The following is a 57671-nucleotide window of genomic DNA, read 5'->3' on the forward strand; positions in this document are numbered from 1 at the left end:
ATAAACAAATCAGCTCTAGGGGCGTAATGAGAAAGGTGGCAAAGGTGGCTATCAGAAAGTAGCGGCCTATTTTCTTCTGGGCCAAATACTGGGGCAAAATTTGCCAGAGGTTCCAGTAGACCAAAGCCATCACAAAAAACAAATGGATGCCCAAGGTCATGAGTGTAAAGGGCAGCTCTGCCCAGCCATTGTAGTTAATGGTCAGCATCAGATTAAAATAGAGCAGCCACAACAACAGATGGTAGAGCCAAGGGCGCTCTACATAGCGCCAAAAGCGGCTCATCCAATTTAAGGGGACAGTCGATTCCATAGGTTTTAGTTCTTCACTCCAAAATTAAGCATTGCTCATGAAGCTATATCATCAATTTATACTAGTGGGGGTTTTGGCCCTAATTGCTCTTTATTTATATTGGGTCGAGCCTAGAAAGGGGCCTAGTCCCAACGAAAAAGCCGAGGCTTATCAAGAGGTCTTGGCCCAAATTGATCAAAAAAAGCGCATTTTCCAAAAAAAATATAAGGAGGACCAAATGCTGGCCATTGCCGAAAGTCGGGCCTTTGTCATGGACCAACTCAGCCAAAATATTTTCCCCGCCTGGTATGGCACGCCTTGGGCTTTTCATGGCACTAGCCAACAACCGGGGCAGGGAAAAATTGCCTGCGGTTACTTCGTCAGCGGCTGCCTCAAAGATGCCGGCTTTAAGCTCCCTAGGGCCAAAATGGGACAGCAGGCGGCCTCTGTAATTATCAAGTCTATGGCCGCAAAATCTAGCATTCAGACCTATACCAAAATGTCGGACCTCCATTTTTACCTCAAGCGAGCTAGCCCAGGCATTTTTATTCTCGGCCTCGATAAACATGTGGGCTTTATCTGGAAAAATGAGGCCGAAGAATGCTTTTTTATCCACTCCTCGGGCATGTACCCCCGCCAAGTGGTCCAAGAACCGCTAGACAAATCTAAGTCGGTCCTCAAGTCTAAGATCAAAATGGTGGGCGCCCTAGGCCCAAATATGGCGCTTTGGCAAAAATGGATGCATAACGAACAAATTAAACTGGCTTCTTAACTCCCTCAGAAAGAAGAGCACTCTAGGCCCTAAACTTAGGTTTGGGCCTTTTTTATGCCCAAAACTTTCCCTTAGCTATTCAAAATAAAGTGCTATAGGAGGATTTGGGGCGTTACTCCTTTCAGTCGTCGAACTGCGGACTAAAGTCCTTGTTGTCGCTGCGGCTTCGCCTTGCGGCGCTACGCTACAGGGCTCGCAGGTCTGCTCGGCCCTTCGTCGCCTTCGGCTCCTTGGTCTGCGGCTTCGCCGCCCCCTTTCGCATCGCTAGGCCGTTTGGCCTTCGGCCATAGCTGCAGCTTGAAAGCCGCAGCCCATTTCGGAACAGCTAAGCAAGTTTGTAGCTGCCCTTTTCTGCGCCTAGGGACAAGCCCCTAGGCTAGCTTTTTCAGACAGCCCTCTAAAGAGGGCCTTTGGATGAGGTTTTTCTTTGCGATAACTACTTAGCAAAGCCCTGTACATAAGCCTTTGAAGCCCTTTAGGGCTGACTCCATTGGATTAGCCTAGGGGCTTGTCCCTAGGCGACTATTGGCTGAAGTCTAGCAAGCTAAAGACCCAAATTTTATTCTAATACACAAAATCCTGAACAGTCCTTCCTGCATTTGCGGTAAGCTATTGGCAATTTGTGAAACGGCATTTGTAAAGCAGGGGAAGCTATTCGTAATTTGTGAAATGGCATTTGTAAACTGGGGGAAGCTATTCGTAATTTGTGAAATGGCATTTGTAAACTGGGGGAAGCTATTCGTAATTTGTGAAATGGCATTTGTAAAGCAAGGTGTGCTATTCGCAATTTGTGAAACGGCATTTGTAAAGCAGGGTGTGCTATTCGCAATTTGTGAAATGGCATTTGTAAACTCGGGTATGCTATTCATAATTTGTGAAACGGCATTTGTAAAGCAGGGGGTGCTATTCGCAATTTGTGAAATGGCATTTGTAAACTGCGGTAAGCTATGTTTAGGGGGGCTGCTTTAGGCTACAGCAAAGAGTACGCATAAAATTTTAAACCGTCTCGCCTATTTTTAAAGCGGGGCTTTGTACCTTTGCGCAAAAAGCGATGCCCCGATATATCTACATCCTATTGTTTATGCCTTTCTTTTGGGCCTGTCAATCGGAGCAGCCCCCCCTAGCCGAGGAGCCTGCTGTAGCCAAGCCCGATAGTTTGCCCTTGCCGGTTGCTGCCAGTTCGGATAGTCTCCCTATAGATTCTTTAATTAAGGATTGGCAGAAAAAAGACTTAGGCCAAGGCTATAGTATTCGCTTTCCGAAAAAGCCTAGGCGCCTAAGGAACCGAAGCCGAAGCAAAATCCGCTATCGCCTAGAGGCCAAAAGCTATAGCCTGCAACTTACGGTTGCCGATTTAAAAGAGGAGCAATCTTATGCCGATTACCAAAAAGATAAAGAACGCTTTTATGATTTGGTGATACAGGACCTAATTATGGACCTAGACGCCAAAAGCCGAGAAGCCAATAGCATTAACTTGGGGGCAGAAAATAGCTTTTTGTACCTAGACATTTATCCTGCCCACAATTTTCGCCTAGAAGGAGCCGATTTTCAGCTTTCGGGCCGATTGATTGTGATAGGCAGACATTTATATAGTTTAGCTGTTGTCTCCTTTGATGGCTGGACGCCCGATGTACAGGAAGTAGAGCGCCTATTTATGGCCTCTTTGCAAAAAGAACTGTATATTGAATAGCTTTGAGCAAAGCTGAAGCAGAAAAAAAAGAAACGATGAAAATACTAACACTAGAACAACTAAGAGCTGCCGAACAAGCCGCCTTAGCCGCCGAACAGATAAGTAATCTGGACCTTATGCAACGGGCTGCCCAAACCTTTGCCGATTGGCTGGCTGAGCAATTCCCCATCGGAGAATATCAATGGCTGAGCTTTCTTTGTGGCTCTGGAAATAATGGTGGCGATGGACTTGCTGCTGCCCGTATCTTAGCCGAACTGGGCTATGGGGTAGAGGTCTTTATTTATCGCCTAAACCGAGAAACCGAAGACTTTTTGGACCAATATGAGGCCCTAAAAGCTAATGGAGAAGTAGAGATTACCGAAATCCTCAGCCTAGCCGATCTCCCGCTCTTTGATGAACGTGAAATTATTGTAGATGCGCTTTTGGGCTCTGGCCTCAACCGCCCTTTAGAGGGCGAATTGGCGGAGATCGTCGATGCCATCAATCAATGTCCCAATATTATTTTGGCCCTAGATTGCCCCACGGGCCTACAGGCCGAACAACCAACGATCAGCAGTAGCATTCGGGCCGATTATACGCTCAGCTTTGAGACGCCTCGCTTTGCGTTTATGTTCCCCGATAATTATGACCGGGTGGGCGAGTTTCATTTTCGCTCTATTGGCTTGCCAAAGGAGTTTATTGCCAATTTGCCAGCGCATAATTATTATGTGACCCCTAAAACTATTGCTAATATTTACCAAAAACGAGGTAAATATGCCCATAAGGGACTCTTTGGTCATGCCTTGCTCATTATGGGCAGCCACGGAAAAATGGGGGCGGCTATTTTGGCCACTCGCGCTTGTCTGCGGGCAGGTGCTGGCCTTGTTACGGTGCATGTACCGAGCTGCGGCTATGAGGTAATTCAGGGCGCAGTGCCCGAGGCTATGGTCAATTTGGATGATGACCGCTATGTGTTTACCCGCATCTACGACCTCCAAAAATACAATACAATTGCCATTGGTTGCGGGCTGAGCACCAAGAACAAAACCCGCAATGCACTTTGCTATTTGCTTAAGCAGCGAGATACGCCCACGGTCCTAGATGCCGATGCCTTGAACATTTTGGCGCAGAGCCCCGATTGGTGGGAGTATATTCCCAAACAGAGTATTCTCACACCGCACCCCAAAGAGTTTGAGCGTATGTTTGGCCGTAGCCACAATAATTTTGAGCGCTACGAATTGCTTCGCCAAAAGGCCATGGAGCTAGATGTATACATCATCCTCAAGGGGGCCAATAGCTGTATCGCGACCCCAGAGGGCAATTGCTATTTCAACTCAACGGGGAACCCGGGCATGGGCACCGCCGGCAGTGGCGATGTGCTCACGGGCATCTTGACGGGTTTGTTGGCCCAGCCCTATAGCCCTTTAGAGGCTTGTATTTTAGGGGTCTATGTACATGGTTTGGCGGGCGATTTGGCGGTAATTGAAAAGAGCCAAGAGGGCCTTATGGCAGGCGATCTGATTGATTATTTGGGCAAGGCCTTTTTGGCCCTCAACCCCAAGCGCAAAAAGATTCAGAATAAGGTAGAGAACAAGCGTCCTATTGTTTAGATTTGGGGCCCGCGGCCAGCTTTGCTGGCCGCCGCTATGCTGCGGGGCTCGCTGTTCGCTCGGCCCTTCAGGCTACACTTCGTTTCGCCTTCGGTCTGGCCTTTGGCCACCCCTCCGCAGCGCTGGGCCATTTGGCCTTCGGCCAGGGCGGCTGCGCCGCCTCTTTGGTCCAAAGTATTTAATCAGAGCAAAAGCATGCAAGAACATTTAGAACGATATATAGAGGCCCTTATCTTTAGTGCAGAGCTGCCGATAAAATTGGGGGAAATAGTGGCTTGTTTGGAGTCGGCTTTTAGCGATAGCTTTAGCAAAAAACAGGTCCAATTGGCTATAGAGGGCCTGATGGCGCGCTACCAAGAAGAGCAATATAGCTTTGAGCTTTTAGAAATTGCGGAGGGCTATCAGTTTTTGACCAAAAGCAACTACTATGATTTGATTGGGGTGTATCTCAAGCAAAAGAGCAAGAAAAAGCTATCGCGTTCGGCCCTAGAGACCTTGGCCATAATTGCTTATCAGCAGCCGGTCTCTAAGTCGGAAATAGAGCGACTGCGGGGGGTCAGTTGTGACTATGCCGTGCAAAAATTGCTAGAAAAAGAATTGATAGAAATAAAGGGGCGCTCGACTGATCCTGGTCGGCCCTTATTATATGGAGTAAGTAGTAAATTTATGGAGCATTTTGGGCTCTCTTCTATGAAAGATTTGCCCAAGCTCAAGGAATTTAAACTGCCAGAGAACGCCATTGGCGAGGCAGAAAAGTTAATATAGTCAGCATGAAAAAAGAAAAGTATACGGGACCATTTCGCAACAGACGGAAGGGGCAGCCCAAGGAAGAGCAAGAAGAGCAAAAGGCGCCACAAGAGGAGCGCAGCGATATGCGTTTGAATAAATACTTGGCCCATTCGGGGGTGAGTTCTAGACGCAAAGCCGATGAGATCATCAAAGAAGGGCGAGTCACTGTAAATGGCCAGATTGTTTTAGAAATGGGGCATCGGGTAGAGCCAGAAAAAGATGAAATCAAGTTAGATGGCAAAGTCATTACGCCTATAAAAGAGTATGTTTATTTGTTGATGAACAAACCATATAATGTCATTAGCACCGTTAGTGATGAGCGGGGTCGTCGGACCGTCTTGGATATTGCCAGAGAGCATACGACGAAGCGGGTATATCCGGTAGGTCGTTTGGACCGTAACACGACGGGTTTGTTGCTTTTGACCAATGATGGAGATTTGGCTCAAAAAATGGCGCATCCCAGTTATGAGGTGACTAAAATTTACCGGATTACCTTAGACAAGCCGGTGGAAGAGGAGCATGTAGAGGCCATTCGCAACACCTTAGAGTTGGAAGATGGTCCGGCTCCGGTAGACAAAATAGAGTATGTATTAGATAGTGATGGCCGCAGTTTGAACGTAGAGCTACATATTGGTCGCAACCGCATTGTTCGGCGATTATTTGAGCATTTTGGTTATGAGGTGAAGCGATTGGACCGAAGAAAGTACGGCATGTTAACGAAAAAGGGCTTACGTCCTGGGCATTGTCGGCCTTTGCGGGCAGATGAGCTGGCCATATTGAAGCATTTGACATAAAGAGGGAAAAGGAGGAAGAGGAGAATCTCTTGCTCCTTTTTTTTGTTAGAGAAATAGGCGGGTTGTTCTATACAAAAGCGAAGAAGGTCCAAATGGCCTAGCGATGTGGAGGGGTGGCCGTCAGGCCAGACCGAAGCGCACAGCGCTGAAGGGCCGAGCAGGCTTGCGAGCCCCGCAACGTAGCGCCGCAAGGCGAAGCCGCGGCGGAGGCCCCTAAAAAAAAACAGCAGCAGAAAACGGATAAATATTTGCAGCTTAGTAAGAGAAAACATTCACTAATAAGAAACAGGATAATCATGAAAAAGCAAATTTTGGGCATCATGCTCCTTTTGATGGGGGCGATACAGTTGCAGGCGCAGCTACAATGTTTGAGTGGGAACTGCGACAATGGGATTGGTCGGGCTCGGAAGTTTTTGGGCGAGATGCCTCAGGGGACTTATGAGGGGGAATTTAAGAATGGCAAATTTGATGGTTTGGGAAAGTTTTCTTTTGTCAAGGGTGGCTTTTTTGAGGGGCGGTTTAAGAATGGTTTATACAATGGCGAGGGCGTATTGATAGACCCAGAGGGGAACATAGAGGCGGGTCGTTGGGAAGACAATATTTTGGTAGAGGTCAATCCGAAAATCCGCAAGGCGAGTGAGTGTTTGCAGGGGGATTGCGAGAATGGTTATGGAAAATCTAGGGACTATAAGGGTCGGGTATATGAGGGTGATTTTGCAGGCCGAAAATATGAGGGCAGGGGCAGTTTGACCTATAGTGACGGCAGCAAATACGAGGGTGATTGGAAGAATGGCTTGCCTCATGGAGAGGGCACACATTACTACCGAAACGGGCATAAATTGAGTGGTCGTTGGGTAGCGGGGCGTTGTACGGAAAACCCCATTAAGATGTGGGCTGTAGTGGTGGGAGTGGCTGATTATGAGGACTTTGACAAATTGACCTACACCATAGATGATGCGCAAAAATTCTATAGTTTTTTGCGTAGTCCGGAGGGGGGTGCTTTGCCTAGTGATCAGGTTAAATTGTTGTTGGACAAGGAGGCCACGGCTAAAAACATCTTGAACAGCATGGGGGATTTGTATGAGCAGGCGGACAGCAACGACCTCATTATTTTCTACTTTGCGGGTCATGGTTTGGAGGGCGGCTTTTTGCCAGTAGATTATCAGCGCAACGGCAGCAACACCTTATATCATACGGCGGTGGCCAATATGTTGAATGACAGTGAGGCCAAATTTAAATTGATCTTGGCAGATGCTTGTCACTCGGGCAGTTTGATGGCTACTTATGATGAATATCGGGACAATGGCAATGAGTTGCCGCCGGCCAACAACATGAACATGGGGCGGGATGTAATTGCGCAATATAAAGAGAGTTTTAAGCGGGTAGATGGTGGCTTGGCTATGATTTTATCTTCTGCATCGGAGGAAATTTCTTTAGAGACCAAAAAATTTGAGCAGGGGGTATTTTCATACTTCTTGATTATGGGCCTCAAGGGGTATGCGGATGCGGATGGCAACTACATTATCACGGTGCAGGAATTATTTGATTTTATTGCCAAGAACGTACGTAAATTTACCTATGGTTTTCAGACGCCTAAAATGATGGGATTTTTGAGTAAGGACTATATGCCAGAGGGCTTGAACACCGAAGAAATGGAGGAGAAGAACAAAGAATTTGTAGAGGAGATGCCGGTAGGATTTGGCTCTAAGAAATAGGGTAGGGGAGGAGTTTATTTATTGAATACCAATAATTTGGGGCCCGCGGCCGGCTAGCCTTTGGCTAGGTCGGCCGCCGCTATGCTGCGCGGCTCGCAGGTCTGCTCGGCCCTGCGGGCTGCGCTTTGCTTGCCCTGGGTCTGGCCTTTGGCCACCGCTGCGCAGCGCTGGGCCATTGGTGCCGGCTGGCTTTCTGAGCGGGGAGTTGTTTTTTTTTGGCAGAACATCTATATAGGGCTTTATTTACGTATATATTTTAGAATAGCATTTTGACAAAATAGAAAAAGGCTTTTAGGGTTTGCCATTTAATTATAGTAGTTTTATGTGGTCTAAAAGTTAAGTGGCAAGCTAGACTAAATCTAAGTAATGGCTAAACTAAAGCTATAGTTTTTGTTTTAAAAGTTAAGGACTTAATAAAAAAAATAGCGGAAGCTTTGGCTATAAAGCAGCATAAAGCTTAGGTAAAACGCTTATAAAGTATTAGTTTTAGGAGTTGTACGCATCAAGTCAAAGCACTAACCAAGAGTAGAATATATGAGACAAATTATACTTAATTTTTTGTTGTTGTTTTTGTCGGCAACGGCAGTATTTGGACAATTGGACGGCAACCTTGCGTGGTTGTTGCGGGATACGGCTTCGCCGGAGCCTTTGATGGTGGGGAACAGCAATGGTTTGTTTACCAATGACCGTGGTTTGGGAGTAGATAAGGATAGCGATGGGAATATATATACTGCGGGTATGTATAATAATTATAGTATTTACTTGTATAAGTTATCGCCTGCTGGAGAAATTTTGTGGGAGGTAAGTATACAGACAGACCTTACAATTTCTAGTCCTTTGAGTATGGGGCCTTCACAGGGGAATACTTTGGCTGTTGGGCATGATGGGATTTATGTGGCGGGATCATTTCGGTCTACGAGGAGTAGTGCCACTTTAATTTTTTCAAGGACCAATAGTGCTACTCCTGTAACTGAAGTGAATCAGGAGCCTGTATTTTTTGTAACTAAGTATGGATTTGATGGTCGGTATATAAAAACGGCTTATGTGCGTACAAACTCTAATGGGGGGACGGTCTATGCTACTTCTTCTCAGTTACAGGATATTGCTGTAGATGATCAGGGGGATTGTTATGTTGTGGGAATGTCTGACAAGACGCTTCGTCCGGAGACGGGGTCTGAGCGTTTGAAGCAGGGGCGTTGTACTGGAGGAGGAGGATCTTCTGATGCCCTTATTTTTAAGTTTGATATGAGTCGGTCTAATGAATTGGTTTGGGCCAAGGCATTGGATGCTGAGGGGCAGGCTATTTTTCGAGGGGTAGCAGTAGATGGAAGTCATGTTTATGCCGTAGGAGATTATGTTGGAGATTTGATTGGGGAGTATAACTTGGAGAGCAACCCGGGTACTTGTACAGCGGATTCGCGGAGGAACTATCGTTATACTTCGGATGGAATTGCGTTAAAGATAGATCGTTCTACGGGGGCAACGATTTGGCGTAAGAGTATAGAATCTACGACGACCACCAACTCTGGCCAACGTATTGTTGATGTAGCAATTGATAATAGTTTGGGGCTCTTTTTTTCTTTTGAATATCAGAGTACAGCCAACCTAAGGATAAATGGGTCTGCCGTGAATTTACCGACAGTAGACGTTAATACAGGAGCAGTAACGGCGCATACGGTTGCTGTAGGTCGTATAATAGATGACAGTGCTCCTACAGTTAACTTTTCTTGGTTACAGCGTTTGGGGGTACCGGCAAACTACCGAGACGTTCGTCTTCATGGGGGGAGTGGTTTAGTATTGGATGAGATAGGAAATATCAATGTATTATTCTATTCGGAAACCATAGAAGACTTAGCTGTAGGTAGTTCTCCTATGACAACGGCTACTGTACCGGCTGTTCAGGGGATTGGATTTCCGGTGACGGGAGGGAGTTTTACAGATGCAGGGATTGCTAGTTTTGATGCGAGCACAGGGAGTTTTAATAATCATATACAGTTTTGGGGGACATCTGCTGAATATTTAACAGGAATTACTTTTTCTGAGGAGGCTTATTATTTGTCTGGATATAGTATAGGTGTAACTAATTATTCTCCTGCGCCAGGATCTCCTTATACAGAGGAGAGTTTGTATTATGATGGTTTCTTGGCCAAGTATGATTGTCCGACTATTGAGTTGACTGCAGCGAAAGACACGATTTGTTTGTCAGAGTCCATAGAAATTACAGCTTGGACGGATAGTCCAGAAGGGAGTGTGAACTTCCAGAATACATGGACGGATGTAAATAACAATGTAGTATTATCAAATACCTTGTCGACTTTTAGTTTAAATACAAATAATCTAGGGACGAATCAGGTGCACTTGGAGGCGGTAGAGGCTTATTCTGCTTGTGTGTCTCGGGATACATTTAATTTTGTGGTTAATCCTTCTGTTACGGTTAATACATCATTAAGTAATGCTGTAATTTGTTTTGGTGATTCCACTACTTTGGGAGCATCAGCCTCACCTTCTGCGGGGGCATCTTATATTTGGTTGAATAGTTTGGGGGATACGGTGTCTACGGTACAGAATGCCTCTTTATTTGAGGATGATATTTATACAGTAGAGGCGAATGTAGATGGCTGTAAGGGGCAGGCTTCGGTCAACTTAGATTATTATCCATTTACGGCGGCTCGTATTATTCCGGATACGGCAAAAATTTGTGCAAATACGGGGGCTTTACTAACGGTAATAGATTGCCCGGGTTGTAGTTATGTTTGGGATCCGCCAACCACCTCTTTAGCCAGCTCAAATAATGAGCAAATTTTGGCAGATATAGCAGGTATTTATGATGTGGAGATTTCTGATCAGTATGGCTGTCCGACTATTCTTCAGAAGGATGTACAACCTGGTGCTTATTTGACCCCTGCTATTTATGCGGAAGATATTAACGGAGTAATTCGTCCTTCTATATGTAATGGGCGGCCGGTGGTTATTCGTTCTATTCCTCGAGACTCTTGTTTGAGTTGTCAGTATAGTTGGAGTGATGGAACGACTGGTCCATTTACCTTTGCTATGGGGACGGGGACTTATAGTGTAACGGTTACAGATGTAGTGAGTGGTTGTGAGGGCCGTTCTAATGATTTAGTGATTGAGAGTAGTAGTTTAGCAGCCCCTCAGATAGATGCAGACCCTTATAATATTTGTGGAACGAATCCAGCTATAATATCAGTAACAAATCCATGTTTGGGCTGTACTTACACTTGGCATAAGACAGATAATAATGGGGTGGTATCATCTACTTTGGGAACAGGGACTTCAATCAGTTCTGCTAACCCTGCGGATACAGGTAGTTATTTGGTTCGAGTAACAGATACATTAGCTTGTGAAGAAGAATCTGCTGTAGCAGATATTGGGCTAGGAACGACAACTCCTCCAGTGATTACGGGTACAGGAAGTAAGTTATGTGGTACGAATACGATTACCCTGAGTACAAATAGTTGTATAGATTGTCACTATCAATGGTATCTCAATGCTGCTGTAATTCCGGGAGCTACTAGTTCTAGTTATGTAGCGAATCAGGCAGGAGTTTTTTCTGTAGAACTGCAATATCCAAATAGCTGTAGACGCAAATCTTCAGATTATACGATTACATTTGAAGCCTTTAATCCTAAAGTTGATTCAACTGACCTTTATTTGTGTAATGGGGCTGCTGTAAATCTTGAGATCCTTGGGAGTTATGAGTTACCTCCCAATTGGTCTTATCAGTGGTATTATAATGGAGTTCAAATTCCTGGTTCAAATGGATATACTCACAGTGCATCACAGGCAGGAACATATTTCTTAGAGGTAGTCAATGCTAGTGGGTGTCATGCATTTTCAGATAGTGTTGTGGTGCGTTCGTCTTCTGCCGGAGCCAATCCGGTACTCAATGCGAGTCCATCAATTTATAGCTGTGGAGGAGATTCTGTTACTTTATCTGTACCACCTTCTCCAAATTGCTTGTATACCTTTAAATTGGCAAGTGGGGTAAATCGTCAACCAGACTCAATTAACTCTTATCGGACTAATGTTCCAAATGGTTATTTTGTAGAGGTAAGAGATACCATTTCTAACTGTGTCTACCAATCGCCAGTAATTGAGATTAAAGATACTATTTTGCCGGTACCAGCTGTTGCTGTTGCTAGTGCTACAAATATTTGTAGTACTAGTCCTGTGGTGCTATCGACTCCCGCCTGTGCTGGCTGTCAGTATATCTGGACCTATAATGGTTATGATGATGGTGGTTTGCCTGTGAGCTGGAAAGATACTGTTAGTCAAAGTACGTATTCGGCAGATACCACAGGAAACTATGAGGTGCAAACAGTACAGTCAGGTTGTGCCTCACCGCCTTCTAACTTGGTGCCGATCACTCGTCTTTCTTATAATGCGCAGTTGAATACGGCTCCACTGGCCAATGTATGTAATCAGGATACGGTTATTATAGAGGCTGTACCAGATACTACGGTTTGCCCAAGTTGTACTTATGAGTGGTTCCAGGATAATGTACAGGTTCCTATTCCCGATACCCAAGATTATTTCGAGGTGGTACAGGGTGGTGACTACTATGTAGTGGTTACTCAAAATTACCCCGGTTATATCTCTTCTCCTTATACCTTTGGCTGTACCGATACTTCTGTCGTGCGAAATTATAGTGATGTGAGTTTGGGTGTGGCTATGCGAGCCTCTTCTGAAGCAATTTGTGGTCCTTCCGGTCAGGTTGTTCTAGAAGTTAATTCTTGTGTAGGTTGTACCTACAACTGGTACTTTGATGGCGACACTACCAATGGATTTAATTATAGCAACTTAGGCGTAAATGATACCTTTTACCTTGTGAATGGTGTAGCCGCTACGGGAATGTATAAGGTAAGTATTGGCCTTAATGGCTGTTTTGTAGAGGATTCAATTTATCTATATGATACTACTGTATTAGCAATTGCTATTGATACCACAACCGCACCCTATGCCAATATCTGTAATGGTCAACCTTTTGAGCTATCCTCTAACTGTACAAGTTGTGATAGCATAAGAAATTCATCTTTACACTATCAATGGTATCAGGACAGTATGATTATTCCTGGTGCAATTGGGGCTTCTTACCAAATTGATAATCCAGCAGACTACCAGTTGGTCGTCTCGGATAATTTGGGTTGTGTTAATTACTCTCCAATAACAACGGCTATAGAGGTCTTGCCTCCAGCCAATTTTGGCCTACTGCTAGATCCTGTTGCGGTGGTGCCCATTTCTCAGGGCCCAATTTTATTAGATAATTATTTGCAACCTGCCTTAGTGCACAACTCAGGAAATTACTTTTCGGTCCCTCAGGCTGCCGCAGTAACTACCGATAGCTTTATTCCTGCTTTGGCCGGTTCGGGTAGTCATATTGTTAGCTTTGAGTATCAAAACCAAAACTGTTTCTTTGAAACTTTTGATACAATTGATGTACTCTCTCCACCTAGCCTAGATGTAGCAAACCTCAATCCCTTGGCTCCTGCCGAAGAGGCTTGTGTTCAAGATAGTCTAGTTTTCTATTTGGGGAACATTACATTAGAACCTAACCAAATTCTTTTTGCAACTTCAGCCACTACTTATGATACATTAGCTGTTTCTACAACAGGCCTGAGTGAGTATGCAGGGGTTTGGTCCGGAAATATTCCCATTGTGGTGCCTTCTTCGGCAGTAACAGGAAAAGTTGTTTTGAGAGATAGTATTAGTGGAAATGAATATGCCTCTAACTTCTTCTTGGTGGTCCAAAACCCTTCTGTAGCCATTAGCTTAAATGGGGTGCCTCAACCCCTCTGCTCTGCCGCAGATACTATTGCGCTTTCAGGCTTCCCTCAACCTGGAACCTTTAAGGCGGCCTATGCTGCTACTCCATCTACCTATGAGCCTAGCCTGATTTCTGGCAATAACTTATTGGTAGAAAATGTACAAAACTATACGCCTGTAGCTGGTACCCAACAATTAGAGGTGACTTATGTCTATCAACCTACTTATTCTAATAATGCAGCAGCTTGCCCCGACTCTGTGGTGGCCGTAATTCCTGTTAGCATTAACAATAATGAGGTGGATAGCATCGAGTTTACACCGATCTCTGTAACAGAGACGAATGTACCTATGACGGACTTGACGCGCCTGGTTTGGCCGCTAGATAGCCGCTTCTTCTCTGGCTCTTATGTGGGAACCTATATCAATAACGGCGAACTACTCGCCAATACCATTCCGCTAGCCACTACAGCAAATCAAACGGTAGATACCGCTATTTACCGCTTTGTCAATGGAAGTTGTAGAAATGAAACTGAACAACTTATCGATGTTTGGCAAAAGCCAATTACTCTCGATTCTATTCCTAAGTTCCTCTGCCGCAATGCCGATACGATCTTTATTGGCCGTAATGCGAACTCGATGTACCTAGAAATGGATGGGATGACTTATCTGCTAGACTCTAATTACGCTTATCAACCTAGCCTTGGCGTAACTGATAATGTTAATTATAGCTACGATGAGTTTGTTAATGTAATGAGCCTTAGCTCTAGTAATGGTGGCCTCCAACCTATTAGCCTAACGCAAGGAGCAGAACGCTTTGCTTTTATTCCCGCTTTGGTGTCTGGAACCACTACGGACCTATCGATTAGCTTCCGCTATGAGCGCTATCATACTTACTTTACCCCTACTTTCTCACTAAATAATGTGGCTTATACTATTGCAGCATTGAGCAAGCAGGTGGTTATTGAGGATCCTATTACCGCTCAAATTAACCCCGCTATTCTAGCCGATACCATTTTCTGCCAAGACAACAGTACACAGCAGTTTTCAGGTATTCCTAATGGCGGACAATATTATATTAACTATCAGCCTTTGGCCGGAAACCTCTTTAATCCTAACCAACAGGCCGCTAGCCAAGGGGTAGGTAACCATTTACTAACTTATGTCTACCAAGGAAATGCTTGTGTAGATTCTACTTCTACCTCTATTTATATTCCCGATACCTTCTCGGTAAGCATTTTTGCACCAAATGGTCCCACTTACTGCCGACTTGATCCCGCCGATACTATCTCGGTTAGCTCTTCGGTGCCCGGCGTACTCGATACTACAGCAGGGATGTTCTTGGTGGGGACTATCCGATCTGGACAGGTCTTTAACCCCGCTTTTGCTCCTGCTGTTGTGGGTGGAAATAATGTGGTTTATATCGCTCAAGATACCTTTGGTTGCGAAGCCAGAGATAGTGCCTTGTTTACGGTTTTTGCTATGCCCGATATCGCAATTACAGCTCTAGATTCTCTCTACTGCCTAAATGCTGATACCACTATTTTAGACCTCTATGAGCATAATACAAGCTGGCACCTACAAGCTCCAATGGCTTATAACCCCGGTGATGTTGTACAACTGACTGCTAATGGGGTCCGCAATGGCGGAACTAACCCGACTAACCCGCTCTATAATCCTTCTGCGGCTGGAGTGGGATTAGATACCATTACTTATGATTATACAGATGTGAATGGTTGTAATACCACACTCACCCAATATGTAGAGATTCTGCCTTTGCCCAACTTGACGCTGACAACCGATAATGGGGTGCCGCTAGATTCTTTCTATTGTGAAGGCGATTCTGTAGCGCTCTTTGCTAGCCCATTGGGCGGAGATTTCTTTAGCCTCTTTAGTTATGAGCAAGGAAACCCCAGCAATACAATCCCTTCAAGCTTTGATACTTCAGTGAGCCCGCCTCTCTTTACACCATTTATTAGCGGAACCGCTATTGCCTTTGGTGAAGAAGGCTTGGCCTATACTTACCAAGATCCTATTACACTTTGTAAGGATACTATTGTGGATACCATCCAAATCAATAATTTCCTTACCGATGCAACGATTACAGGCCTACCTACTCAAATTTGTGCCGATGATACCATTTATGTCTTAGGCGTGAACCCCAATGGCGGTCCAATGCCTACGCCCGGTTTGACAACAGGTTATTTTGGCGCCTTTGCCGCTATCGATACCAATATGATCGTCGATGCTGTAGCTGGACACTTTAATCCTGCACTTTCTGGTATCTTCGATCGAGGTAGAAGTGCAATTGTAACTTATACTTACCTTTCTAATGGATGTTATAATACCGTTTATGATACCGCAGTCCTCAATCCACTTCCACAGCTGATCTATAACATGCCCGGCGATAGTCTATTCAACCGAAATGACCCAACTATCCACGCCTGTTTTAGCCAGCCCGCCGCCACGCTGCAGGCTTACAATCAGTATCAAGGAAATATTAACCCCATTCCACAATATATCGGAACACAACCTAACCCTAGCCAGTCAGGTATCTTTACGACTAGCAGTGGATTAGGCATGACTTGGAGTGTGACCTTTGGTAACTGGGCCTATGAAGCTCAACAAGCCAATGGCGGGGTAGATACTATCCATTATAGCTTTACCGATGCTCGCGGATGTAGCAATACCCGCTCAGAGGTGATCGTCATCGATACGGTGCCCGAACTCGGTTTTGCTGGCTTTGATAGCAAATATCTAGATACAATTACTGGACGCTATGTCTATTGCGAAAATGATCCAGCTAGCTTGATTATTCCCTCTCCTTTTGGTGGAACGAGCTACCTGAATTATTACGAAATTCCAACCGGTATCTTTGAGCTTATCCCCGATACGCTGGCCTATGGCGATACCACAAATATTCACCGAATTACTTATGAGTTTATCTCGGCCCGCTATCATACAGGTGGCGTTTGTCTAGATTCTACCATCCAGATGATTGAGGTGCGCCCCACACCAGATTTACAGTTGGTCAATGCACCCAATACGTTCTGTGTAGCCGATAGCGCACAAAGAGTTCCGCTCTCTGCAACGCCTTATGGCGGAACCTTTGAAGATATTACGCTTGGCGCCATTGCCGGAATTGTAGGCGATAGCCTCTTTAATCCTATGGCCCAATTGGGTAGCCGACAACTGATTTACTATTATACAGATACGGTTTCCGGTTGTACCGATACCATCCAACACCAAATTGATGTCTATAACGCCCCAGAGGTCCACTTCTTTAGTGAAGGGGGCTGCCAAGGCGATAGCGTACAATTTAACGCCTCTCCTCCTGGCTTGAGCAATAGTATCCCCGCTTTGGATAGTATTACGATGGTGGTCTGGAATTATGGCGATGGCCTGAGCGATACGCTCTTTAGTTTGATCGACCCCGTTAATGTGCCCACTCAATACCATAATTATGCGCAGCCCGGAATTTATTTCCCCAGCTTGACTATCGTCAACCGTGGACAATGTGATACCAGCTTCTTGCGCCGAATTGTGGTCTCACCCAAATATATGGTGAATGATACTACGCCTTATTTCCAAGACTTTGAGGCCGATGCCGGCAACTGGTTCCAAGAAAATGAGGATAGCACCATCAACCTGCCCAATGATTCGCTCTGGGCTTGGGGCTTGGCCGATGGCTTCCGTATTACCACTATTCAATATGGCAACCACGTCTGGGCCACCGCGCCCAACGGTCCTTATCCAGAAGGAGAGGCCGGATGGGTCTATAGCCCTTGCTTCGATATCTCTACTTTGCGCCGCCCAATGGTCAAACTAGATATCTGGCGAGATAGCCGCCAAGGTACAGATGGTGCCGTTATGCAGTATTTCGACGATTCTACGCAGACTTGGAGAAATCTAGGTATCCGAAATAAAGGACTCAATTGGTATAACCCCACTTATGTGGTGAGTGATCCCGGTAACCAAGATGGTACCCCCATCGGCTGGTCTGGAACGAGCAATAGCTGGGAGGATGCCCGCTACCGCCTAGATGTGAGCGGCGGCGATCTGCGCAACCGCGATAATCTTCGCTTCCGTATCGCCTTTGCCGCAGCAAATGGTAGTGGAGGCGCACTCTATGAAGGTTTTGCCTTTGATGATGTCTATATCGGTAACCGAAGCCGCTCTGTTTTGCTAGAGCACTTTAGCAACCAGAATTATGCGGGCATTGATGATATTGAGCGCGACCTTTATAGCACCGTTTATAGCAACCTCTACGGAAGAGATGTGCAAATTTTGCAGATCCATACCGACTACGGCAACTATGATTATCTCAATGTCTTTTCTGCCGATGAGTCCAGTGCTCGAGTACTTTACTACGGAATCAATGATGCCGATCAGGTCCGCCTAAATGGATCTGCCTTGGCCAATACTACCAGTAGCCTAGTGCGCTACCAACAGGAGCTAATGGATATGCAAATGCTGCAAGATGCAAAATTTGATATCAAGATGTTCCCCGTCAATGTGCAAAATGGCGTCTTGAGCACGGCCTTTGAAATTGAAGCCTTGGAGGATGTTATGCTTTTGACGGATAGCCTAGATGTTCATCTGGCCGTTACCCAGGATAGTATTCCTAGCCTGCAGGCCCATACCATGATGTCGGTCATGAAGGTGATGCTGCCCGATGGCGCTGGCGAGCAAATTCCAAGTACTTGGGTAATGGGCGATGTCTTGCCTTATACCCGAACCTGGACCTTTGACCCGACGCAGATTGACCCCACACAGCTCAAGGTGACTGTTTTTGTACAAAACCGCCAAACTAAGGAGGTCTTGCAGGTCAATAGCTCGAGAAACCTCAATCTCTTTAATGGGCCGGTGGCTATTGAGGAGTTGGCAGATGAAGATGGAGCCGAAATTTTGGACCTCAATCTTTATCCCAATCCTGCCAAGGAGCAGTTCCAAGTAGACTTTGGGGCTCCGCTCCAAGGAGATTACAACTGGCAGTTGGTGGACCTTTTGGGCCGCCGATTGAAAGATGGACAATTGCAGCCTGGCTTGCAAAATTTACAGATCCAAACCGATGGATTGACTCCAGGAGTTTATATCTTTAGTGTATATAATGAGACGGTATACAGCCAGCGAAAGGTGGTCATTTATCGTTAGCAAATAGGCAAGTAGTGGGGCAGTGACTCGGCTACTTGCTCTGCTATTCTTTTTTGTATAGTTGTTTTGGGGCCTCCGCCTCGCTTCGCTCGTCGGCGCTACGTTCGGCAGCTCGCTATTCGCTCGGCCCTGCGGCGCTTTCAGCGCCTGGGTCTGGCCTTTGGCCACTGCCTACCATCGCTAGGCCGTTTTGGCCCTTTGGGCCAAGGGCGGCAAGCCGCCCAAGTTGCAGCTATTTGGACCAATTGGTCCAGCAAAAAAGAAAACCCCCCAAAAGGGCCGATAGCCGAATCATGGCTAAGGCTCCTTGGCTGAGCGGCCTAGCTGCCTGAAAGGGTGGCCCGCAGGGCCAGACCGAGCCAGCAAAGCTGGCGAAGGGCCGAGCGAATAGCGAGCCCTGCAAGGGAGCGCCCGCAGCAAAGCTGCGGGAGGCCCCAAAAAAGAAAAAAGAAAAAAGACCATATCAAAACAAGCAATCTATGCTACGCAAACTTTTACAAACGGTTTTTATTTTCGGCTTGCTGCTGTGGGCTAGTTCCTCTTGGGCGCAAACGCCCTGTGCAGCAACCAAGGCAGATTTAGCTAACTATGCTTTGGTAGTACAAGATGAGGCTGGAAACTGTATTGCTACTTTTCCTACATCAAGTTTGGTATCAGCTGGCGGAACAGGTGATTTTTCGGTGCCCTATTGTGAAACGGGAACCCTTCATATTATTGCTGGGGGGCCAAATTTCTCATCAATTTCTGGTTTAAGCACAACAGGTGGGACGAATGTAACCCCAGGATCTGGGCCTAACGCCTATCATGGAGGAACATCGCCCTATTTTCCTTATCCAAGCACTGGATACACGAATAATACTCCCTTGGTAACGATTAGTGCTCCAGTTAGTGGTGGTTTTGAGATTAGCTACACTTACGCTTATGACGATGGCACGCCTTCGGAGCTGCATACTATCACGGTTCAAACGATCAATACTGCACCGACTATCGATGCTTCTATTCCTAGTACAACAAAGGCTTGTGCAGGGACCGATCAGGTTTTTACAGCAAATTGTACGGCAGCTTGTGGTGCAACGGGGACGATTAGTTATGAATGGCAGAATGCATCAGGTACGGTATTAGGCACGAATTCTACATATACGGTATCCTCACCGCCTGTTGGACCTATTGATTTGGTATTGGAAGCAACTAATGAAAACTTTTGTACAAGTCAGTTTCCGGTAAGCCGAACAATTGCTGATGCGCCTACGGTAACTACTGTGGATGCAAAAGCTAGTGTTTGTATTGGAGAAACGCCGGTACTGGATGCGGGAGGTGTTTGTTCTTCTTGTGGTTCTTCTGCAACTTATGCTTGGACGGTTACTAAGGGAGATGGGACGGCTCATGCTAGTTCGGGAGCGGCAGTTCCAGATTTCTCTACAGCGCCATATACGGCTGGCGATGAGGGGAGTTCGGCAGTGATGCAGCTCGTTGTAACGAATACGGCAGGTTGTACGTCCACCACTTTTGATAATTTTGTGATTAACCCTTTGCCTGATTTTAGTGCAACGGTAGATAAGAGCACTATATGTTTGGGGGAAACAGTTGTTTTGGATATTAGTGCTACTTCAGTTACTGCTAACTATTTGGCCAGTTGGGGGACTAGTAATTCGACAGCGGCTCCAGTAAATACTGCGGGTACCTCAAATACAGCGACAGAGTCTAGTACGCCAGTTGCTACAGCTAGTGGAGGAACTACTTATACTTATGATGTCACTATTTTAGATGACAATAACTGTCTGGCAACAGATAATGTAGATGTTTTGGTGAAGGATAGTATGGAGATTTCTGTGGGCTTGTATGCTGGGGTGACGGGGATTACGACCAATCCGAATGTAACAGGAGGGGCGACTAATCCGGAATATCAGATTGATGGTATGGCGAGTACAGTAACTACTTGTGATGGTAATTTTACGGATGATGATGGACCAAATGACCGCTATGATAATAATAAGTCTTATGTAAGAACAATTTGTCCGGGAACCGCAGGGAGCATGCTTCAACTAGACTTTACAGTTTTTGAAGTGGAGGATGCAAATTCAACTACGGGGCAGATTTATGATAATTTGAAGATATATGATGGGAATAGCCCCTCTGCAACCTTAATAGGAACCTATTATGGAACAAATGGAGCAAATGCACCAGGGACTATTACCGCAACAAACTCTACGGGTTGTTTGACTTTTGAGTTCTATGCGGATGTGAATACTAGAGAAGAAGGCTGGGAGGCCACTATCAGTTGTGTAGAGCAGGTATTATCTGGGGTGAACTATGACAACAGTGCTAGTGTGACTAACATTTGTGTAGGAGAGGCTGCAGTTTTGGATTTAGCGGATATTGATGGAGATTTTTCTTTGCCTGCATCGCCTAGTCGGATGACATGGACTTCACTGGATGGGGGAGCTATGGAGCTATATGATGGAAATAAAAAGGCATATATTGGACCATTTAGTACAGCGGGTACTTACACCTATAGTGTGGAGGTTCAGCCAGCGGGAACAACCTGTGCTTCTACCTATTGGTTTGATGTTGTTGTTCAGCCTACGCCTTCGGCTAGTATTAACGCTACAGCGGGAACCGGGCCATTTTGTTTGACCGATTCTGTTTTACTGGAAGGAGATCCTGACATAGGGACTTTTGTTGCATGGGAAGAGAACGGAGGGAGTTTAACTGCTGCTTCGGTCAGTAATGCAGATAGTTTGTATACTACCTATAATAATACAACGACGACCAATCAGACGGTTCAGTATTCTTATATTTCTTCTTTGGGGACCTGTTCTGATACCGCAACAATAGATATTAGCTATTATCCTGCTTTGAATGTGGTTATTCCTGCATCTGGGGGGAGTTATTGTTCGGGGAATGATTTGACGATTACTCCTTCGCCATCGCCTTCAGGAGGGAATAGTAGTCCTTATACCTATAGTTGGACGGGGAGTACTACACTTACCAATGGCTCGGCTTATACTACTACATCGGATAGTAGTGAATTTACCTTTGTCAATCCAGCTGTAGGGGCTATAGAAACCTTAGAGCTAACAATAACAGATGATAATAGCTGTAAGAGTACAAGTACCAAAACTTTTGAGTTTATAGATTGTGGAAACTATGCAATTAGTTCTAGTACAGGAGCAACCAATAGAATTTGCTATGGAGATAACATTAGCTTAACGGTTAATGATAATGTTGATCCGGCGAAATTAGCTAGTGGAGAGCAGCGCATTGTCTACAACTGGTCTACTGGTTTTTCGGGGAACTCGGCCACAGGAGTGGGGCAAACCTTGGTTTATACGGTATTAGATAGTAATGTAGCGACTAAAACCATAGGAGTGAATGTTCAATTACAGCAGTATTATTGTGCGGATCCAATTGACCCCTTAAATTCTCCTGGCCCATATCCTCCAAGTACACCATGTGCATTTGGGTACTATCAGTTTTTAGATAACTCTTATCCTACCTACACCTTTGAAATTATTAGCCCTAAGCCGCAGATTACTCCTGATACAGGAACTGCTGCATATTGTTTTGGTGACACCATTGATCTTCTGGCGAACTGTGTGACTTGTTCTAGCTATGCTGATCCGGTAACTTATAGTTGGGATAATGGTTACACAGGAGCTGGTCCTCATTCTACTATATTAACTCAAGATACGAGCTTTAAGGTAGTTGGAGATATATATGGTTGTGAGGATTCTACTACGATTAGTTATAATGTTAGAAATGCCTTAAATCCTCAGATTAGTCAAGGGAATGCGGCTTCGGTTTGTACGGGAGACTTTTTGACCTTATCTGCAACAGCGTCTGGCTGCTCTAATTGTGACTACAGTTGGAGTACAGGGCAGCAAGGAACTTCAATCAGTGTGAGTCAGTCTGGAACCTATACCTTCTTTGTAGAGGAGCAAGGCTGTATTGAAGAGGATAGCGTAGTGTTTACTAACTATACGCAGGTAAACCCTATCGTAGAGACCGCTGACTCTGTGGCTATTTCAGGTTTCTATTTGCCACTTTGTGGTGGGCAACCTCAGACAGTACATGTAGATCCTACTACTTGTCCTTCTTGTAACTTTACTTGGAGTAATGGTTCTACCTCAGATAATTTTGTAATTAACGGCTCTGGAGGTTACTATGTGGAAGTGGTAGATACGAATGGCTGTAGAGGTACCTCAGACCCTATTTTGGCTGTACCTTCTTTAGAAGGGCAGGGGGCTGTTGCTACGGCCTCTCCTAATCCTATGTGTAATGATTATATTGTAGAATTGACGGCTACGGCTTGTGCTTCTTGTAGTTATATTTGGTATGATAGCAATAATGACTCTGTTGGAACAGGAAGAACAATTACCCTAACAGGAGCCACGGCAGTCGATACTTATTATGCGGTATTAACAAATGGCGATAGTTGTGAGTATGTGACTAATATGGTCAATGTGACATTTCAGAACTTAAGTTTACCCCAAATACTGGCCAATACAGATTCTATTTGTTTGGGTAATGGAACTGCCGATTTATCTGTAGTAATAGAGCCTGATTATGTAAGTTATCAGTGGTATAAAGATAGTATCCCACAGAGTGGGTATATCAACTCTACTTTGACTGTCTCTGATACAGGAAATTACTATATAGAGGTAACACATCTTAGCGGCTGTGTTTTGAGCTCTAATACAATACATGTAGATACTGCTATTTTTAATCCAATAGCGGTTCAGTCAGGAGGAACTGTTTGTCCTGGAGAAACGGTAACCTTATCAACACCGACAGAAGTCGGTTGGTCTTATCAGTGGTATCAAAACGGTATACCTATTTCCACAGGGCAAGGGGCTGCTTATAATGCTGCTCAAGCTGGGCAGTATTATGTAGAAGTTGATGCTCCAGGCTGTTCTGCTATATCTAATATTTTAACAGTAAGCAGGGCTACCGTAGACAGTGTCAATGCTTCAACGAATAAGCTAGCTATTTGCCCTGGCGATGAAGCTACTCTTTCTGTTACGCTTTGTGTAGGTTGTGAATATCAGTGGGTGAATGCCACCAACGGTCTAGACCTTACGACTATGGCCAATACCAACTCTAGTTATACAACAAATGTTGGTGGATCTTTTTACGCTAGAGTAGAAAGTAGTAATAATGGCTGTTTTGTAAATTCGGATACCATTAACATCGCTTCTTTGGCGCTGGTTACTCCATCTATCAACATCAATAGTAGCTCGCCTTATGTTTGTGATGGGCAGACTTCTACTTTGACTACCTCTCAGTGTAGTTCTTGTAATTATACTTGGATGAGAAATAGTGTGCCTGTTTTTGGCGCCTTAAATGATACCTTCTTTATCGTTTCAGATCCATCGGATGCGGGAACTTATAGCGTGGCCGTAACTTATGCCAATGGCTGTCGCGATACTTCTATTGTGGAAAGTATTTTAGATGGCTCTTATAATCTAGCCATTGAAATTGATCCTAATAGCCCAGACAGTATTGTCTGTAATAATAGTCCGGTAGATCTGCAGATTGATTCGGCTACTTCAGGAAGTTTGTACTGTAACCTAGGCTGTACCTTCCAGTGGTTTAGAGGGGGCTCTCCTTTGGTGCCTTCTAATGCCAATGCTTATACAACTACTGAAGGTGGGTTTTTCAAATTGCGGATGACTGACTCTAGAGGATGTATCGAAGAGTCTAATACCGTAACTGTACGAGAAGTAGACCTCAATCCATTTGTCGCCTCTAATGCAACAGCTATTTGTGGCACTGGAGGAACAGTAGAGCTTAGTTATGCTGATTCCGCTAACTGTGTAGGCTGTAGCTATCAGTGGCTAAAAGGAGGTACTGCTGCTCCGCTTTATGGTTTAAATACAACAACGACTACTCCTTTCTATGAAACTGACTCTGTAGGGGTCTACTCTCTAGAAGTGACGCAGTTGGGCTGTGCCGCCTTGTCTAATCAAGTCGCCTTGAACCGACTCAACGGACTAAGTATTCCAGTAAGCTCTACTAAGGCCAATATTTGTGATGGCGATACACTTACGGTTTATCGTATGGGCGGAGGCTGCGCTGGTTGCCAGTTCCAATGGCTACTTAACGATCAGCCTATCCTTTCGGCGACTACACCCAACTTTGTGGTGAATAACATTCCAGGGGCTTATACCCTAGAAATGGTAGATGCTGCAACAGGTTGTACCGATACTTCGGTAGCTATTACCTTATCTAATGTTGCCGCACCTTCTAGCTTTGGTTTGACCCTTTCTGCTAACTTTATTAGTCCACTGACCCCAACGGGTGCGCCAGTGAGTCTATATGATGCCGTTCAACCATCCACTATTCGCCAATCATTAAATGATAGCTTCTATAGCCAACCTTTTGATGCGACTTTGGCCGCTAATTCAGGACTATTTGGCATTGGAAATGAAAATTTTGATCCCTCCATTTCTGGAGCAGGCTACCACCAGGTTTATTATCGCTACGATACACTAGGCTGTAACTTTATTGCCGATGATATTATGCTGGTCTTTGAAGATCCTTCTGTAGATATCTTCAACGAAAACCCAATCGCCCCAAGCCTAGAAGCTTGTGTGGCCGATACACTACAGCTGCAAGTAAATAATATGCCTTTCTATGTAGATTCTATCTACTTGAGAGATGTTAGCAATAACTATCTGTTGGTGCCCATAGACTCTAATGGCTTGCAAGCACAAACCTATGGCTCTGATATCGTCTATACCGGAACAATCCGCCTAGGCATTCCTTCTTGGGCCCAAGAAAGCTTTATGATGATGACTTCTGCAGGAAATGTAGATACTTTCTTCACTTCTTTTGTCCTCATCCATAATGAAAATCTAGAAATCTCAGGCTTGCCCGGAATTATCTGCTCTAATGGAGACTCTATTGAGCTTACAGGTACTCCCGCTGGAGGTTTCTTTACTGCTGAGTATACTGGAGCTGCCGGTGGATCTACCGTAGCTGCCAATACCCTAATTCCTGGAGCATTTAATGGCTCTACGCTCTATCCTACAGCTGCTACCTATGGTAGTTATGGCAATGATCAAGTCCAAAATGTAAAAGTGATTTATAATTATGTAAACACTTATACAAACGGCCAAACTTGCCCGCTGACAGATACTGATACTTCTTGGGTGGATGCTAGAGGGGTCTTCCTCGATAGTGTTCACTTTAATCCTATTTCGATTTCTCAGGATAGAGAACTACTGAAAAATCTTGTTTATCGTGCCTTTCCTTATTCGGCTCAACCAAGCCAATGGGAAAGCGTAGGAACTATTGGCTTTAGCGGCAGCTTTACTTTCCCCGCTGGAGCTCCCGTAGATTTCTTACCCCCCAATGCAGGCCTAGGAAAACACGCAATGAGCTATGTCATTAACAATGGAGCTTGCCAAAACTCAGTAGAAGATTCTATCGAAGTTATAGAAGCACCTTTGTCTATTGGTATTCCAGATTCTATTTGTCGGACCCAAACCTTTGCTAACTTTGGCCGTGAAACTGGACGCTATAACTATTTTGATGGCCCCAATATTCCGATCCAAGCTGGCGTGAGCTTTAGCGATACGATCAATATTATGGTGGTCGGAAATACCGCAGGAGCAGGGCTGACCACAATCAACCCAGCTACTAACCTCGAAGAATTTAACTACAACCCAGCAGCCGTTCCAGGAAACTACGATACGCTTAGCTTAGAGTATGTCTACCGCAAGGTGGAGTACGTCTTTGGAACACCTGTAGATACCGTAGAATATGTACTGGGCTCTATCATTACGCCCATATTTATCGAGGATACTTTCCAAGTGGATATCATTGATAGTATTGTGAATAATATTTACTGTGAAGAGGATGAACTTTATCTTCTTGCTGGAGCACCTAGTGGTGGTATCTTTACCCTCGCCGGCGGAACAGCAGCTTATGCTACTGCCGATACACTTAGCAATAACATCTTGAATCCCTTTGATGTGCATAGTCCAGAATCTAGCAATACCACCTATGACTTGACTTATATCAAGCAAGGGGCGGTTTGCCAAAATTCTGATACGAAGCAAATTACAATTCCAGAACCCTTAGATCCTAGCTTCCTTCCCGCTAGTATGAGCACGATTTACTGTGCCTCAGATCCTATTGATCCAATCAATATTAGTACGCAAGGAAGTAACTTTACTAGCCTTTGGTTGGTCAATGGAGTGGCTCAAGGAGGACTCTTCTTTAATCCAGCTCCTCTAGTGCCTGGTAACCAAGTCGTCACGCATATCGCTACAGATACTATCTTTGGCTGTAGCTATGAGGCCACAGATACTTTTGTGGTCAATGCCTTGCCTCAGCTTTCTGTAACGCCTTTGTTGCAGTCTAGCTATTGTACCAATGATTCTATCGTAACCATGGAGGTAGCACCTAATCCCGTTTGTGCTCAGTTTGTTTCTGGTGGACAAGATATTCTCTTTGCCAACTTTGACTCTCTTGCCTTCCCTCCCGGTGGCTGGTTGGCCCTAAATAATAGCGCTAACGGAAACCCCTGGGTGAGAACTACTATTGCTCCTTACTCTGGTACAGGCGCCGCCTATGTGAATAGCTCTAATGATGTGGAAGATACTTGGCTGTTTACGCCTACGCTCAACCTCGTTACTGGACATACTTACCGCATTAGCTTCTTTGCTAAAGCCGATAACTGTACGCCTCCACCTTGCGACCCCGCCCAAATCAATCTGTATATGGGCCAAGGACAAAGTATTAGCGCCCAACAAGCAGGTACGCAAATCGGAGATACTTCAATTCATCAAACCTTCTATAATCCTTACTCTTTTGATTACCTACATACTGGCGTAACAGGAGGCTTTAATTTTGCCCTCCAAAATGCCTCAGGTACCGATGCCCAAGGAATTACACTAGATGATGTTAAAATCGAAGATCTTTCCCAAACTGGCTGTATCGCTGGCGGATCAGGCTCTATGATTGGTCCCGGTATTAGCTATATTGCCGACTCTACTTATACCTTTAATCCGCAGTTGGTGACTCCAGGCTCTTATAATGTCCGCTATGTCTATACCGATGCAAGTACAGGTTGTACCGATAGCATCCAAATGCCTATCAAAGTGAAACCTCACCCCATTGTGAGCTTTACAAACCTAGATTCTTTGTATTGCGCTAATGCCGCAGCTGTAGCACTTAACCCAAGCCCTGTTGGCGGTACTTTTACAAGTACTGGCCCCAACTTAGATCAAGCCGCTCTAGCCTACGATCCCGTAGCCGCACACAATAATGAAGTGGTGAGCTATAGCTATACAGATCTTAGTACGCTCTGTACTTCAATTATCCGCGATACCGCTACCGTAATCGCTATCCCCGATAGCGCTACCTTTAATGGCGTGGATACCTCTTATTGTGTATATGAGGATTCAATTCTTCTCGATTTTGTTCCCGTCTTTGGTGCCCCTCTTCCCGGCTATTTTGTCGGCGCAGGAGTCTACCCAGATTCTGCCGGAGCTGGCGTTTCTGCCTTCTTCCCAGATTCTGCCGTGATCCAATCTGGCCGCTACGGCGAGTTTGAACTCCGCTATGTCTATCCCACAAATAGCATTTGTGTAGATACAGCCAAAATTATTACTCGCGTAGATGCTCGACCCGACCTGAACTTTACCAATATGCCCGATAGCATCTGCTTAAATGCAGGAGCCGTGCAGGTTCGAGTGAATAACCATGTCATCGAAGGACCACAAGGCCAAATCGAATACGATACCCTAGTTGGAATCGGCCCCGTCTTTGGCGGTAATTTCCTACCTAGCTTAGGCCTGCAAGATACCCTGGTCGCTCGTAACTTTGGTGTAGGATGGCACCATATCAATTATAGTTATACCGATAGAAATGGCTGTAGCTCGTCTATCTCCGACTCTTTCCGTGTAGATACTATTCCAGAACTCTACTTTAGCGGACTCAACCCCAATAGAGTGTACTGCGAAAATGAAGCGCCTAGCCTCTTACTCGCTTACCAACCCTATTATCCTGGTGCAGGCTATCTAGAAATTACTTCCGGAGCCGATACCTTTACCCTCGATAGTAGCTTTTACCTCATTCAACCTATGCAGTTAGTCGATACAACTAGCAGTACCCGCCTCTATGATGTCTATTATACCTATACCGACCTCAATGGCTGTACGAATGAAGTAACCGACTCCTTCGAAGTGAGACCCTACCCACACATCTTTATGAATATCTCGCAAAGCTTCTGCTCTGCCGATACTATCGAAAACCTGATGCCTTATGTCTCGCCTCAAGGAGGACTATTTACCGACGATCTAGTAGTAACCGATATTCTTCAGGACTCTTTCCTTCTCCTTAATGGCAATTCAGGACCTAGAAATATTACTTACTATTACTACGATAGCCTAACTACTTGCTCAAATACTGACCAACAATTGGTAAGGATGTACAATACCCCAGATGTAGATTTCTACGCACTAGGTGGTTGTGTCGCCGCTAATATCACTTTCGTAGAAGATACTCTGGCCTCCAATTTAGTGGCCGGCGTAGATAGTATCTGGCAACTCGAATGGATCTATGGCGACGGAAACTCTACGGTCCTTAACCCCGCTTCTGGCGTGACAATCCCGAACCAAGTTCATAGCTATACCACCGATGGAAATTATCAAGTACAATTGGTCGTGAATAATCAAGGCCAATGTATCGATACCATGAGCACTCAGTTGATTATTTCACCCTATGTGAATACGATCCACCAAACGCCTTATGTAGAGGATTTCCAAGCCAACGCAGGCGGATGGTACCAAGAGGAAGCTAATCTCCTCTTGCCCGACTCGCTGGCCCTCTGGCAACGTGCCGACTTAACCGCCCCCGGAATCAATGATCCCGGAAACTTTGCCTGGGTTACCGCCGCCCAAACGCCCTATACTTACGGCGCAGGCGAACACGCTTGGGTCTACTCGCCTTGCTTCGACTTTACACAGTCTTGGCGCCCCATGATTGTACTCAATACCTGGAGACATACACTCAACGATATTGATGGCGCCGTTATGGAGTACTACGATAACGCATCCAACGAATGGATCCAGTTAGGTGACCCCAACCAAGGAATCAATTGGTACCAAACAGACTTCCTGCTCGCTCGACCCGGTAACCAAGCCGGATTACTCAACCCCAAAGGTTGGACCGATAGCAGCAGTACCTGGGATAATAGCCGCTTCCGCCTAGATCACCTAGCCGGAGAAGACTTTGTCCGCTTCCGTATCGCTTTTGCCTCTGATAGCAATACTGTAACTACCGACGGTTTTGAAGGCTTCGCCTTTGATAGTGTCTGGGTCGGAGAACGTAACCGAAATCTCCTCCTCGAACATTTCTCTAATTACTATCATGTCAATACCCAAGGCGATTCTATGGATGAGATCAATACTTATGTATACAATGATCTAGTCTATAATAATTACAATGGCCGCGATCTTAACCTGATCCAATATGCTACGGATTTCCAAGGCCAAGATCCGCTCAATGCCCTCAACTGGCAGGATAATGACGCCCGCTTCCTCTATTACGGAATTACCGGAAATAGTAAGTACCGCCTCAACGGAACTACCCGAGGCGCTAGCGCTACCGAAGAACTTGACCAATGGAATATCGACTACGATATGATGCAGTTCGCTGACTTCAATATCCAACTCGACCCCATCGTTTTCTCCGGTAATATCCTCCAACTCGATGCCCAAGGAGAAGCCCTCCGACAAATGGATTCTTCCGATTATGCCCTCTATGTCGTGATCACCGAAGACCAAGTCTTTAATGACCGTGGCTTCCCCGAAATGGCCGTCATGAGAACAATCCTCCCCGATGCAGCAGGAGAACAATATGCTCAACCTTGGTCAGCTGGCCAACAGTTTAGCTATTCCGGAAGTTGGGTCTACAACCAAGCTACACTCAACCCCGCCAACCTCCAAGCTGTCGCCTTTATTCAGGATAATGCCAGCAAACAGGTCCTCCAAGTAGCCACTACCCGAGACCTCACGGTTTATCCCCCCACTGGCGTACTCAATGAGGAGACTATCCAGTCTATCGGCGAGGAACTAGACGGCATTACACTCTACCCGAACCCCGCTACCGAGGCCTTCCAAGTAGACTTTACCAAAGGCCTTAGCGAAAATTGCCAATGGCAGCTAATCGATGTATTAGGCCGTGTTCTCCAAGAGGGAACCGCCGCCGCCGGCAGCCAGACAATTCAGGTGCAAACGCCTAACCTCAGCGAGGGTACTTACTTCTTTGTACTGAAAAATGGACAAGCTATGGCCCAACGCCAAGTAGTTATCGTTCGTCCATAAACCAATTTTGATACTTTGATTTTTACCGGTCTAGCTCTTCTGGAGCTAGGCCTTTTTTATTTGGGGCCTCCCGCCTACGGCGGGCGCTACGTTTCGGGGCTCGCTGCTCGCTCGGCCCTGCGCGGGCTGCGCCCGCTCGGTCTGGCCTTCGGCCACCCCTGCACATCGCTAGGCCAAATGGAAGTCCTGCGCTTCGGCCATCCTTTGATAAAAATTTGAGGCTAGTCCAGGCATTTTTTAAAGGCATAGCTGTAGCTATGGCTGAGAAAAATAACGCAGAATAGCAGGAAATTAAAGCAAAGGATAGAAGTGGCAGGGCTTTCATTTGGCCTTTGCCGTTTGGCCTTCGGCCATGGCGGCTTTGCCGCCTGCCATTTATCGCCTAGGGACCAAGAAGGGCGCACACAAGATTTTAATATTAGTCCCTCAACTTTTTCTCGGGAGTTTTGAAGGGGGGGAGAATAGGAGCTATTTTGTTTTCAGGTCCTGCGGCTTTTAAGCTGCAGGCCAGTTGTTGGTCAGGAGGGGACTGTGCTGTTCCTAAATTGGCTGCTGGTTTCAACCTGCAGCCACAGCTAGCAGGCGGCAGAGCGGAGGCAGTATGGAGGTAACTTTTATTAGTCCCTCAACTTTTTCTCGGGAGTTTTGAAGGGAGAATAGGAGCTATTTTGTTTTCAGGTCCTGCGGCTTTTAAGCTGCAGGCCAATTGTTGCTGAGGAGCGGGCTCTGCTGTTCCTAAATTGGCTGCTGGTTTCAACCTGCAGCCACAGCTAGCAGGCGGCAGATCGGAGGCAGTATGGAGGCAACTTTTATTAGTCCCTCAACTTTTTCTCGGGAGTTTTGAAAAAAGAAGAGATAAAGAAAGCGTCTTTTAGCGGTTGGGCAGTTTTGGGGCCATGGGCTGAAGCCCATGGTTGCGGGGCTATGCAAACTGGCGGGCTAAAGCCCTTGTTTGCTGATGGAGCCTATTGGAACAGAAAATCCCCTCGAATGAGGGGATGGCGTTTTTTTCGATAGCCTAGGGCCTTGGCCCTAGGATTCCTATGAAATTTATGGGGGATAAAAAACAAACTACCGAAGAAAAAATAACCCTTGTTCAAAGCGGTAGAGGATTTTAATCCTCTCCGCACTATAGATGTAGAATGGGGTTGTTGTATGGCTGCTGGTTTCAACCTGCAGCCACAGCTAGCAGGCGGCGAAGCCGCCGCAAAGGAGCGAAGCGACTTGGCCTAGGGGCCTGCAAGGGGGCCGCGCAGCGGCAGACCTAGCCAGCTTGCTGGCGCAGGGCCGAGCAGCCCTGCGAGCCCTGTAAGGGCCCGGCCGCCGCAGGCGGCAGGCCCCAAAAAAACAGCAGCGAGCTGCGACAACAAGGACTTTAGTCCGCAGTTCGACGAGCGAAGGGAGTAAACGTAGCGCCGCAAGGCCGCAGCGGAGGCCCCAAAACCCAAAAAGCCCCAAACTTTCGTTCAGGGCGCTAGATGTTAAAACAATATAAGGCAAAAAAGAGAGGCTATTTTGACCGCTGACAACGACTATCTCGGATTGCTTTTTCCCAGTTTTTTGCTGGTGCTAAGAGCACCCTAGCACTATCTGCCAATTGTTTAATCTCTTCTGCAGATAATTCCTTGAAAGGGTCTAGTTGCTGAAAAGCTTTGTCTCCCAAAAACTTGGTCCAAACGTTTTTGATAAAATCGTTCATAGAAAGGTAGTCTTCATTGGGGCTTGTCTCATCTATTTTAGACAAAAAATAGTCTTCTAATAGAGGAATTTTTAACCCACTTCTCGTTGATGCTGAAAAAAGGCTGTGAATATGGGCCTTCCATTGCTTTTTGCTTAGGCAGTAGTTTCTAATATTAGGATCATTGATGCTAGGTTGTAGTTTTTTAAACCAGACTTTAATCTCTTCTTTAAGTTGTATAACAACCACTTCTCGGCGTACGCTAGTATGCCGTAGTTTAGCATCAAAGCAGCTATACAGCCAGTCTATAGGATATAGCTCGTGAGGAGCAGGAGGGTAGCCGTTTATCCAGCGCTGTTTTTTTACGTCATAAAATTCTTGACAAAAGAGCTCTTTCCTAAAACTTGAAGAGAGGGATAGCTCCGTGTGAATCGTAGTGCTCAACTCATCTATTGAGTAGTGTTTGCTACTATCTAATTGATTGGCCAATTGTTGAATCAGTTGTTTTCTAACAAGAGGATGCCCTGTATTTCCTTGTTTTAAAAACGCTATTAACTCCTTAGCTGAAATAGAGTATTTAAAGGCGGGGTCTAAATGCAGTTGCTCCTCTAAAGGAGCCATATTGAATAATTGGTTCAGGATTCTCCTTTCACCATAGTTAAGGAGGTCATAGAATCTAGTAAGTTCTGCTCGGTAGGTAGAGTCGGCTTCTTTTTTCTCCCTCCACTCTTCTGTGGTCAAAAAGTCATCCTTGGCCAGGGATTGGTCCAAAATGGGTTCTAGTTGGCTAGGCGAAAGGACATAAGGAGCAATGGCAGACTCAATAAAGTCCGATTTAGCACTATATTTTTCAATCTTTTCTATGGTATTATAACGCTCAAAAATTTGGGCCAATTCTTCTAAAAATAGACGGGGTGGCTTATTGTCCGCCTGCTTTACTAAGGCCTTAATATCTCTCGAGATTAGGCGACAAACTTTGAGCTTTTTACCTTGATAAAAGTTAAAATAAAGATCATCTAGGTATAAGGTTTCTTCCCATTGGTCCTTCTTGATACTATTTTTTAGGCTTCTCGCTTTATGGGCTACCGCTACCGCATTTAGGGCAAATTCCAAACAAAAATCAATTTTTGGAATAGCGGCCTCTGTGCTCATTTTTTCTTTACTACTATAGTCCTTGGTTCTACATTCTGCTTTGTTTTCTTGCAGCTCAATGGGAGCGAAGAGTCCCGTGAAAAGGACCAAAAAAGTCATAAGGGTGTTCATTGGTTTATTTTTTAATTACCTAAAGGTAGTAACTTTTTTCGTAAACTTAAAAAAAAGGTAATTTTTTGGACTGCCCCGCCTTGCAAGGCCGCAGCGGAGGCCCCAAAACAAAAAAAAGCCAACTGAAAACAGCTGGCTTTTTGAATCTTAGGCGCAAAAGACTAAGGGTTGTACTTGCTAATGCGTTCTGTGCGGATAATATGGCGGTTTTCATCAAGCATCCGAAGCATATAAATGCCGCGGTTGAGGCTACTGACATCAAATTTATCTTGCTGCCCATTGACTTGGAACTGCAAAACTTTGCGGCCCACCACATTGTAAATTTCTAAATACTTGACCTGCTCTTGGGCGTCTCGAAGCATGAGGTGTTCTACCACTGGATTGGGGTAAACCGTAGGCTTTTCGGCTTTGGGTTGATACATTTTTTGTGCCGAGCGCTCATTTTTGGCCGAGGCAGAAAACAAAATGCGCTCGGCATCTTGCTTTAGGCCTTTTTCATAAATCTTGAGCTCTAAATTTCCAATTCCCTCTTTTCCATTAGGGCGAAAATTGACTCGAAAATTAGAAACCTCTTCTTTGGGGCCCAGAACCAATTGTTTTTTTTGGACCAAAGAGGAGTAGCATTGTCGGTCGCAAACGGCTACCTCCCAGCCCTCGGGGCAGAGATTGCGGCTTTGTTCCCAAACCAAGGTAATTTTGCGATTGCTCTCATTTTTTAGGCTAATCCGGGGCCCTATTTCTGTCTGGCAGTTGCCCTGAAGACTGGCATAATCTGCGGAGACTGAAAAGTTTTGGGCAGAAAGAAAGGCCGTGAAAAAAAGAAAACAAAAAAGATGTATAGTTTGCTGCATAAGCGGGGGTTGAGTTGGATGAATTTTGGATAAAATTAGCCTAAATTGGGCCAAAGAAAACTATTGGCTGTAAAAAGACTGAATTTCTATTTAATATACAATTTATCCCTATAAAATTCCTTGCTACCGTCCCGCTTTTAACGATTTGATGACTTTCCCGAAAGCTTTGGTTAAAAAAAGCCCCTTTGGCAACAGCAAAGGGGCTTTTGGTCTTATTGTTTAGCGTTTGTTGTACTCTAAAAAGATGGGTACAATATAGCGTTCTGTAGAAGTGGCCGAGAACTCAATTTTATTATCTTGAAACTCAATATTGTGGTTGCCCACAATCTTCTCTTGATGAGCGGCATAAAAGCGCTGAAAAAGATTTAGTTGCTCATCGTCTAGTTCATTCATCTCTTTAAGGAAGCTCTCTGGGAGAATTTGCTTTTTAGAGAATAAAATACAAATGTAGTTCTTGGTCCCATTGGGGTCTACTTGAAAATGCTCGCCTTTATTTGTAGGGACTCTAAACTTTTTCTTTTCGTCCTTAAAGTACTGCTGATCGCCAGCCTGTGGATAAAGCAAGTTAAAGCCGCGCTCTTCATCTCCCTCAAAGACATAAATAAAGCCTTTGCGCAAATTTGTGATTTCAAAGAAGTAGGCGGTCTCTGGCAAAAAGGTCCCTTGCACCTTGTATAGGTTTTGAAGCAATTGGACATTCGCTTTGCTTGCATTGATATCAAAGACCAATTCGCCCTCTTGGCCGTATTTCTCCTTCAGTTTTTTGAGGTACTTTTTGGTGGCATCGGCAGGAGGCGGAAATTTAATGTAGTTGCGAATATAAGTGGCCGTGTATAGCATCCGCTTGAGCTGCCCGCGGCTAAATTTGCTCCGACAACCTTCTCGAGGATTATCCGACATGATATTATTGACCATTGGCTTGTAAAACTTACGATTGGCATCTTTTAAGGTGCCCACATAATCACAGCGATCATCAATAGAACGACGGTCCAAACCTGGGTCGGCAGGGGTGTCACAAACTTGATCGCCCTCCGTCTGGCAGTTTTCTCCAGAAACCAATTCTTCACTACGTTGCCCAGCAATAGGACCCGCAGTGGGGTAGAGGCCAAAAAAATGCCCCATCTGCCGCTTGAGTGTAGTGCCATTACTTAGGGCCTTTTTTGTGATAAACAAGCGATTGATCGGCTTGGCCGAAGGCGCATGCGTGTAGCCCGAAAAACTATTGCGCTCGCCCTGTAGCTTGTTTACAATGTATACGTTAATTACATTAGCCCGATCATGTGGCCGACAAAGCTTTTCTTCATCCACTACCGGAAAACGATAAAGCGCATCATCCCGAACATAGTTGTAGTCCTCTAAAGGCAAAAAACGAATGTTGGCCTTCAAAAAACTTTTGTTGAGCTCCCGTATCGCCGCCTGTACCTCGGCAATCTCACAACCATTGCTGCCGTCACTCTTGGCCACAATATGAATCTTGAGCGGAAACTCTAATAAACCCCGACTCAGACTGTCGTTAAACTGCTCTATGGCCTTCACATGGTCTTTCATGTAGGCTAATTGCTCCTCATTGTAGGTCGTCCCCGATAGCTTATTCCCAAAACCACCAAAACCACCACTCCGAGGGCGCTGGGCCATTAAATTGCTGCTGAGCAAAAAAATAAAAAATAGTAAACTGAACTGAGCTTGCCTCATAATAAAAAAGTTGAAGTTTAAATTAGGAATTCATACCGAGGACTACAAAACTAAGGCCTAGCTAGCGTTTTTAATAAGGACTAGACAAATTTTATAAGGCTAAGCCCATTATTTTACAAGCGAATCTGATAAGTTAAGCGTCTTAAATGCAATAAAAATTAGGAATACTTCTTTATGCGCTTGCTTAATTCTGCAAAACTCAATATATTCGACTCGTTAAAGCAAATACAATACATTAACCTGCCAATACATATACCTTATGAAAACGAAATTAAAAGTTGGAGTTTTATCTGAATTGACTCAAGCCGCTTACGAAAAAGAATTTAAGCGCCTGAGCAAAGCCGCTTTTACTCAAGCCAATAGCGAAGAGACCGCTGTCACACTTTATGTAAAACGCGAGCATAAGTTTGCCTGTGGTACTACTGGCCCCCTTATGCTTATCGCTAAGCTAGACGCTCAATGGAAAAAACAAGCCAAAGAAGACCTTAAAGGCGATAAGAAAATGGTCATGATCGCTAAGGCTTTTGTTCAAGAAGGCGAAAATGGCGCTACCCTAGAAGTAAGCCCCATCAAAGGAAATGCCCCCCTAGCCAAAATCGCTAAGGAAGCTAAGGCTATCCTCAAAAAAGCAAAATTGACCCTCAACGAATTTGTAGCCGGCTCTGCCGCCGCTGAAGTAACTTCTGCCGCCGGCGCCGCCGAAGAAGAACAAGAAGGCCCGCAAGAAACTGCACAAACAGAAGAACCTAAGGCCAAAGAAGAAGCCAAAACAACAGAGGATGCCGCCTCTGATGATACCGCCTCTGCCGGCCCCGAAAGCACGACAATCGACCCCAAACTAGAAAAGAAAAAAGCCAAAGCCCGCCAAGTAATGGCCAAAATGCTCGAGAACCTTCAGAAAATCGAAAGCAAACTTCAAAAATAATTTTTGGTTCTATCCCTCTAGCCGCTTTCCGCTAGAGCTTTCTTATCTATTCAACCTAACTTAACTTTTGAAGCATGGCTAACGTAGAAAAATTACAACAACTGCTCGGGAAATATCAAGATCAGCTTAAAACACTCAAAGAGCTGTTTATGGCCGATGGCAAAATCGACGATAAAGAACAAGCTACACTAACGCAAATTGAAGAACTCATTAGCTCTATCGGAGCATCTATCGGATCTGCCGTAGAAGGCGCATCTGCCGCCGCAGCCGCTAGCGTCAGCTCTATCTCTGGCTCTGTCGGTAAAGGCGGAGATAATAAACTAGAAGATGTAAAATTAGTCCAAGAACTCCTCAACAAAAAAGGCCAAAACCTTACTGTTGATGGAGACTGTGGCGGAAAAACAATCGCCGCTATCGAGGCTTTCCAACAAAGCGAGTTAGGCTGGAAAGATGGCCGCATCGACCCAGGAGGGAAAAGCTGGGGCGCACTCTCTGGCGGAACTAGCACAAGCACTAATGAAGCAACTACCGAAGAAGCAGATGACACAAGTAGCGAAGATGCCTCATCTACTGATGATAGCAGCTCCGCTAGCTCCGATGCCGCAGCCGCTTCTGGCGAGGTAGAAGAGGCCCTAGCCGCCAATTCTAAAATCGCCGCCTCTGTAGGCGCAGGCGGAAAAAATCAAGCGGAAGATGTGCTCCGCGTAAAACAACTCCTCAATAAATTTGGCCACAAATTGACCGAGGACGGAAATGCCGATGCCGCACTCACCGCCGCAATCAAAGATTTCCAAACTAAATATCGCGGAAGTAGCAAACCCGATGGCCGCGTAGACGCTGGCGGACGTACCTGGGGCTCTCTGCTCGGTATGGGCCGTATCCAAGGCCACCTAGAGGCCTTGTCTAAACAATATGGCGTAGAACCCGCCGTTATTATGGCTATCCAAACTGTAGAGTCCGGCGGAAATGGCTTCTTCTCTGATGGCCGACCCAAAATCCTCTTTGAAGGACATATTTTCTGGAAGGAACTCAAGAAAGCAGGTAAAGATCCTAATGCGCTCCGATCTGGAAACGAAAATATTATCTACCCCAAATGGGATAGTAGCCAGTACTCCGGAGGTACCAAAGAGTATGATCGCCTCGCTAGAGCCGAAAAAATTCATAAGGAAGCCGCCTATAAAGCCACTTCTTGGGGCGAGTTCCAAATTATGGGCTTTAACCACTCTACCGTCGGATATAGCGATGTTTTCTCTTTCGTAGAAGCCATGAAAGTACCCAATGGCGCTTCTCTCAAAGCCGTTATGGAGTTTGTGAAAAACAATAATCTCCTCCGTCACGTACAAGGAAGTAGTAAGGATTGGGCCTCTTTTGCTAGAGGATATAATGGCCCCGGCTATGCCAAAAACCAATATGATAAGAAGTTGGCCTCGGCCTTCGCTCGCTTCCAAAATGTATAGCAGCCAGTAGTTCTGATCATCCAAATATTAACGTCTCGTTCCTTTTTTAGGAGCGAGGCGTTTTTGTTTTGGGGCCCGCGGCCAGCAAGCTGGCCGCCGCTATGCTTCGGGGCTCGCAGGTCTGCTCGGCCCTTCGGGCTTCGCCCTCGGTCTGGCCTAACGGCCACCCACTCCGCAGCGCTGGGCCGCTCAACAGCCTTCTTTGCCCAAAAGAAACGGCTCCGGCCAGCTGGTTTTTACTGTTTTCTAGGCCCAGCAAAAAAAAATGCTCCCCCAAGGCCTAACCTTAGCCAAAGCAGGGCATAAAAAATAAAAATGAAATACCTCTTCTTCCTTTGCCTGCTTTGGTCGCCTAGTCCCTACGCAAAAAAATATGGGCAGAATTACCAAAAAGCAATCGCCTTTTTGCAGCAGCACCAAAGCCTTTTGGAACAAACCGCCAAGGAGTTAGCCATAGAACCCGCCAAACTTCAGGCCGTGGTCTTTCCCGAACTCCTCCGCTATAATCAATTAAAAGATATGCTAGAAACAGAGGCCCTAGAACAAGCTTACCTCCGTGGACTAGCTGTTGATTTCTCTATTGGCCCTTTCCAAATGAAACCCTCTTTTGCCCAAACCCTGGAAGATAGCCTCCACTTAGCCATAGATAGAAGCCCTAAGGCCCGCTTGGCCCGCCTCAAAACCCTAGAGGGCCAACTCTTTTACCTAAAGTGCTTTTTGCAAATCTGCCAAAAAGAAAAATGTCCCCCCAATTGGAGCCCCCTAGAGCTTTGGAGCTGTAAGTATAATTCTGGCCTAAATAAATCATTAGAAGAATTAAGCTACTGGCGCCAACAAAAGGCGTTTCCCTATGGCCCAAAATTAAGTCCCGATATCCAAGATAATTATAGCGATATCGCCCTAGATTATTACCAAGAATTTGGACCAAAATAGATAAGGCCCGAAGGGCCTCATGGCCTAGGGATGGTAACTGGGGCGGCGAAGCCGCAGACCCAGCAAAAAAAGCAACGCTTTTTTTGCGCAGGGCCGAGCGAACAGCGAGCCAGTGCACAGCCCGGCCGCCATAGGCGGCAGGCCCCAAAACATAATCAACAGAAAAAAAAAGAAGCAATGAAAAACCACATCTATTTGGCCGCTCTGGCCCTGCTGAGCCTAATGGCTTGCCAAGAAAAAAAGACAACAATAGCTCCCATTTCGCTTAGCCAGTGGGAGGCCCAACGTCCATTTGCCAATATTGATATTCCCTTTGAAGACTATGAAATTGATGCGGATCGAGATACGGTTTTGACCTTGCCTCAAGGCGGTGCATTTTATTTTAAAGGCGGGGCCCTGCGCAATGAAAATGGAGATAGCATTAGCGGAAAAATTACCCTGAAGTATCGCATTTTTCATGATGCGCCCAGCGCTTTTTTGGCCGCTATGCCCATGACGTACGAGGCCCAAGGCCAAAAAAGATATATGGCCACTGCGGGTATGTTTGAGCTGCGAGCAGAGCAAAATGGGAACAAACTAAAGATGGCCGAAGCTATGAAAATTACCACCCCCTCTTTTCAAAAAGAAGGAAATTATAGCTTCTTTCATCTGAAAGATGAAGATGGAAAATGGGAATATTTGGACCAAGAATATGAAATAGTAGAAAATAAGAGTAAGCAAAAAGCCCTCAAAAAGGTAAATTATAAGGCCCAAAGTCTGCTTAAAATGCCCCTAGAATCTAAGTATTTTTGCTTTGATTATTCGGCCATTTTAGATGCCACTTACAATAATAATTATGGCAAAATATATGAAAACCGAGAGAACCCCCTAGTAGGGCAGAAGGCCCAGCAGTACGGACTTTCTTGGCTAAATAGCCGCTGTTATAAGCATGTTGATTATCAGGGGATCTCGCAGCCTGCGGCCATGATGGTTTGGAAAAGATTGAGCGGAGGGCGCTTTCCGGATTGGGCCAAAGACAAAGACTTTGATGTCCTTGAATTGCAGCTAGTTCGGGGCAATATTTATCAGCTTACGCTAAATTCTCATGATGGGACCGAAGAATGGACTGGCCGAATAGAGGCCGTCATGCCACTGATGCAGCTGTATCGTTATAGCCCTCAGAGTTGGGCCAAAAATTATGAGAAAAATATGGCCGAAATTGAGGTGGAGATGCAACGCCTAAGCCAAGAGGCCGACCTTTTCCGCAGTTTTGAAATTAGCGACTTTGGCATTTATAATTATGATCGCTTTTTGAAGTGGGAAGAAGCCCTGCCGCTGGTGGCCCAATTTGAAATTGAAGGCGGAGAGCTGCCTGCTAGTTTTCGTTTGGACAAAGTATTTTGTTTTCCCCAAAATGAGGCCAGCCTAATTGATTTGCCAGCAAGAGACTGGAATAAGCTCCGCATATCTCCCGATCGTCCGCTCCGCTTTTTGGCCGTTTTGCCCAATGATCAAGTGGCGCTCTTCGATCTAGATGATTTTGCGGCTATAGATTGGAGCGAAATCAAGGACCGCCCAGCGGACCAACCTTATACGATTGTCTTGCGGGCCCAGCCGGGGCAAATCAAAACAGCCGAAGATGTACAACAGCTATTTGCGCCCAAAATGGCGAGTCGTTAGGGGGTATAAGCAGAAAACTGCTGACCAACTTTAGCTTTCTTTTGTAGTGTAATTTCAATCTGGACCAGATTCTCGGGCTGCCAGTCCCGCAAACGATTTTGTTCTTTTTCTAGCTTTTGATGCAAGTTGTGCTGATGCAAATGGGTCAAGTTGTTGAGCTGCTCCTTATGTTTTTTCTGTAATTGTTTGGCCTCTTCTTCCAATGCTTGGTAGAGGGGGCTTCTTTCTTCTAGAACAGCCTGCATGTTCTGACTAAAACGCTGCTGTGCTTGGCGTACTTGCTGCCGCTTTTGTTGATACTGTTGCCGTATATTTTTGGCTTTTTTAGCCAAAAAGGCATCTTGGGCCTGCTGTTGTAGGTCGGCTTTTCTTTTGGCAAACTTAGGAACGGCTAGGCGGGCTTTGGCTTCTAGCTCTTCTCGTTCTTTGGCATAAAACTTATCTATGCGTTTTAGCTCTTGGTCTGTCAGTCGTTCTTCTTTATAGCCAGCTTGTAACCAGAGCATAAAACGGTGGGCCAGATTAACATCATTTTGGCTAAAGTTAGCCAACTTAAGGGTACGGCCATCCTTTAAGATCAGTTGGGCTCTGGGGATATTGACGTTCTCTAGCTGGCTTATAGAATGAAGCCCTGCCTCTTTGAGTTTAAGGCTGAGCCGGAAACCCTCTCGAGGACTTAGGTGCAAATGCTGTTTATAGCCTCTTTTAAGATTATTAAATCGGCTGAGGTTGTTGTGTTGGGCTTGTATATCTTGCTTTTGGCGGTCTTGCAGTAGTTCTCTTTGCTCCTCAATATAAGAGAAGAAGCGCTTTTCTTCGGCGGCAAGGCGCTCAAAGGCAAGGCGTTTTTCCTTTTGGGCCATGGCCTTAAATTGATGAAATTCTTGGCCCAGCTCTTCTTTTTGTGCAGCCAGCAGTTCGTTTTGCTCGGCTTTGCGCAAGATCTCTAGGGCCGATTTAAAATTGTGGGCCGAACTCAGTTCGGGCAGTTCTGTTTGGAGCTGGGCCAGAATGGGCGCTAAAATATTGGCTTCATGGGCTTCTTCTTGGGCCAGTAATTCCTCAAAGGCTAAGTCTAGCTGTTGCAGCCCCTCCTGATAACTCAGCTTGATAGCCTTGCTTTCTGTTTCTAGGGCTTGAAAAGGGGGCAGTTCCCTTTTTAAGAACTCTAGTAACTTGGTCTTAGACTTTTCTAGCTTAGCGTCCCATTGGTCCAGTTCGTTTTGTAGCTTTTGTGCTCTATTTTTTATTTTTCTCCACTTGAATCGTTTGGGGTGGACAAGCTGGTGGATACCCCGAATAATAACGGGAAAAATAAGAATGGGGAAGGCAAAAAAGCCTTGAATGATCAGCATGATTTGCCAGTAGGGGGACTGAAGTAGGTCTTTGCTCATCCAGTCATAAATTGCTGGAAAGCTGCTGAGCAGAGCTACTGCCGTGGCTAGGGTAGCGATTAGGCTCAGGATGAAATTTCCCCAGCTATCCATATTGATCTCTAGATTGATTTGCTGTGCCGACTTAGGATATTGCAATTGCGGCATTTTCCAAGCCAAGGCCATTTGATAGTCCTGGGGCAGGTAGTCGCTCCATTTTTTTTCTGTTTTCTCTAAGGGCGGCAAAATATCGGAGGGGCGGCGTAGCCGCTTAAATTGCAGGCCCTGTTGCATTAGCATTTGCTGAAAGCGTTGTTTGAGTTCGGGGTCTTTTAGCTCTTCGAGCAAAGCCCAGCACCATTCTTCGGCTAGGGGGCGGAGTTCGGGCAGATTGTGGCCATCTACAAAACTTCTAATAAATAGGCTTTGTAGGGCATTAGAAAACTGTAGAAAGCCCTGATGGGGTGGGGGGATGATTTTAAATAAGCGTTGAGCTTCTGAATGATGAACAAACAAACCCGCTTCAATTTTTTGGTGGAGGCTAACGAGTTGCTCGTTGGGTGCCGCTGCCGAAGCGGCATAAGGGTGGATACCTAGGAAGAGTTTGTAAATAATTACGGCTAGGGCAAAGTTGTCCCAGCTGGGCGCAAAGCTTTTGGGTTTGTCTTGTTTGTAATATTCTGGGGCCGAGTATTCGGGGGTAGCCACAGGGGCCATAAATTTAAGCTCTCCATTTTCTTTTAGCTGAATAGAGTCCATATCAACTAGGGCGAGTTGTCCGTTGCTTTGCAGAACGACATTTTCTGGCTTGAGGTCTACTAAAACATAGCGATCTGTTTGGTGGAGTCGATAAATGGCGAGGCTGAGATTAAAGGCTATGCGCAGTCTTAGCTCTCGGCTATTTTTTTGGTCCAAAGCGAGGCGTTGCCAGCTGGCATTTAGCTTTTTGGGTAGTTTGGGTAGGCAGAGCAGTTCTAGTTTTTTGCCTTGAACAAAAGGCATGACAAAGCCCAAGAAATGGCCATCTTGGGTAAGGAGGATATCTCTGGGCCAAACAAAGGTAGGCCATTGGCCGGCCTGCAATTCTTCTGGCGGATATTTAATTAGTAGGTCAATTTTCTCTTCTCGCTCTTTTGTTCGTTTGGGGCGATGGTAAATTTTGGCCACAAGTCCTCTCCAGTGAGAGGGGCTTTTGATGCGGTGCAGGCTGCCTTCTCCGCCAGAGGCAAAGGGTTTATCTTGGAGTTGGACCTTATCTTTGGTCGTTTTGGCATAGCAAATTAGGGACATAGTATAGAGGGATTGTGGCAGAAGAATAGGCAATCTACTTAAAAAAGCGCTGATCTGCTAAGCAGAAACTCCCTTTTTGGTCCAAATTTACAGCAGACAGGCGGCGAAGCCGCCGCAGGCTGAGGGATGGATAGCAGTGGCCCAAAGGGCCAGACCCAGCCGCCTTTGGCGGCGCAGGGCCGAGCAGACCTGCGAGCTGCGACACAGCCCGACCCGACCGAAGGGAGGGGCAGCCCCAAAAAAGCAGAATAGACAAAATATTTTTTATCTCTTTTAAATCCCCTACCTTTGGCCCGAACTTTCCGTTTTGTTTGGAAAAGGGGGCTAATTTTGTCCCTCGATCTATGTTTTTAGAAAAAAAGTCTGCCAAAAACGCATGAACTACAACTCTATACGGCTAGGCGTTTACCTAGCTTGCCTATTTTGCCTGAGCCAATCCTTATTGGCCCAAACCGATAGCCTACCGAACAGTAATGCAGATAGCAGTCTGCCTGTGATGGATTATGAACTGCCTCAAACCTATGAAATTGGGGGCATTAAGGTGGAAGGTTGTGAATATACCGACCCCAATGCCGTGATTGCCGTTTCGGGCCTGAAGGTGGGGGAGAGCATTAAGCTGCCCGGAGATGATATTGGTAAATCAATTCGTAAGCTTTGGAGCCAAGGGCTTTTTGTCGATGTGCAGATTTTGCTCGAACGCCGTTTGGGAGAAGCCGTATTCCTTAAAATTGTCCTTAAGGAGTATCCTCGTTTTGCTCGACATGCCTACCGTGGCGTACGTAAAGGCTGGCAAGATGATTTGAATGAGTTGCTCAACCGCTATTTATTGAAAGGGCGGGCCGCTACCAAAAGTATGAAGCGTAGTGCAGTGCGTGAAATTAAAGATTTTTTGGCCACTAAGGGCTATCCCGATGCTAGCGTGACGGTAGAAGAAGAGGAAGATATTGTCTTGAAGAATAGTGTCCGATGGGTCTTTAATGTAGATCGAGGGAAGCGGATTCGGATTCAAGAGATCAATTTTGTGGGCAACGAACAAGTGTCTGATAGCAAATTGCGCCGCCTACTGAAAGGTACCAAGCGGAAACGCCCCATTATGGGCATTTTTAAGCCCTCAAAGTATATTGAGTACGATTATAAGGCCGATAAAGAAAACATTATGGCCTACTATAATAAGATCGGTTTGCGAGATGCTAAAATTGTTCGCGATTCGGTCTATATCGTAGAAATTCCCAAGAAAAACGGAAAGGTCAAAAAGGCCATCCAAATTGATATGCACATTGATGAGGGTACCACTTACTATTTTGGCGACATTAAGTTTAGAGGAAACAGCTCTTATTCTGATGAGGTTTTGGGCCGCATCCTAGGTATTCGCAGAGGAGAGGTCTATAATGAAGAGCTTTTGCAGAGCCGCATTAGCTTTGACCGCAATGGCCGCGATTTGAGCACGCTCTATATGGATAATGGCTACCTCTTTTTTCAGGCCAATCCTGTAGAAAAAGGCGTGAAAAACGATACCGTAGATATCGAAATCCGTATCCAAGAAGGCCCTATCGCCACCATTGACCGCGTAATTATCAAAGGCAATGACCGCACGCACGAGCATGTGATCCGCCGAGAACTACGCACCTTGCCTGGCGCTAAGTTTAGCCGCTCAGATATTATGCGCTCTCAACGCGAATTGATGGCCCTCAACTACTTTAACCCCGAGGCAATGGGCATCAATACGCCCGTAAACCCACAGCGAGGAACTGTAGATATTGAGTATACCGTAGAAGAACGTCCTTCTGACCAATTGGAACTCTCTGCCGGTTGGGGAGGCTATGGCAACGGATTGATTGGTACCCTTGGCGTCACTTTCAATAACTTTTCTTTGCGCAATCTCTTTAAGGCAGAGGCCTGGAACCCCCTACCACAAGGAGATGGACAGCGCCTAAGCTTGCGTATTCAAACAAACGGACGCTATTTTCAGTCCTACAACTTCTCTTTTACCGAACCTTGGCTAGGCGGCAAAAAGCGCAATGCACTTTCTGTTAGCGCCTACCACTCTAGATACAATAATGGACAAACTCCAGAAAGTAGCAGTTTTCAACAGCTATTAATTACAGGGGTAACGGTGGGCCTAGGTACTCGCCTGCGCTGGCCCGATGACTATTTTAGCTACCAAATCGCTATGGAGTACCAAAATATGAACCTGCTCCGCCGCTACGACTTTACCATTCCTACCGGGGTCTTTAATGATCTTTCAATCCGCCAAACAATTTCTCGGAATTCGGTCAATAACCCACTTTTCCCCGAGTCAGGCTCTACCCTCTCCCTCTCTATGAAGCTGACCTTCCCTTACTCTTTGGTCAATGGCTGGGATTATACCGATACAGAACTTCCCGATACCGACCGTTTCCGCTGGGTAGAATATCATAAATGGGATTTTGAAAGCGCTTGGTATACCAAGATTGCCAAAAACTTGGTCATTAAGACAGAGGCCAAGCTGGGCTTCTTGGGTAGCTATAATAAGGATGTGGGCTTGTCTCCCTTTGGTCGATATGAACTAGGTGGTGACGGTATTTCTAACTTTGTGGGCCTACAAGGAAAAGATATTATCTCGCTCCGTGGATATAGCGACCCCGTTACAGATGTCTCTATCGCCAACCAAACAGGGGCGGCAGTCTATAATAAGTTTACCGCCGAATTGCGCTACCTGCTTTCGCCCAACCCCAATGCAACCATCTATGTTTTGGGCTTTGTACAGGGCGGAAACGCTTGGTCTAGCTTCCGAGAATACAATCCATTTATGCTCAAACGCTCAGTAGGTGCAGGCCTTCGGGTCTTCTTGCCTATGTTTGGTACCCTTGGTTTCGATTATGGTATTGGCTTCGATAAGGATCTACCCGCAGGCTCTTCTATGTTTGATTACGGTTCGTTTAATATCGTTCTTGGCTTCGAGCCGAAGTAAATAGTTTTAAGCTTAGCTTAGGTAGCAGCAGTTTTCTGTATAGAGAACTGCTGCTATTTTTTTGGGGCTGCCCCTCCCTGCGGTCGGGTCGGGCTGTGCCGTGGCTCGCAGCTCTGCTCGGCCCTGCGGCGCTTGCAGCGCCTTGGTCTGCGGCTGCGCCGCACCACTATCCATCCCTCAGCCATGCCAATCCTCTGCAAAAGCGGTATTCCTCGCTTCGCTCCTCATGCATCAATATGTCCCCGCCCAGCCTCCCCTCTACAGGCTTCCTTCTGCAAGCCCTTCGGGAGGTCTAGGCAAAAACCAACAAAAGTAAGCCAAAAAAACTAAATAGACAATAGAAAAACAGAATATCAAAAAGGTTTTTTTCTTTTCCCAACAAGCTTTGAAAAACGGCCATAAAGTCCTTAACTTTCGGTACTTCAAGAAAAAATCTGCCCGCCGCAAGGCAAAATACCTATCTAACATATACATATTATGGCCATCAGCAAGCAACAAAAAGAAAGCTTAGAATTGCTGCAAAAGAAAGCCAACGAATGGCTCTCTAACTACTATCAGTTTGGACTGTCTTCCGACCCCCAAACCGCAGCCCAACACAGCCAAGTTCTGGCCACCTTGCATCAGACCCAAGCCGCCCTGGCCCAAGCTGATCAAGATGAACCCAGCCTAGAAGAGCAAGGAACTATCCCCATGCCCCAAGAGGCCGCCGCCGCTCGAGAAGCCCAAAGCGAAGAACGTAGCGCCAAAAAAGCCGCCACCGAAGAAATTGAAGCCGAAACAGAAAGCGATATCGCTACCCAAGCTAAAGGTAATGCCGACCTTGAAGCTACCCTCAACGGCTGGAAAGACCTAGCCGTCTCTTGGCTCGATACCGGCATCGATAAAGTCCTTAGCTCTAAAGAAGGACTAGATAAAGGCCTCCTCGCTACCGCTCAAGAATATATCGGACAAGCCGAAGGCTGGCTCCGCCTCGCCTCCTTCTTTACCGGAGGAGAACTAGGCGACAAAGTAGAAAAGGTCCAAAAATGGGTCGAACTCGCCAAATCTGTTATCGAAAAAGTTGAGGCCCTAGATGAATACCTCGGCCAATGGAGAGACCTTGCCGTAAGCTGGATGGAAGGCGGTATCTCCTCTGCCGTTAGTGGTACCGAAGTAGTCGGAGACCTTAGCAATGCCGTTGTGGCAGAAGCCATCGACTTTAAAAAACTAGCCCAGGATTTTGTCGATAAGGCCAAAGCCCTAGGCGACGCTTCCCTAGATGATAAAGTAGCCAGAGCCGAAGAATGGCTCGGTAGTACCCATAACCTCCTCGATAAGGCCGGCGATATCGTCGATAACCTCTTCGCCGATGCCGACAATAATAGCCTGCCCGATTGGTACGACCTGCTCGCTCGCGAATGGGATAAACTAGCCGTTATGGATATTATCCCCGGTACCGATATCGATGAACAACTATTGGGGAAAATCAATGGCTTTAAAACTAAAGCCGAAGAATGGCTGGCTAAGGCCACCGCAGAAATGAACCCTGCCGTCCAAGAGAAAATTGACCTGGTCAAAACTTGGATCTATAATATCCAAAAACTCCTTTCTTTGGCCGAAAAAGGAAAAGAGTTTGTCGATGCCCTCAAAAATAAAGATTTTAATGCCGTCTATGATCAACTCTCTGCCCTTTGGACAGAACTAGATGGCGCCAATGATGTTTTTGCCGGCACCGATATCGACGATAAACTCCTAGCCAAAGTTCAAGAATATAAACAAAAGGCCGACGAATTTGCCCGCCTAGCCAACTCCCTCATCGCTAAGCTTCCCGCCGGCGAACATCTAGGAGAGGTCCAAGATTGGATCAAAATGGCCATGCAAATCGCTACCGATATGGCCAATGGCGAGGATGTAGTCGGAAAATATATCCAACTCGCCAAAGAATGGGCCCAAGGCCAAATCAAAAGAGTATTGGATGGCCAAGAAGAATTTACCACTGAACTGGCCGGCCAAGTCTCTGGCTTTGTCAATGAAGCTAAACGCTTTATGGCCTCCGCTTCCGCTATGAAAAATGGCGACTTTAGCGATAAAATTGCCGCCGCTGGCGAGTGGATCCAGTCTTCTGAAGGCCTACTCGATAAAGCCTCTGACCTTATCGGCCTAGCTGTTGGCGATGCCGATGGCAATAACTTGCCCGATTGGTACGACCGCCTAGCCGCCGCTTGGGATGATATCACTGGAGGTGGAGATATTATCTCTAACACCAATGTAGATAACGAACTCATCGGTAAAGTCAATATCTTCCGCACAGAAGCCGAAAAATGGTTGGCCAAAGCCGTAGAAGTTGCTGCCGAGATCCAAGAAAAGATCACTATGGTCAAACAATGGATCGAAGTAGGAGGCAACTTCCTCAAAGAAGTAGCTGGCTTTATTGAAGATATCAAAGAAGGCGACTTCCTCTCTGTCTATGAGAAGATTAAAGCCGCTTACCTCGGCCTTGGCGATACCGACGATATCTTAGAAGGTACCGAAGTAGATAACCGCCTACTCGCTAAAGCTAAAGATCTACAAGGCCAAGCCGAATCTTGGTTGGCGAACGCCCTTACTGGAGGCCGCGCCAATGGAGAAATGACCGATGAGGTCAAAGATATCCTCGGCGCTGTAGATAATGTACTTACTTTCGCTTTGACCAAATACGAGGTCCAAGATTCTATGATGGAGTTCAATGAGGATAAAATCGTTATTGACTTCCCCAATGCAACAACACTCACAGATGAACAAGAAGCCGCCCTCATCGGAGAGTTCTCTGGTGGATTTGATGGCCCCTTGGTCAATACCCTAGGCGCAGTGCTCACTCGCCTCAACCAAGATATCCTTACCCTCGGCTCTCAAGTAGATGGCGCCTACCGCCAAACAATTGCTTCAGGTGGAGCCGCCGCTGAGGTTTACCTCAAGGCTAAATCAGACTATGAGTCTGTCATGAAGAAGCAAAAAGACTTGATGAAGCTGCTAGAATCTGTGCGTAAGGTAGTGGTAAGCTCTATTGGCTTGGCACTGACTCCCGTGAATCCCGCAGTAGCTGCCGGTGTTACCGCTCTACTTAGTGGTAGTGTAAACGGTTTTGGCGATATCGCTAAGATGCTCCTTGGTGCCGCTAGCGAATCTGGTGGAACTATGGGCCAAATTGGTGGTTTCCTCTCTCTTGCCCTTCCTGGCGGAGCTGGCCTGTCTACTATGACAGAGGCACAGAATGCTGGTTTGATTGACCTCGATGGATTGTACAACCGTGGAGTGACAAGCAAGTATGAAGAGATGAAAGCACTCTTGACCAAAATCCAAGAACAGCTGGATATTGTTTATACAAACCTCTATAAGCAAAGAGCCGATCAGCTAGAAGATGCTAAAGGCGCTATTGCTAGCGGTGCCGATCAATGGAAGCGCCTACGCGCCGAAATTATGAGCAAGTATGTCAATACACAAGAAACAAGAGTGAACGAAAAAGCAGCCTACTGGCTCCTTAGCCGTGCCCAATATGCCAACTGGTTGTCTAAGAAAACCGATACGGTCATCGTAGACAATGTGATTGATGCACTAGAACGCTTTGAAATCATGAAAGATGCCGGCGTTAAAGAATGGAACAAAGGCACAGGTGGAAAAGTGGCCCGTGGCCTAGGTTGGCTACTCGGTGGCTGGGCAAGCTTTGGCTATGACGAGAAAATTGAACAATTTAATAAGTGGGGCCGACAAGAAATTGGCCGCCTACATAATCAAGCCGTATGGAATGAGGCCTTTGCCTAGTCCTCTTCCTACAATTTGAAGCTGTTTTATCTCTGCCAAGATAAAATACATTAACCCCAAACCAGTCTGCTCCCGCAGACTGGTTTTTTTATTTGAAGGGATATACGCTTTGTCCTTATGTTGCCCGTTGGCCAAGCTCCCAAAAATGAAAAATAAATGCAGCACTTAGGAGCAAGCAGTCAATAGACTAAAAAACAAAACAGGAGCTACTCCTGTTTTTCGAGACTGTTTAAAATTCTGTGTTTCTCCTTTTTGCTGCCTAGGGACAAGCCCCTAGGCTAGCTTTTTTAGACAGCCCTCTAAAGAGGGCCTTTGGATAAGGTTCTTCTCTGCTATAAGAAGGGTGCAAGGCCTTATAATTTTTCCAGCGAACACTCCTTTGCAATTATTCAAGCTAGTTGCTTTTTCCCCCATGCCATAGATGCAGTTGTTTTCTTAAGGTATTTCTTGAATCTTATTAAGAATTAGTCTAGTTTAATGAGCTAGGTTTTTTACTTTTGCAGCAGAACCACTTTATATCTATTTGTATGAAAAAATTACTGCCCATTATCATCTTTTCTTTCTTACTCCTAGGAGCCTGTAAAAAGGAAGAGGGGTCTTTACAAGCAGAGGCTGGCGAAGAATACAGCGGTGGGGCAACCACCGTTTTCAATAGTTCTCGCAATGCCTTTGGTTTTCAAAGTTCAGGTTTGTCTTCTATGGACGAATTGTCCTTTTTTACAGGAAACTCTTTCTTTAATCAATCTTGGGTGTCTTCTCCAGCTTCAACGACGGCCCGGGATGGTCTAGGCCCATTATTTAATGCGGTAGCTTGTTCTTCCTGCCATTTTAAAGATGGGCGGGGGCGTTCTCCTGCTTTTAGTGGGGAGCTGGGACATGGCCTTTTGCTTCGTTTATCGGTGCCCGGCGCTTCGGCTGGGGCCGAAAACTGGCCCGAACCTTCTTATGGGGGGCAGCTACAGGACCAAGGGATTAACAATGTTTCGGCAGAGGGGAAAATTAGCATTAGCTATGATTATATTCAGGGGCAATACCCCGATGGCAGTAGCTATGAGTTGCGCAAACCTACTTATGGCGTACAAGAATTAGCCTATGGTCCCTTGGCCGCAGATGTAGAAATATCGCCAAGGGTGGCCAATCAGTTGGTGGGGATGGGGCTGATAGAAGCCATTCCTCAAGCAGACATTTTGGCCCAAGAAGATCCACAAGATATAGATGGAAATGGAGTATCCGGACGGGCCAATTGGATTCCAAGCGCTAATGGACAACTGCTAGGTCGCTATGGCTGGAAAGCCAATGCGGCCACTTTAAGAGAACAGATTACTGCCGCTTTTCAGGGGGATATGGGTATTAGCTCCTCTCTTTTTCCCGAGCAAAATTGTAGTCCAGGCCAAACCGACTGCCAGCAGGCGCCCAATGGCAATAATGCCCAAGGCTACGAACTAGATGATCAGACCTTAGATCGGGTAGAGCTGTATTTGCAGGCCTTGGCCGTGCCCGCTCGCAGAGATTGGAAGGACCAAAGGGTCCTTAAAGGCAAAAAATTATTTCTAGAGATGGGCTGTGGCGATTGCCATCGCCCGAGTTTTGAGACAGGAGTACATGCCTTGGCCCCTTTGTCCAATCAAAAGATTTATCCCTATAGCGATTTTCTCTTACATGATATGGGCGCAGGCCTAGCCGATAACCGCCCCGATTATTTAGCCGATGGCCAAGAGTGGCGAACACAACCTCTTTGGGGCTTGGGCCTTATTTCTACCGTCAATGAGCATTCAGAGCTTTTGCATGATGGCCGAGCCCGCAATATAGAAGAGGCGATCCTCTGGCATGGGGGAGAAGCCGAAGCGGCTAAAAATTCCTTTATGGCCCTAAGCGCAGAAGAGCGCAGCCAGGTCCTCGAATTTTTAAACTCTCTTTAATCTGGCCCTACTTCTTGCGTCTTGCAGGCGGCGTAGCCGCCGCAGGTCACAACAAGGACTTTAGTCCGCAGTTCGACGACCAAAGGGAGTAACCGATGTGAAGGGGTGATTTGCGAGCTATGCCAACTAGGCCCTACTTCCTGCGTCTTGCAGGCGGCGCAGCCGCCGTAGGCCTAGCGATGTGAAAGGGTGGCCGAAGGCCAGACCGAGGCCAAAGGCCGAAGGGCCGAGCATACCTGCGAGCCCCGAAACGTAGCGCCGCAAGCGTAGCGCAGCGGAGGCCCCAAAATATCAGCAGGCCCCGAAACGACAACAAAGCCTTTAGGCTGCAGTTCGACGACCAAAGGGAGTAACCGCCACAACTGTAGCAGAGGCAAATAAAACGACCTATATATAATATGAAACGACTACCTTCTCTATTGGCTATGACTAGCTTTTTGCTTCTTTTGGCCTGTAAAAAATCCGACAACTTTGATAAAACCGCCCTTTTGCAAGCTTGGCAAACGGAAGTTATTGCCCCAGCTTGGCAAGAAGTAGCGGCCCAGGGCCCCCACTTAGCGACTAAGGTTAATTTGTTTTTGGCGCAGCCCAGCCATGCCAGTTTGACGGATGCCCGTGAAGCTTGGCGGCAGGCAGCAAGGGCTTGGGGGGCTGCAGAACCCTTTGTTTTTGGGGAAATGAAAAGCCAATATTTGCATTGGAGCATAGGGCGGAGCCCTGCCAATAGCAGTTCTATAGAAGCCAGCATTTCGGATAGTAGCCGAACGCTAGATAGCCTATATATTCGGCAACAGAGCAGTTATGCCAAAAGTCTTTCGGCTATAGAATACCTATTATTTGCCGACAGTAGCCAGCAGTTGCCTTTTTCTGCTCGTCGGGCGGACTACCTGCGTTTGGCGGTGCAGCATTTGGCCCTAGAGATGCAAAAACCGCAGGACATTTGGGAAAATCAGGGAGAGGGCCAGCGTTTTGCTGCTGCCGAAGGTTATGAATTGGGCTCGGCCATTAGTGAGCTGAGCAACGGAATGATTAACTTGGCCCAGGAGATGAGCCGCAAGAAAATAGGAAAGCCTTTGGGCAAGGAGAACGATGGGATTTTCCTGCCCGAATCGGTTGAACATCCCGATGCACACTTTAGCATAGGCCTATTGAAGGCCAATTTTGAGGGTTTGGAAGATGCCTTTTTATTGGGCGCGCCCAATTTGCAAGCCTATTGGGAATCGGAAAGCAGCAATGAGGTCCCTGCGCAATTTGCGGCCAATTTGAGGGCTGCCATTAGTCTTTGCGAAAGCCTAGGCGATGATTTGCAGGCTGCTTTGCAGAACCAAGCCGATCAGGTCGAGGAGCTTTATGATTTGAGTCGAGCCATTTACCTGGCGCTCTCCAATGATATGGCGGCTGTTTTTGGCATCACGGTTTTACCTAGCGACAATGACGGCGATTAAAGCATACCTCAGGCAGGAGCGGGAAGTTCTTCCCCTTCTGCTTTTTCGCATTGTATTGGGGGTTCTTTTTCTTTGGTCGGGCATACGCTTTTGGGCCAAGGGTTGGATCGAAGACTTCTATTTATCGCCTGATTATCACTTTCGTTTTTGGGGCTGGGACTGGCTGCCTTTGGCTTCTCCGCAGCTCTGCTATTTCCTATACAGCCTGATGCTTTTGGCGGCCTTGGGGGTTTTGCTGGGGGCCTTTTATCGTTGGAGCATGGCGCTTTATTTTTTGCTCTTTACCTACTTTGAGCTTTGGGAGAAATGCCTTTATTTGAACCACTACTATTTTGTGTCCTTATTGGCCTTTCTGCTTTGTTTTGTCCCTTTGCATTGCAATACTTCTGTGGATGCTTTTTTTCGGCCCAGCCTGCGGCGGCGGCATTTGCCCAACTACTACTTTCTCTTGCCCAAGTTCCTGATCGCCATACTCTATATCTATGCGGCCCTAGCCAAGCTAGAGCCAGACTGGTGGTTTCGGGCGCAGCCCCTAAGCATTTGGTTATCGGCTCGATCTTCCTATCCCATTTTGGGACCTATTCTGGCTTGGGGACCTACGGATTTCCTGATGTCTTGGGCGGGTTTTTTCTATGATTTGCTGGTTCCTTTTGGCTTGAGTTTCCGCAAAAGTCGCCCTTGGGCCTATTTATTTGTTATCCTCTTTCATGCGATGACGGCCATGCTCTTTTCCATTGGCTTGTTTCCCTATGTCATGATGGGCGTGGCCTTGGTTTTTTTCTCGGCGGAGGAATTGGGGCGCTTTCGCTTCATCTATTTGCCGCAGGATCATTTGGAGCGGCCTTATCGGCTGTATTGGCCCAAATTGCAGCTGGCCATTTGGGTAGTTTTCTTTAGTTGGCAACTGCTATTTCCTTGGCGTTTTTTGTTGTATGAGGGGCCTGTCTGTTGGCAGGAGCAGGGTTTTCGCTTTAGTTGGCGGGTCATGTTGGTAGAAAAAGTGGGGCAATTGCATTATCGCTTAATTGACCAAAATGGCCGTCAAAAACTGCTCTATCCAGAGGATGATTTAGCCGCTTGGCAGTTGCAGCAGATGCGTTTTCAGCCCGATATGATTCTGGCCTATGCCAAAGATTTGGGGCGGCGGTATGGGGCGCGGGCCATCTATGCGGAGAGCTGGGTATCTTGGAATGGGCGGTCTTCTGCTCGTTTGATTGATCCCAACTACAACCTTTTGGAGGCAGAAAATGGTTGGAAAAACTGGGATTGGGTACTTCCTGCTCCAGACTAGGACAATATATATGAGGGGGATTTGGGGCCCGCGGCCGGCTAGGCTATCGCCTAGCTCGGCCGCCGCTATGCTGCGGGGCTCACAGGTCTGTTCGGCCCTGCGGGCTCCACTTCGTTTCGCCCTGGGTCTGGCCTACGGCCACCCCTCCGCAGCGCTGGGCCGAGCCAGCCCTTGGCGGGGTAATGTAGACTAAAAGAGCGCCTATCCGCTAGGGGATAGGCGCTCTTTTTAATTATTTTTTGCGGTTACCAAACATCTTTTGGAGATTACTTTCTCTTTTCTTTTTGGGTGCTCGCTTCATAATTTCGATAGGGCTTTGGTCATTGACCAGCACATTATTGGGGTCATCTTTAAAGACCTTATCGATGTATACCCAGCGGCCTTTTTTGAGTTCTAGGCCGCAGTAGCTACCGTCGGGCACATTAGAGGCGGGAGCGCCGGGGACGGCTCGGCCATAAATCAGGTGATCGAAGATCACTTTTTGTTGGTCGGGATTATAATTGAGCACAGCGGAGACGGCGGCGGAGTATTGGACAATATGGCGGCTAACGGTTCGCTTCATGCCACGGCCATCTTTAATATCGATAATATTTTGGCCAAACTTGGGGGCTCCTTTTCGGTCAAAATAGAGGATATCGAGTACCTTTCTACGGTCGAAGAAAGAGTAAGAATCTCGGCCAAAGAGCAGATAATACTGTTTTCCGTTCGACTCGAAGGGTTGTATATTATAATATAGTGCGCCATACCAATTATTGGCAGAGAGGCGGCCAAACTGGGGGCTTCTCATTTCGTCGGACTTATCATGGAGGAAAAACAGTTGGCCATCTGCTTTTTGGATAAAGCCGAATTGGCTGTAGTGGTCTTTATCTACATAGAGCTCCCAGCTAAAGATGCGAAAACTTTTATCGGGGGCATTGAGGAGGGAGACTCCTTTTAGTTTTTCAAAGGGGTAGCTATAGCTTTGGGTATCTTGCAGGGTATTTTGCAGTTCGGTTTTCAGGTTTTGGGCCAGCAAGCTTCGGTTGAAGCTATCTTTTTCTTGTTGCAGTCTTACGGCCAGTTCGGAGAGTTCAATTTCTTTTTGGGGGTAATCATTTTGGGCGAAGAGCAGGCTGGGCAGAGCGAGCAGAAAAAAAAGCTTATAGTACATAAGTTATATTTTTTGAGAAGGAATAGAGGGGCCAAGGTATTTTTTTTTCTTCTTTGCTTGGCGCTTAGGGCAAAAGATTTTTCCAAAGTTGTGCCAAGCTGAGCGAAGCTTATTTTTTGGGCCAATTCTTTTGTTGGCTAAAAAAATGGCATCTATCAATAAATGAATAGACCTATCAAATTTTGATATATCGCTAAAAAGTAAATCTATTGAGAATGAAGTTCTTAGGGCTTGGCCTAGTTTTTTGTCTCGGCCCCAGCTCAATGCCTCCCCTAGAGGCCCCAGCAAAGTTAGGGAAAAGAGAGTGCTTCAAGCAAGTACTCTTTATCCCTTTTTTCTGTCAAAGTAAGTAGCCCCAAAGCACAATATTATATTTTTTTTCTTACCTTAAGATCGTAATTATACCGTAAACCTATCCCATGACCCAAACAAATGTAAAGCCCCCCCTTTTGGGGGAGGTAGTTGTTGGCTTGGGGTTAAAAGCACAGCATGGCTAAGCAACTAGCAGAGATTAAGGCGCTCTTTAATAAGCGCTTTGGTTATCGAGAAACCAACTGGCAGAAAGAGAAGGTACAGGCCTTGGGTGGCTTGGAGCTGGATGGCTTGTATTTGGATGGGGAGCATCGTTTATTATGGGCCAATAGTGAGTCTATCGCTAAGCCTGTTTATGATGAACAGATTTTAGCGCTAAAAGCTAGTTACCCTAAGTTGCAGTTTTTGTTGTTGTCGAAGGCTGATATGCTTTTTTTGAGAGAAATAGAGCAACAGTCAGGTGTTGGCTATGATAAGTGGTGGTTTATTCACAATTCGGAGTTGGCTATTCAAGAATCAGATATACTTTTGTCAAAGCTAAAGTGGCGGACAAGTTTATTTGATCGGATAAAAGACCTTAGACTCAAGCCTTCCGAACGCTTTGGAGAAATCATTAGTGCCTTAGTAGAGAAGGTAGAGCAATTTAAAGGAGAGGACTTTATTTACAAGTACTATTTTTATGTAAGTACAGTTGGTCAGCAGCCAGATGAGCTGAAGATTTCCTTTTGGAAGAATAAAAAAAGGAAGGAAAACTCAGAAGAGCCAGAGTGTTTTTATGAAATCAATACACGGACG

At 46.1% G+C, this 57671-nt stretch carries 24 protein-coding genes (2 of these 24 only partly in view); 18 read left to right on the forward strand and 6 right to left on the reverse strand.

The genetic code is table 11. The annotated features are described in order from the left end of the window. Positions 1-310: the 5' end (the start) of a sensor histidine kinase gene (locus SAPGRDRAFT_RS15445; RefSeq protein ID WP_002660178.1), read on the reverse strand. Its footprint begins 755 nt before the window's first position; 310 of the gene's 1065 nt are visible here — the first part of the coding sequence; it begins with the start codon at positions 308-310; its stop codon lies beyond the left edge, outside the window. A gap of 37 nt (positions 311-347) precedes the next feature. Here SAPGRDRAFT_RS15445 and SAPGRDRAFT_RS15450 point away from each other — a divergent pair, with 37 nt between their 5' ends. The 8 genes from SAPGRDRAFT_RS15450 (at position 348) to SAPGRDRAFT_RS15490 (ending at position 30911) form a co-directional block, all read left to right on the forward strand. Continuing rightward, positions 348-1061, forward strand: a complete 714-nt coding sequence (locus tag SAPGRDRAFT_RS15450) for a hypothetical protein (RefSeq protein ID WP_002660179.1) — start codon at positions 348-350, stop codon at positions 1059-1061. 1051 nt (positions 1062-2112) lie between these two features. Beyond that, complete coding sequence (locus tag SAPGRDRAFT_RS15460) at positions 2113-2751, forward strand: hypothetical protein (protein ID WP_002660181.1); 639 nt, start codon at positions 2113-2115, stop codon at positions 2749-2751. 35 nt (positions 2752-2786) lie between these two features. Continuing rightward, positions 2787-4340, forward strand: a complete 1554-nt coding sequence (locus SAPGRDRAFT_RS15465; protein ID WP_002660182.1) for a bifunctional ADP-dependent NAD(P)H-hydrate dehydratase/NAD(P)H-hydrate epimerase — start codon at positions 2787-2789, stop codon at positions 4338-4340. A 195-nt stretch (positions 4341-4535) separates the two neighbouring features. Continuing rightward, positions 4536-5105: an SMC-Scp complex subunit ScpB gene (scpB, locus tag SAPGRDRAFT_RS15470; protein ID WP_002660183.1), complete on the forward strand. Its 570-nt coding sequence runs from the start codon at positions 4536-4538 to the stop codon at positions 5103-5105. A gap of 5 nt (positions 5106-5110) precedes the next feature. Further along, positions 5111-5923 (forward strand): pseudouridine synthase, encoded by an 813-nt coding sequence (locus SAPGRDRAFT_RS15475; RefSeq protein WP_002660184.1) that lies wholly within the window; start codon positions 5111-5113, stop codon positions 5921-5923. Between the two features lie 296 nt (positions 5924-6219). Continuing rightward, positions 6220-7638 carry a caspase family protein gene (locus tag SAPGRDRAFT_RS15480; RefSeq protein ID WP_002660185.1) on the forward strand — a complete coding sequence of 473 codons (1419 nt, stop codon included), beginning with the start codon at positions 6220-6222 and terminating at the stop codon, positions 7636-7638. Positions 7639-8172: 534 nt separating this feature from the next. Continuing rightward, positions 8173-18573, forward strand: a complete 10401-nt coding sequence (locus SAPGRDRAFT_RS15485; RefSeq protein ID WP_002660187.1) for a T9SS type A sorting domain-containing protein — start codon at positions 8173-8175, stop codon at positions 18571-18573. A 479-nt stretch (positions 18574-19052) separates the two neighbouring features. Next, complete coding sequence (locus SAPGRDRAFT_RS15490) at positions 19053-30911, forward strand: T9SS type A sorting domain-containing protein (RefSeq protein WP_002660188.1); 11859 nt, start codon at positions 19053-19055, stop codon at positions 30909-30911. A gap of 1510 nt (positions 30912-32421) precedes the next feature. Here SAPGRDRAFT_RS15490 and SAPGRDRAFT_RS23835 read toward each other — a convergent pair. The 3 genes from SAPGRDRAFT_RS23835 to SAPGRDRAFT_RS15510 all read right to left on the reverse strand — a co-directional run bounded on the left by SAPGRDRAFT_RS23835 (position 32422) and on the right by SAPGRDRAFT_RS15510 (position 36395). After that, the gene (locus tag SAPGRDRAFT_RS23835) at positions 32422-33852 is read right to left on the reverse strand and encodes a hypothetical protein (RefSeq protein ID WP_002660189.1); all 1431 of its coding nucleotides are present in this window, start codon (positions 33850-33852) and stop codon (positions 32422-32424) included. Positions 33853-34013: 161 nt separating this feature from the next. Further along, positions 34014-34703 carry a T9SS type A sorting domain-containing protein gene (locus tag SAPGRDRAFT_RS15505; RefSeq protein WP_002660190.1) on the reverse strand — a complete coding sequence of 230 codons (690 nt, stop codon included), beginning with the start codon at positions 34701-34703 and terminating at the stop codon, positions 34014-34016. 219 nt (positions 34704-34922) lie between these two features. Continuing rightward, complete coding sequence (locus tag SAPGRDRAFT_RS15510) at positions 34923-36395, reverse strand: DUF4384 domain-containing protein (protein ID WP_002660191.1); 1473 nt, start codon at positions 36393-36395, stop codon at positions 34923-34925. A 259-nt stretch (positions 36396-36654) separates the two neighbouring features. On the opposite strand from SAPGRDRAFT_RS15510, the gene SAPGRDRAFT_RS15515 reads away from it, so the two are divergent. The 4 genes from SAPGRDRAFT_RS15515 to SAPGRDRAFT_RS15540 all read left to right on the forward strand — a co-directional run bounded on the left by SAPGRDRAFT_RS15515 (position 36655) and on the right by SAPGRDRAFT_RS15540 (position 41369). Next, positions 36655-37320, forward strand: a complete 666-nt coding sequence (locus SAPGRDRAFT_RS15515; protein ID WP_002660193.1) for a hypothetical protein — start codon at positions 36655-36657, stop codon at positions 37318-37320. A 74-nt stretch (positions 37321-37394) separates the two neighbouring features. Next, on the forward strand, positions 37395-38777 hold the full coding sequence (locus SAPGRDRAFT_RS21025) for an N-acetylmuramidase domain-containing protein (RefSeq protein ID WP_002660194.1): 1383 nt from the start codon (positions 37395-37397) through the stop codon (positions 38775-38777). A gap of 315 nt (positions 38778-39092) precedes the next feature. Next, positions 39093-39710, forward strand: coding sequence for a hypothetical protein (locus tag SAPGRDRAFT_RS15535; RefSeq protein WP_002660195.1), 618 nt, complete (start codon positions 39093-39095; stop codon positions 39708-39710). 177 nt (positions 39711-39887) lie between these two features. Next, positions 39888-41369 carry a hypothetical protein gene (locus SAPGRDRAFT_RS15540; protein ID WP_002660196.1) on the forward strand — a complete coding sequence of 494 codons (1482 nt, stop codon included), beginning with the start codon at positions 39888-39890 and terminating at the stop codon, positions 41367-41369. On the opposite strand, the gene SAPGRDRAFT_RS15545 is transcribed toward SAPGRDRAFT_RS15540, so the two are convergent. Further along, positions 41366-44032 (reverse strand): protein kinase domain-containing protein, encoded by a 2667-nt coding sequence (locus tag SAPGRDRAFT_RS15545; RefSeq protein ID WP_002660197.1) that lies wholly within the window; start codon positions 44030-44032, stop codon positions 41366-41368. The two genes, SAPGRDRAFT_RS15540 and SAPGRDRAFT_RS15545, sit on opposite strands and share 4 nt — an antisense overlap. A gap of 376 nt (positions 44033-44408) precedes the next feature. Here SAPGRDRAFT_RS15545 and bamA point away from each other — a divergent pair, with 376 nt between their 5' ends. The 5 genes from bamA (at position 44409) to SAPGRDRAFT_RS15575 (ending at position 55414) form a co-directional block, all read left to right on the forward strand. Continuing rightward, the gene (gene bamA / locus SAPGRDRAFT_RS15555) at positions 44409-46982 is read left to right on the forward strand and encodes an outer membrane protein assembly factor BamA (protein WP_002660198.1); all 2574 of its coding nucleotides are present in this window, start codon (positions 44409-44411) and stop codon (positions 46980-46982) included. Positions 46983-47459: 477 nt separating this feature from the next. Further along, the gene (locus SAPGRDRAFT_RS15560) at positions 47460-50759 is read left to right on the forward strand and encodes a hypothetical protein (RefSeq protein ID WP_002660200.1); all 3300 of its coding nucleotides are present in this window, start codon (positions 47460-47462) and stop codon (positions 50757-50759) included. A gap of 527 nt (positions 50760-51286) precedes the next feature. Then, a complete protein-coding gene (locus SAPGRDRAFT_RS15565; protein ID WP_002660201.1) occupies positions 51287-52678 on the forward strand; it encodes a di-heme oxidoreductase family protein in 1392 nt (463 codons plus the stop codon). 398 nt (positions 52679-53076) lie between these two features. Then, the gene (locus SAPGRDRAFT_RS15570) at positions 53077-54123 is read left to right on the forward strand and encodes an imelysin family protein (RefSeq protein WP_002660202.1); all 1047 of its coding nucleotides are present in this window, start codon (positions 53077-53079) and stop codon (positions 54121-54123) included. Further along, positions 54110-55414 (forward strand): HTTM domain-containing protein, encoded by a 1305-nt coding sequence (locus SAPGRDRAFT_RS15575; protein ID WP_002660203.1) that lies wholly within the window; start codon positions 54110-54112, stop codon positions 55412-55414. Before SAPGRDRAFT_RS15570 ends, SAPGRDRAFT_RS15575 begins: the two co-directional genes overlap by 14 nt. 232 nt (positions 55415-55646) lie before the next feature. On the opposite strand, the gene SAPGRDRAFT_RS15580 is transcribed toward SAPGRDRAFT_RS15575, so the two are convergent. Then, positions 55647-56564: a hypothetical protein gene (locus tag SAPGRDRAFT_RS15580; RefSeq protein WP_002660204.1), complete on the reverse strand. Its 918-nt coding sequence runs from the start codon at positions 56562-56564 to the stop codon at positions 55647-55649. A 489-nt stretch (positions 56565-57053) separates the two neighbouring features. On the opposite strand from SAPGRDRAFT_RS15580, the gene SAPGRDRAFT_RS15585 reads away from it, so the two are divergent. After that, positions 57054-57671 carry the start of an AAA family ATPase gene (locus SAPGRDRAFT_RS15585; RefSeq protein ID WP_002660205.1) on the forward strand. Its footprint extends 1725 nt past the window's final position, so 618 of the gene's 2343 nt are visible here — the first part of the coding sequence; it begins with the start codon at positions 57054-57056; its stop codon lies beyond the right edge, outside the window.

This window comes from Saprospira grandis DSM 2844 (assembly GCF_000275825.1).
Lineage (GTDB): Bacteria > Bacteroidota > Bacteroidia > Chitinophagales > Saprospiraceae > Saprospira > Saprospira grandis_A.

Coding starts and splice junctions, on each gene's coding strand:
- SAPGRDRAFT_RS15565 (WP_002660201.1), top strand. CDS start 51,287: ATGAAAAAATTACTGCCCATTATCATCTTTTCTTTCTTACTCCTAGGA.
- SAPGRDRAFT_RS15485 (WP_002660187.1), top strand. CDS start 8,173: ATGAGACAAATTATACTTAATTTTTTGTTGTTGTTTTTGTCGGCAACG.
- SAPGRDRAFT_RS15480 (WP_002660185.1), top strand. CDS start 6,220: ATGAAAAAGCAAATTTTGGGCATCATGCTCCTTTTGATGGGGGCGATA.
- SAPGRDRAFT_RS15490 (WP_002660188.1), top strand. CDS start 19,053: ATGCTACGCAAACTTTTACAAACGGTTTTTATTTTCGGCTTGCTGCTG.
- SAPGRDRAFT_RS23835 (WP_002660189.1), bottom strand. CDS start 33,852: ATGAACACCCTTATGACTTTTTTGGTCCTTTTCACGGGACTCTTCGCT.
- SAPGRDRAFT_RS21025 (WP_002660194.1), top strand. CDS start 37,395: ATGGCTAACGTAGAAAAATTACAACAACTGCTCGGGAAATATCAAGAT.
- SAPGRDRAFT_RS15535 (WP_002660195.1), top strand. CDS start 39,093: ATGAAATACCTCTTCTTCCTTTGCCTGCTTTGGTCGCCTAGTCCCTAC.
- SAPGRDRAFT_RS15560 (WP_002660200.1), top strand. CDS start 47,460: ATGGCCATCAGCAAGCAACAAAAAGAAAGCTTAGAATTGCTGCAAAAG.
- SAPGRDRAFT_RS15505 (WP_002660190.1), bottom strand. CDS start 34,703: ATGCAGCAAACTATACATCTTTTTTGTTTTCTTTTTTTCACGGCCTTT.
- scpB (WP_002660183.1), top strand. CDS start 4,536: ATGCAAGAACATTTAGAACGATATATAGAGGCCCTTATCTTTAGTGCA.
- SAPGRDRAFT_RS15515 (WP_002660193.1), top strand. CDS start 36,655: ATGAAAACGAAATTAAAAGTTGGAGTTTTATCTGAATTGACTCAAGCC.
- SAPGRDRAFT_RS15545 (WP_002660197.1), bottom strand. CDS start 44,032: ATGTCCCTAATTTGCTATGCCAAAACGACCAAAGATAAGGTCCAACTC.
- SAPGRDRAFT_RS15465 (WP_002660182.1), top strand. CDS start 2,787: ATGAAAATACTAACACTAGAACAACTAAGAGCTGCCGAACAAGCCGCC.
- SAPGRDRAFT_RS15570 (WP_002660202.1), top strand. CDS start 53,077: ATGAAACGACTACCTTCTCTATTGGCTATGACTAGCTTTTTGCTTCTT.
- SAPGRDRAFT_RS15510 (WP_002660191.1), bottom strand. CDS start 36,395: ATGAGGCAAGCTCAGTTCAGTTTACTATTTTTTATTTTTTTGCTCAGC.
- SAPGRDRAFT_RS15540 (WP_002660196.1), top strand. CDS start 39,888: ATGAAAAACCACATCTATTTGGCCGCTCTGGCCCTGCTGAGCCTAATG.
- SAPGRDRAFT_RS15475 (WP_002660184.1), top strand. CDS start 5,111: ATGAAAAAAGAAAAGTATACGGGACCATTTCGCAACAGACGGAAGGGG.
- SAPGRDRAFT_RS15575 (WP_002660203.1), top strand. CDS start 54,110: ATGACGGCGATTAAAGCATACCTCAGGCAGGAGCGGGAAGTTCTTCCC.
- SAPGRDRAFT_RS15580 (WP_002660204.1), bottom strand. CDS start 56,564: ATGTACTATAAGCTTTTTTTTCTGCTCGCTCTGCCCAGCCTGCTCTTC.
- SAPGRDRAFT_RS15460 (WP_002660181.1), top strand. CDS start 2,113: ATGCCCCGATATATCTACATCCTATTGTTTATGCCTTTCTTTTGGGCC.
- bamA (WP_002660198.1), top strand. CDS start 44,409: ATGAACTACAACTCTATACGGCTAGGCGTTTACCTAGCTTGCCTATTT.
- SAPGRDRAFT_RS15450 (WP_002660179.1), top strand. CDS start 348: ATGAAGCTATATCATCAATTTATACTAGTGGGGGTTTTGGCCCTAATT.